Source organism: Streptomyces sp. HNM0575 (assembly GCF_012726265.1).
Taxonomy (GTDB): Bacteria; Actinomycetota; Actinomycetes; order Streptomycetales; family Streptomycetaceae; genus Streptomyces.
The window spans coordinates 1-56716 of sequence record NZ_JAASAG010000009.1 but is presented as its reverse complement, the minus strand read 5'-3'; the positions used below and the strand labels follow the sequence as shown (position 1 = coordinate 56716).

Genomic DNA, 56716 nt, shown 5'->3' with positions numbered 1-56716 from the left:
TCGGTGCAGCCCTTCTCCCCGCACTCGCAGGCGAAGACCAGCGCCGCGTCCGGCGGAGGGGGCGGCGCCCAGGGGCGGGCGAAGAACTGCTCGTGCTGCGAGACGAGGGCCCGGTTGCCGTAGCGCAGCAGCTCACGGCGTTCCGCCGCCGTGGCCGCCGACGGCCCTTCCGCCAGCGCCCCGGCGAAGGCCGCTTCGACCTCGGCGGCGGTCTCCGCGGCACTGCGCGATCCGTCGACGCGGAGGCTGCGGGCGCCGTACGCCTCCACCTGGTTCTCGATCTCGGTCAGCAGCGACCGGTACAGCCGGAACGCGCCGTCCCGTGGCGACATGCCGCGGCTCAGCAGCCGTTCCCGCTGGACGTCGGGTGTGGGCAGCAGCCACAGCGCACGCTCGCGGTCGCCGGCGACAGGCGGTGTGACGGGCGTGCCCTCGGCGATCGTCGCCGGGGAGGCGGGCAGCGCACGTAGGTCGTCGGCGATCATCGCGCCGCGCTCGTGGTGCAGGGACATCGCGAGGAGCCGGGCCGTCGGGCCCGTCCAGCGTTCGGCGCGGGGCAGCGCCTCCCAGCGCACCGCCCAGGTGTGCCCGGCCGCGAGCGCACGGTCGCGGTGCTCCCAGGTGTGGGCCTCGCCGTTGTACCAGCGCAGCCCGTGCTGGCGGGCGATCAGCCGGGCCACGGTCGTCTTGCCCGCCGCCGGGGGCCCGCCCAGCCACAGCACGGGCGGCCCCTGCTCACGCGCGCTCATGCGCTCCGGTCCCTCCCTCGCCGCCGTACGCCTCGGGCCGCCCCGCCGTGATCGTGCGGACCCGTACAAACGGTGCTCACGTACGTCAGCCGTCCTCGCCGGGGAGGGGAGGCAGCATCAGTCCTCCCTCGGGGTTGCGGACGGCGTCGTCGAGGCAGTGGGCGAGCTTGTCGGCGCACGCTTGCTGGAGTTGGGAGCGCGAGGGCAGGTCGGGCAGCCACTCGGCGGCCTGCCCGCACCGCATCTCGTACCGGCCCGGTGCGGTCAGCGCGACGCAGCCGGTGGTGTCGCGCATGCGCGCGAGGTGGCCCTCGCCGAGGACCTGCCACCAGAAGACACCGTCGACGACCTCGGTCCCCCAGTGCTGGAACAGCCTGGAGCGGAGCTTGCCGCACTGGTAGTCCCCGTTGAAGTCGTAGCCGACATCGAGGTCCACGGCCGCGTACTCCACGTCGCCCGCGAGGCCACGGCCGATGCCGGCCAGCTCCTCGGCGGTGTCGACCCGGTCCTGGGAACCGAACTCGGGTCCGCGCTCCGCCAGCGTGAGCTTGCTGTCGAAGATGGCGCAGGCGTGCACGGTGCGGACGCGCCTGCGCAGATCGCCGGCGACCAGCAGGCAACCGTCGGACCGGCTGTCGATGACGGCGCGCAGCAGCCGGCGGCCGGCGTCGGCGTCGAGCCTGAACTGCACCATGGCGACGTTGGCCCAGAGACCGTCATCGGCGCCAAGGTCGGAGAGCCAGTCCATTGCGGCGTCCACCCAGCTGTCCGGCACGGCCGTGCCGGGCGGCGCCCACGCCACCATTCCGCTCCCGAACGGGTAATCCTCGGGCCGCCAGCTGATCAACTCGTCCAGCGGGCCGCCGCGTTGGGGGCAGGCCACGGTCGCCTCGGACACCCCTGCCTTCCGCAGGGCCTTCGCGATCAGCTTGGGGATCCTGCGGACGGCCATCGCCCCGAGGTCCTCGCCGAGATCGAGCCACAGCATCGGACCGGACGGCGAGGGGATGACGTTCGACATGCACTTCGGGCCGGTGGCGTCCTCGGCGTCCGGATCGGGCCCGTCGCGAGGATCGGCTTCGAGCTGCGCGATCTCCGTGACGGCGGCTTCCAACGCCTTGGTGGCGCCTGCCACTTCGGGTGAGCGGACCTGGATCAGCGCATGGGTCTGTTCGCGTACGAGCTGCCGCGCGGTGCCCTTGGCTATCTCGATTGCCACGCCGCCAACATACGGTCGGGGGCCGCCGGCCGCTTGAATTCCGGATCATCGCCGGAGCGGGACGGCCGGCGGTGCGTCCTCGCCGTCTCTCGCCCCTTCCTCGCCAGAAGCCTTGATCATCCCGCGACGCCGGATGACCGGAAAACGACTTTGCATAAAAGTGCCGACCTGCGTATAGTCATGCTGGCGACGAGGAGGGATCGATGACTGTACGAGCAGCGGTCGCGGGGGCGAGCGGATACGCGGGCGGCGAGATCCTGCGCCTGCTGGCCGCACACCCCGGGACCGAGGTCGGAGCGCTCACCGCCAACTCCAGCGCGGGGAGCACGCTCGGCGCGCTCCAGCCGCACCTGCTTCCGTACGCGGACCGGGTGCTGGAGGAGACCACGGTCTCCGCGCTGTCCGGGCACGACGTCGTCTTCCTCGCCCTGCCGCACGGGCAGTCCGCGGCGGTCGCCCGGGAGCTGGGGGAGGACGTGCTCGTCGTGGACTGCGGCGCGGACTTCCGCCTCTCCGACGCCCAGGCCTGGGAGCGCTTCTACGGCACACCGCACGCCGGCACCTGGCCCTACGGACTGCCCGAGCTGCCCGGTGCGCGCGCCGCGCTCGCCGGAGCCCGCCGCATCGCGGTGCCCGGCTGCTATCCGACCGCCGTCTCCCTCGCGCTCGTGCCCGCCTATGCGGCGGGGCTGGCCGAGCCGGAGGCCGTCATCGTCGCGGCGACCGGCACCTCCGGCGCGGGCAAGTCGCTCAAGCCGTACCTGCTGGGCAGCGAGGTCATGGGCTCCATGAGCCCGTACGGAGTGGGTGGCGTGCACCGGCACACACCGGAGATGGTGCAGAACCTCTCGGCGGCGGCCGGGGAGGCCGTCAGCGTCTCCTTCACGCCCACCCTCGCCCCGATGCCCCGCGGCATCCTCGCCACGTGCAGCGCGAAGGCGAGGCCGGGCTCCGGGACGGAGGAGCTGGGCGCGCAACTGCGTGCCGCCTATGAAAAGGCGTACGGGGACGAGCAGTTCGTCACGCTGCTGCCCGAGGGGCAGTGGCCGGCGACGGGCTCCGTGTACGGCTCCAACACCGTCCAGCTCCAGCTGGCGCTGGACGCGGCGGCGGGTCGCGTCGTCGTCGTCGCGGCAGTGGACAACCTCACCAAGGGCACCGCGGGCGGAGCGGTGCAGAGCATGAACATCGCCCTCGGGCTTCCCGAGGAGCTCGGGCTGCCCGTCGTGGGCACCGCGCCGTGAGCGGCACGGGCGGCGGCGCAGCGGAAGCGGGACCCGCAGCGGGCTCCGCGGCGGTTCTCGAAGCGGGCCTCGAAGCGAACGGAGAAGCAGAGTGAGCGTGACAGCGGCGAAGGGATTCGCTGCCGCGGGCATCGCGGCCGGCATCAAGGACAGCGGCGGCCCGGACCTGGCGCTGGTGGTCAACCAGGGGCCGAGCCGCGCGGCCGCCGGAGTCTTCACCGCGAACCGCGTCAAGGCCGCGCCGGTGCTCTGGTCGCAGCAGGTGATCAAGGGCGGCCGTGTCTCGTCCGTGGTGCTCAACTCCGGTGGCGCCAACGCCTGTACGGGCCCGCTCGGCTTTCAGGACACCCACGCCACGGCCGAGCAGGCCGCCGCCGCACTCGGCCACAGCGCCGCCGAGGTGGCCGTCTGCTCGACGGGGCTGATCGGCACGCGGCTCCCCATGGACAGGGTGCTGCCGGGCGTCGACGAGGCGGCGGCGCAGCTCTCGGAGTACGGCGGTGAGAAGGCGGCCCTGGCCATCAAGACCACCGACACCGTGCACAAGACGGCGGTGGCGCGGGGTTCCGGCGGCTGGACGGTGGGCGGCATGGCCAAGGGCGCGGGCATGCTCGCTCCCTCCCTGGCGACCATGCTGGTCGTGCTCACCACGGACGCCGACCTGGATGCGGCGGCGCTGGACGGCGCGCTGCGCGACGCCACCCGCACCACCTTCGAGCGGGTCGACTCCGACGGCTGCCTCTCCACCAACGACACGGTGCTGCTGCTCGCCTCCGGCGCGTCCCAAGTGGCCCCGGACGCCCAGGAGTTCGCCGAGGCCGTACGGGCGGTCTGCGACGATCTCGCGCAGCAGCTGATCCACGACGCGGAGGGCGCCTCCAAGGACATCCGCATCGAGGTCGTGGGCGCGGCGAGCGAGGACGACGCCGTCGAGGTCGGGCGCTCCATCGCCCGCAACAATCTGCTCAAGTGCGCCGTGCACGGCGAGGATCCCAACTGGGGCCGGGTGCTCTCCGCGATCGGCACCACCGGCGCGGCCTTCGACCCGGACAGCCTCAACGTCGCCGTCAACGGCGTGTGGGTGTGCCAGAACGGCGCGACGGGCGAGGACCGCGACAAGGTCGACATGCGCTACCGCGAGGTGCGCATCACCGCCGACCTCGCCGCCGGCTCCGACTCCGCGGTCGTGTGGACCAACGACCTGACGGCCGACTACGTGCACGAGAACAGCGCGTACAGCTCATGAACGATCCGGCGCATCCCACCCGCAGGCACACCGCGCTGCCCAAGGCGCGGACGCTCATCGAGGCGCTGCCCTGGCTCACACGGCACAACGGCCGGACGGTCGTCATCAAGTTCGGCGGCAACGCCATGGTCGACCAGGAGCTGAAGGCCGCCTTCGCGCAGGACGTCGTCTTCCTGCGCCAGGCGGGCCTGCGCCCGGTCGTCGTGCACGGCGGCGGTCCGCAGATCAGCGCCCAACTGGCCCGTCTCGGGCTGGAGTCGGAGTTCAAGGCCGGTCTGCGCGTGACCACTCCCGAGACCATGGACGTCGTACGGATGGTCCTCGCGGGCCAGGTCCAGCGCGAGCTGGTCAACCTGCTCAACCGTCACGGGCCGCTCGCCGTCGGCATGACCGGCGAGGACGCGCACATCATGGCCGCCACCAAGCGCTATGCGCAGATCGACGGCGAGGCGGTCGACATAGGCCGCGTCGGCGACATCGACAGCATCGAGACCGGAGCGATCCAGGCGCTGCTGGACGACGGCCGCATCCCCGTCATCTCCTCCATCGCCCGCAGCGCCGACCCGGCCGACGACCCGGCTGACGACCCGGCCGGCGGGGCGGACGGCGACGGGAACGGGAACGACGGTGACGGGAACGGTGGTGACGCGTTCGGCGCCGGCGGCCACGGCGGCGTCGGCGTCTACAACGTCAATGCCGACACCGCCGCCGCCGCGCTCGCCGCCGCCCTGGGCGCCGAGACGCTGATGGTGCTCACCGACGTCGAGGGCCTGTACGCGGACTGGCCCAACAGCGACGAGGTCGTCAGCGAACTCACCGCCACGGAACTGGAGAAGCTGCTGCCCGAGCTGGCCAGCGGCATGGTCCCCAAGATGGAGGGCTGTCTGCACGCCGTACGCAACGGAGTCCGCACGGCCCGCGTGCTGGACGGACGCGTACCGCACTCGATCCTGCTGGAGATCTTCACCGACGAGGGCATCGGCACGATGGTCGTGCCCGACAAGCGTGAGGGGGAGCCCGCGCCATGAGCACCGCACACGGAACGACAGCCGGGACCGGCGCCACCGCCGCCACCGCTGCCGCCTCGAACGGCGCCGCGGCCGGCACCGCCGGTCCCGCACTCACGGACCGCTGGGAGTCCGCGCTGGCAGGCAACTACGGCACCCCGCGCATCTCGCTGACGCACGGTCAGGGCAGCACCCTCTGGGACGACCGGGGCAAGGCCTACACCGACTTCGTGGGCGGCATCGCCGTCAACGCCCTCGGCACCGCCCACGACGCGGTCGTACGTGCCGTCTCCGACCAGATCGCCACGCTCGGCCATGTCTCCAACCTCTTCATCGCCGAGCCGCCCGTCGAACTGGCCGAGCGGCTGCTGGAGTTGGCCGGGCGCGAGGGCCGCGTCTACTTCTGCAACTCCGGCACCGAAGCCGTCGAGGCCGCCGTCAAGGCCGGGCGCCGCACGGGCCGTACGCACATGGTCGCCACGGAGGGCGGCTTCCACGGACGCACCATGGGCGCACTGGCGCTGACCGGACAGCCCGCCAAGCAGGCGCCGTTCGAGCCGCTGCCCGGCGACGTCACACATGTGCCGTACGGGGACGCCGAGGCGCTGCGGGCCGCCGTCACCACGGACACCGCCCTCGTCATCGTCGAACCGGTGCAGGGGGAGAACGGCGTCGTCGTACCGCCCGAGGGGTATCTGGCCGCGGCCCGCGACATCACGCGCGCCACCGGGACGCTCCTCGTCGTCGACGAGATCCAGACAGGCATAGGGCGTACCGGCCACTGGTTCGCGTGCCAGGCGCAGGGCGTGGAACCGGACATCATCACCCTGGCCAAGGGCCTCGGCGGCGGTCTGCCGCTGGGTGCGGCGATGTTCTTCGGCGAGACGGCGGGACTGCTCACCGCCGGGCAGCACGGCTCGACCTTCGGCGGCAATCCGGTGGCGTGCGCTGCGGCTCTCGCGGTGCTGCGGACCCTCGCCGAGCAGGAACTGCCCGCGCGCGCGGGCCGGTTGGGGGAGCGGCTGCGTGACGGGATCTGGTCGATCGGACATCCGCTCGTCGAGCAGGTCCGCGGGGCGGGACTGCTGCTGGGTATCGTGCTCACCGAGCCCGTCGCACCTCAAGTGCAGCAAGCGGCTCAGGACGCGGGGTTCCTGGTCAACGCGGTCGCGCCGGATGTCGTACGGCTCGCTCCGCCGCTGATCGTCACCGAGGGCGAGGTGGACGCCCTCGTCCGGGCTCTCCCCGCGGTTCTGGACGCGGTCGACGGCGGGCAGAAGAGCCGATGAGCCGAAGGGGACCGGGCCGATGACCGAGGGGTACGCGCAGGAGCAGGAGCTGGGCAACGGTTACGGGGGCCCCGCCGTGCCGCAGACCCGTACGGCCCGGCACCGCCGGATCGTCGACATCCTCAACCGGCAGCCGGTGCGCTCGCAGAGCCAGCTCGCCAAGCTCCTCGCCGACGACGGCCTCTCCGTCACGCAGGCCACGCTCTCCCGCGACCTGGACGAGCTGGGCGCGGTGAAGATCCGCAACACAGGAGGCGAGCTGATCTACGCGGTGCCCGGTGAGGGCGGCGACCGCACGCCGAAGGCCCCGCTGGGCGAGTCCGCGAGCGAGGCGCGAATGGCCCGGCTGGCGGGCGAACTCCTCATCTCCGCCGAGGCGTCGGCGAATCTGGTGGTGCTGCGCACGCCGCCGGGCGCCGCCCAGTTCCTCGCCTCCGCCATCGACCAGGCCGGCGTCCACGACATCATCGGCACCATCGCGGGCGACGACACGCTCCTGCTCATCAGCCGCGCCCCCGACGGGGGCCAGGCCCTCGCGGGTCATCTGCTGAACCTGGCGCAGAAGGAGCACTGAGCCGCGGCACCGCGCTCGCCGGTCACTCTCGTCGCGGTCGGCCGAGGGCGTCGCGGCCGCCGCGGGCGGCGCCCGTACTCCGGGCCGTTCCCCGGCCGTGCGCCCCGTCCTTCGCTGTCCCACCCTTGAGACATGACCAAGGCGAAGCATGTACGGGTGCGGCGGGTGTACGAGGCGGCCAGGCCGCGGGAGGACGGGCTGCGGGTGCTCGTGGACCGGGTGTGGCCCCGCGGAATGAAGAAGGAGGACGCGCGGCTCGACGAGTGGGCCAAGCAGGTCGCCCCCTCGACCGAACTGCGCAAGTGGTACTCCCACGACCCGGAGCGCTACGGCGAGTTCGCCCAGCGCTACCGCGCCGAGCTGGCCGAGCCGGAGGCCGGTGAGGCGCTGGACCGGCTGCGGGAGCGCATCGACGGCGGCACCGTGACGCTGCTGACCGCGGTCAAGGACGACCAGCTGGATCACAGCCACGCCGCGGTGCTGCGGGAGGAACTCGGCGGCGGACGCTGACCGCCGCCTCCTGCCCTGGCCGCCCCCGGCCCCTCTGCGAGCCTCTGACCAGCCACGTTGACGAAGCATACGGTGCAGTGCATACTTATACCAGTCAGCGTATGCACCGTAAGGAGAAACCCCGTGGCTGAGCGCGTCGTACTCGCCTACTCCGGCGGCCTTGACACCTCCGTCTGCATCGGCTGGATCGCCGAGGAGACCGGGGCCGAGGTCGTCGCCGTCGCCGTCGATGTGGGCCAGGGAGGCGAGGACCTCGACGTCATCCGCAAGCGCGCCCTCGCCTGCGGTGCCGTCGAGGCCGAAGTGGCGGACGCCAAGGAGGAGTTCGCCGACGAGTACTGCCTCCCGGCCATCAAGGCCAACGCGCTCTACATGGACCGCTATCCGCTGGTCTCCGCCCTCTCCCGGCCCACCATCGTCAAGCACCTGGTGGACGCCGCGCACAAGCACGGCGCGACCACCGTCGCCCACGGCTGCACCGGCAAGGGCAACGACCAGGTGCGGTTCGAGGCCGGCATCTCCTCCCTCGCCCCCGACCTGAAGTGCATCGCCCCCGTGCGGGACTACGCGATGACCCGGGACAAGGCGATCGCCTTCTGCGAGGACAAGGGCCTGCCGATCGCGACGAGCAAGAAGTCCCCGTACTCCATCGACCAGAACGTCTTCGGGCGGGCCGTCGAGACCGGGTTCCTGGAGGACATCTGGAACGCGCCGATCGAGGACGTCTACGAGTACACCGAGAACCCGGTCACTCCGCGCGAGGCGGACGAGGTCGTCGTCACCTTCGAGGAGGGCGTGCCCGTCGCACTCGACGGCAAGCCGGTGAGCGTCCTCCAGGCGATCCAGCAGCTCAACGACCGGGCGGGAGCCCAGGGCGTCGGCCGGATCGACATGGTCGAGGACCGGCTGGTGGGCATCAAGTCCCGTGAGGTGTACGAGTCCCCGGGCGGCATCGCCCTCATCACCGCGCACCAGGAGCTGGAGAACGTCACCGTCGAACGCGAACTGGCCCGCTACAAGCGGCAGGTCGAGCAGCGGTGGGCCGAACTCGTCTACGACGGCCTGTGGTTCTCCCCGCTCAAGCGCGCCCTTGACGGCTTCATCGACGAGGCCAGCGAGCACGTCAGCGGCGACATCCGGATGACGCTGCACGGCGGGCGGGCCGTCGTCACCGGCCGGCGCTCCCAGCAGTCGCTCTACGACTTCAACCTCGCGACGTACGACAGCGGCGACACCTTCGACCAGTCCATGTCGAAGGGCTTCATCGAGCTGTTCGGCATGTCCAGCAAGATCGCCGCGAAGCGGGACCTGGCCCAGTAGTCTGCGGTCCACGGCCCGCGGGCCAGGGCCCGCCCGGACCACCTCATCCACCTCATACAGCGCCTCCCCGCCGCATCCGGCGGGGAGGCGTCGCGTTGACACCCACCCCGAGGAGAGCACGTCATGCCCAGCAACGAAGCGCCGCAGCCCGAGGCCACAGGCCAGGACGTACGGCTGTGGGGCGGCCGCTTCGCCGACGGTCCCTCCGAGGCGCTGGAGAAGCTCTCCGCCTCCGTGCACTTCGACTGGCGGCTCGCCCCGTACGACATCGCGGGCTCCCGCGCCCACGCCCGCGTGCTGCACAAGGCCGGTCTGCTGACCGCCGACGAGCTGCGCGAGATGACCGAGGGGCTCGACCGGCTCGAACGGGACGTCGCCGACGGCACGTTCACCGGCACCATCGCCGACGAGGACGTGCACACCGCGCTGGAGCGGGGCCTGCTGGAGCGCCTCGGCCTCGACCTGGGCGGCAAGCTCCGCGCGGGCCGCTCGCGCAACGACCAGGTCGCCACGCTCTTCCGCATGTATCTGCGCGACCACGCCCGCATCCTCGGCGGGCTGCTCGCCGACCTTCAGGAAGCCCTCGTCGGCCTCGCCGAGGCGCACCCGGACGTCGCGATGCCCGGCCGCACCCACCTCCAGCACGCCCAGCCCGTGCTCTTCGCCCACCACGTGCTCGCACACGCGCAGGCCCTCTCGCGGGACGCGGAGCGGCTGCGGCAGTGGGACTCCCGTACGGCGGTCTCCCCGTACGGCTCGGGGGCGCTGGCCGGATCGTCGCTCGGCCTGGATCCGCAGGCCGTCGCCGCCGACCTCGGCTTCGAGCACGGATCGTCCGCGAACTCGATCGACGGGACGGCATCCCGGGACTTCGTCGCCGAGTTCGCCTTCATCACGGCCATGACCGGCGTCGACATCTCGAAGATCGCCGAGGAGATCATCCTCTGGAACACCAAGGAGTTCTCCTTCGTCACGCTGCACGACGCCTTCTCCACCGGCTCGTCGATCATGCCGCAGAAGAAGAACCCCGACATCGCCGAGCTGGCCCGCGGCAAGTCCGGACGCCTGATCGGCAACCTCACGGGGCTGCTCGCGACGCTCAAGGCGCTGCCGCTCGCGTACAACCGCGACCTCCAGGAGGACAAGGAGCCCGTCTTCGACTCCTGCGACCAACTGGAGATGCTGCTGCCCGCCTTCACCGGCATGCTCGCGACCCTCACCGTGCACCGGGAGCGGCTCGCGGAGCTGGCGCCCGCCGGCTTCTCGCTGGCGACGGACATCGCCGAGTGGCTGGTGCGGCAGGGCGTTCCGTTCCGGGTTGCGCACGAGGTCGCGGGGGAGTGCGTGAAGGTCTGCGAGCGCGAGGGTGTCGAGCTGGACGAGCTCACCGACGAGCAGTTCGCCGCGATCTCCCCGCATCTCGGTCCCGGCGTCCGCGAGGTGCTGACCGTGCCCGGCGCCCTGGCGGCGCGGGACGGCCGCGGCGGTACCGCGCCCTCGGCGGTCGCCGTCCAGCTGGCGGAGGTACGGAAGGACCTCGCCGTGCAGCGGGCGTGGGCGGGCGAGCGGGGCTGAGCCGCCCGTGCCGGCGGCCCGCCGCACAGACCCCGCGGACCTGCCCTGACCTGTCCCGACCTGCGCCGATACGCCGTACGCGTAGCCGCCCCGCGGGAGGGCACCCGGCCGCCGGATGCCCTCCCCGATACGAAGCGAGGCGAGACGCGATGATCGGATCTGTGCGTCACCGGCCGGACGAGACGAACCACAACACCGTCGCCGAGCTGGTGAAGCAGGCTTCTGAGCAGCTCAGCGAAGTGGTGCGCAGCGAGATGCGTCTGGCTCAGGCCGAGATGAAGGAGAAGGGCAAGCGTGCCGGCCTCGGCGGCGGCATGTTCGGCGGGGCCGCGATCATGGGAGTGCTGGCCCTGTGGGCGCTGGTCTTCGCGGCGATCGCGGGCATAGCCGTGGCGCTGCCCGTATGGGCCGCGGCCCTGATCGTCGCCGGCGGCCTGCTGCTGGTGGCCGGGGTGATGGCGCTGGCGGGGAAGCATGAACTGGGCTCCGCCACACCGCCCAAACCCGAGCAGACCATCGACAGCGTCAAGGCGGATGTCGATGCGATCAGGGAAGGAGCCCAGCGATGACGCGCAAGTCCCCCGCCGCCACCGACAGCCGTCAGCTGCGGGCAGAGGTCGAGCAGGCCCGTGCGGAGCTCGCGGAGACGGTCGCCGAGCTGGCGGGCAAGGCGGACGTCAAGGCGCATGCGCGGGAGATGGCCGCGCACGCCAAGTCCAAGGCCCTGTTCGAGGCGAACGAGGCGAAGGCGAGGATGCAGCACACGGCCGAGGAGGCCGCGAACCGCGGCTTCACCAAGCCGGGCGCGGCCATGGCGGCCGTGGGCGCTCTCGGCGCCGCTGCCCTCGCGACGTATCTGCTCCTGCATCCTCAGCAGGCCAGGGACCGCATGCACGACATGGGGAAGCAGATGGGCCGGAAGATGCCGGGCATGCACCGCAACCGCGGTCTGCGGCGGATCCCGGGCATGCAGCGGATCCGCGGTACGCACCGCATCCCGGGCGTCCACCGCTCGCACGGCCTCCGGCACCTCCCGGGCATGCATCGCGGGCACGGTCTGCGTGACATGCAGGCCATGCAGTGGATGGACGGCAAGTCCCGGAAGCACGGCGTGATGGGCCGGACCGGCGGTCACGGCCGCTTCGGGAATCCCGGGTCGTCCGGGAAGTCCGGGAAGTGGTGAGCGCAGTGGTCAAGCTGCTCTACAAGCCCTTCGCGATCATCTTCGGGCTGCTCGGCGGCATGATCGCGAGCGCGATCTTCAGCAAGGTCTGGAAGGCCGTCGCGCACGAGGACGACACCCCGGACGCCTCCGACGAGGAGCGCCGCTGGCAGGAGATCCTGCCCGCCGTCGCCCTCAAGGGAGCGATCGCGGGCGTCGTCAAGGCGCTCATCCACCGGGGCGGTGCGACCAGCGTGCGGGGCCTCACGGGGACCTGGCCCGCCTGAACGGTCCGCGGGGTCTGCACGGTCCGCGGGGCCTGAACGATCCGCGGCCTGAACCGGCCGGAAGCGCGCACGAGTTGGGAGCGTCCCCGTGGGGCGGGCCGCCGCGGCGGCGAGCGCGGCGGTCCGCACGACGAGAGCGCCGGGAGGCAGGCACGGCCTCCCGGCGCTCCGTGCCTGTGCGACTCGCTGTACGCCGTGCACGCTCACACGCTCACCGTGGATCCGGCGCCGCGGTCACGCCGCCCGTCGCGGGCCGTCCTCCTCGGGGCCGCCTTCCTCCGGGCCGCCCTTCTCCGGGCCGTTCTCGCCCGGTCCCGCTTCCGGCCGGCGTACCCCTGACTCGGGCCATCTCCGGGTGTCGCGCGGCGCCACGTACGGCTCCTCCCGGCTGGGATGCCCGCCGCTGATGGCCCGCTGCCGCGCCAGCTCCGCGTCGAATTCGAGGCCCAGCAGGATGGCCAGGTTCGTGATCCACAACCAGACCAGGAAGATGATCACGCCTGCGAGGGTGCCGTAAGTCTTGTTGTACGAGGCGAAGTTGGCCACGTACACGGCGAATCCGGCGGAGGCGGCGAGCCAGACGAGCACCGCGAGCGCGCTCCCGGGCGTCACCCAGCGCAGCCCGCGCCCTTTCACATTCGGCGCGCCCCAGTACAGCAGCGCGATCATCAGGGCGACGAGCAGCAGCAGGAAGGGCCACTTCGCGTAGTTCCACGCGGTGAGCGCGGTGCCGCCGAGCCCGAGCGCGTCGCCCGCCTGTGTGGCGAGGGGACCGGTGAAGACGACCAGGACCGTGCTGACGGCGAGCATCACCATCAGCAGCACGGTCAGGCCGACCCGTACCGGTGTGAGCTTCCAGGCGGGCCGCCCCTCGGGGAGGTCGTAGACCACGTTGGAGGTACGGATGAAGGCCGCGACGTAGTTGGAAGCGGACCACAGCGCACCCAGCAGGCCCACGACGGCCAGCACGCTCGCCGTGCTGCTGCTGTCGCGGAGCTGCGACACGGCGTCGGTGAGGATGTCGCGCACCGAACCGGGGGCGAACTTCGAGACGTTGGACAGCAGCGCGTCGACGAAGTCCGCGCCCAGGATGCCCAGTACGGAGACGAGCAACAGCAGCGCGGGGAAGACCGACAGGACCGCGTAGTACGTCAGAGCCGCCGCCCGGTCGGACAGCTCGTCCTCCTTGAACTCCCGGACCGTGCGGCGCAGTACGGCCTTCCACGAGCGGCGGCCGAGTCCGGCCGGGCCTGCGACGGGGACCCTTCCGGCCCCGGCCTCGGCCCTGGCCCCGGATCCGGCCTCGGCCCCGGATCCAGCTCCGGGCGAGGCGGCGGGCTCCGTCTGCTCGCGGTGGGTCCGCGGGCTCCCGGGCTCCTCGGATCTCCCGGACCCTTCGTGCGTACCGGGCGCCCGGCCCCGGTTCCGTTCGCGGTCCCCCGGTGTGCGGCCGTGGCCGTCGTTGTCGCTGTCTGACATGTCTGCGGGGTTGCCGCCGTGCGGCCGGTGAATCAGGGATGTGACGGCTTCACCCGGCCGGGGCCCGCCCGGTGGTGTCCGGCGCCGGGCCGCCCGGCGCCGGGTCGCCGTCCGGCCACGGCCGCCGCGACACCGCGTGAGGGCGCGTCAGGCGGCCTTCGCCTTCGTCGCGTAGACGTCCACGTACTCCTGGCCGGACAGGCGCATGACCTCGCTCATCACCTCGTCCGTCACCGCGCGCAGCACGTAACGGTCGCGGTCCATGCCCTCGTAGCGTCCGAAGTCGAGGGGCTCGCCGAAGCGCACCGCGATGCGGCGTCCCGGAGCGGGCCGCGGCAGGCCCTTGCCGCCGGGCTGGATCGCGTCCGTGCCGATCATCGCGAAGGGCACCACGGGGGCGCCGGTCATCAGCGCGAGGCGTGCGATGCCCGTACGGCCCCGGTAGAGGCGGCCGTCGGGGGAGCGGGTGCCCTCCGGGTAGATCCCGAAGATCCGGCCCTCCTCCAGGATGCGGCGGCCCGTCATCAGCGCGGCGACGCCTCCGCGTCCGCCGTCGCGGTCGACGGGGATCATGCCGACGCCGGTGAAGAACCACGCCATGAGGCGGCCCTTGAGGCTGCGCCCCTTCACGTACTCGTCCTTGCCGATGAAGAACACCTGACGGTCGGTCACCAGGGGCAGGACCATCGAGTCGATGAAGGTGAGATGGTTGCCGGCGAGAATCACCGGTCCGGAGCCGGGAATGCGCTCAGCCCCTTCCACCTGCGGGCGCAACAGCAGCCGCAGCAGCGGGCCGAGCAGTGCCTTGATCAGACGGAAACGGGACAACGGTTCCTCCGGTCGGTGTCGTCGCGCGCGGACCCGCGCAGGTGAGGACGATACTTGCCACCGCAGGCGGCGCGCACACCGGGGTCATCGGACCGATACACGGATTTGACACGGAACGGCGTCTCTTCGCCGTCTTCCGTGCCCCGGGCCGGAGTGCGTCGGAGTGTCATCTCCGACGTGTTTCCCGCATGTTCGGGCCCAAGCCTCCCTCTCGTACGTGGGCCCGACCTACGATCGGCCAGTCGTACGCCCTGGCCGCAGTGTCCGGGCGTACGGATCATTTGTGACACGAGCTGAGGAGAGTCCATGGGACAGGAGCAGCAGCCGGGTCGGAGACTCGTGCTCGGAGCGGCCGTGCTGGGAGCAGCCGGTGCCGCCACGGTCGGCACGGGCGGGAGCGCGCTCGCGGAGGACAAGAGCGGGGCACGCGGGAAGGACCGGCACGGCGGCAAGCTGCCCGTGCCCGCCGTCATCGCTCACCGCGGTGCCAGCGGGTACCGCCCGGAGCACACCTTCGGCTCCTACGAACTCGCCTTCGCCATGGGCGCCGACGTGATCGAGCAGGACGTCGTGCCCACCAAGGACGGGCATCTCGTCTGCCGTCACGAGAACGACATCACGGCCACCACGAACGTCGCCGACCACCCGGAGTTCGCGGGCCGGAAGACGACGAAGAAGGTCGACGGGCAGGATCTGACCGGCTGGTTCACCGAGGACTTCACCCTCGCCGAACTGCGCACGCTGCGCGCCAAGGAGCGCATCCCGCAGAACCGCCAGCGCAACACGCTCTACGACGGGCGCTGGGAGATCCCGGTCTTCGAGGACGTGCTCAAGTGGGCGCAGGAGCAGGGCAGGCGGCGCGGCAGGCCCGTATGGCTGCACATCGAGACCAAGCACCCCACCTACTTCCGCAAGCTCGGGCTGGAGCTGGAGCCGCGGGTGGCGAAGCTGCTGCGCAAGTACGGGCGGCACCGCGCGGACTCGCCGAACTTCGTGCAGTCCTTCGAGCCGAGCAGCATCGAGAAGCTGAAGAAGCTGGTGGGCTGCCCCGGCGTCTGCCTGCTGGACGCGCCGGACTCCCAGCCGTGGGACTTCGTGGAGGCGGGCGATCCGCGCACCGTCGCCGACCTGGTCAAGCCGGAGGGGCTGAAGTGGATGGCGCGGTTCGCCGACGGCATCGGCCCGCTGGTGGACCTCGTCATCCCGAAGAAGGCGGACGGCACCCTCGGCGAACCGACCACGCTGGTACGGGACGCGCACGCGCAGGGGCTGGTCCTGCACCCGTACACGATGCGGAACGAGAACACCTTCCTGCCCGCCGAGTTCCGGCGGGGATCGGACCCCAACGCCTACGGTGACGCGTTCGGGGCGTTCAGCGCGTACTTCCGTACGGGCATCGACGGGATCTTCTCCGACAACGCCGACACGGCGCTGCTCGCGGCGGAGGACTTCCGCAAGGGCTGAGCGGATACACGAAGCGCGGCCACGGCGGCGGCGTCACCCGCGGGGGTGGCGTCGCCGCCGTATGTGCAACCGCCGTGCGGGTCCCGGGCGTTGCGCACGGCATGGACCGCCGTTCCTCCCACACCGGGCCCGGACTCGTACGGGCCGAACTCGTACGGGCCGTAGATGCTCGATCCGTACCGGCTCGGCCCGTACGCGGCCCACGTGCCGTCACGGAACCGTCGCTGCCGCCCGCGCCGCTGCGCAGGCTCCTCGCCGCGGAGTGCGCGGCCGAGGCGGCGGCCGCCGGTGAGGACCCGGAAGAGCTGCAACAGGCCGTATGGCTGCGCCTGCTGGAGGACGAACCGGCGGCGCCGGGGAGCGCCCTGCCCGCTCCTTCCCCCGGCCGGCTGCGTGCCGCCGTACGTGCCGAGGCGAGGCGGGCCCGGCGGCGCAGCAGGCGCGAAGTGCCGCTTCCCGAGGGCGAACCGGCGGGCGGGGCCGGCGCGGAGACCACCGTTCTCGCCGCCGAGCAGCGCCGTCTTCTCGCCGCGGCCGTCGCGCGGCTCCCCGGCCCGTGCCCCGCCGTGATGCGCGCGCTGTTCTCCGGCAGGGACCTCACCTACGCGGAGATCGCAGATGAGTTGGGAATGTCACAGGGGAGCGTGGGCCCGGTTCGTTCCCGATGTCTGGGTTGCCTGCGCAGAATGCTCGCGACGTCGGATTGCGTCCCGTGAACTTGGGGGAATGCTGCGGGAAGCAATCGGCGTCACCAGGGCAGACGGTCCGGGCACGGCAAACCCTCATACGAACCGTGCCCGGACGCACCATGACAAGGGGAGGCAGGCGCACATGGGTATGAGCGTGACCATCTCTGCGGCGGTCGATGGGGACGCCGAGCAGATCCTTAAGCTCCAGTACCTGTGCTTCCAGAGCGAGGCGGAGGCCTACGGCGACTACGCGATCGCGCCCCTCACCCAGACCCTGGAGGGGCTGCGTGCCGAAATGGCCGCCGGCTGCGTGCTGGTGGCCCGCCTCGGTGACGAGGTCGTGGGCTCGGTACGGGGCGCGGTCGACTCCGACGGCACGGCATGCATCGACAGGCTGTGCGTACACCCGAGGCTCCAGCGGCACGGGCTGGGCGGCAGGCTTCTCGCCGCCATCGAGGAGCGGCTCGTCGCGGAGCGGGACGCCAAGCGGTACCAGCTCGTGACCGGGCACCGCAGCGAGGGAAACCTGCGGCTGTACCGGAAGTACGGCTACACCACGTCCGGCAGCACCGAGCGGGACCGCAAGGTGCGGCTGACGTCGATGACGAAGGACGTCGGCGGGAAGGCGGGCGGTGCCCGCGCGGTGGGTGGCCCGGCGGGTTCGGCGGCGGTGGGCGCGAGCGTCTGACCGCGGTTCCGGTGGGCGCGAGCGCCTGACGTCTGTCCCGGTGCCCGGAGCGTCCCGGGTGTCCGCCGTATCCCGGGCGTCGGTCGTATCCCGGCTGTCCGGCGGGAGTCAGTGTGCTGCGGCGCGTGAGCGCCGCAGCCACAGCATCCCCGTCACCGGCAGGATCACCGGGATGAAGAGATATCCCATGCCGTAGTCGGACCACACGGTCGCGTCGGGGAAGGCCGACGGTTCCACGAGCGTCCACGTGCCCACCGTCAGCACGCCCAGCAACTCCACGCAGCAGCAGCCGAGAGCCGCTCGGCGCGCCTTCTCGCCGCCCCGTACGAGCGACAGCGTGATGAACGCGTAGACGAGCGCCGCCACGGCCGACAGGACATAGGCCAGGGGCGCTTCCTCGAAGCGGGTCGTCAGCTGCACGATCGAGCGTGACGCGGCCCCGACCGTGAAGATGCCGTACAGCGTGACCAGCAGGGTGCCGGGGCCCTTGCCGATGCCTTCCCTGACAGCGCCCTTCTTGGCGGTGCCCTTCTTGGCGGTGCCCTCACCGCCGTGGCGTTCACTGCCGGTTCCGCTGCCGGTGCTGCTGCCGGTTCCGGTTCCGGTGCCGGTCTCGGCGCCGGTGTCGTGGCCGTGGGAACCCGTACCGGACGGCTCTGACGGCTCGACCGGCCGCTGCGGCTCACGCGCCATGTCCGCCTCCCCAGATCTCGTGCAGCCGCGCCTGGAGCACCGCGAGCACGAGCGCGCCCGCGGCCACGGTCAGCGAGCCCCATCTGGTGCGCTCCGTCAGGGAGATGAGGCCGACCACCGGTACGCAGGCCGTGACGGCGGCCAGATACGCCACGAAGATGACCGTGCCCTCCGCGGCCTCGCCCCCGCCCACCAACTGGACGATGCCCACGACGAGTTGTGCGAGCGCTAGCAGCGAGACCACGGCCATGCCGATGAAGTGCCAGTCCTTGGTGGGCTGGTCGCGGTAGGCCGCCCAGCCGCACCACGCGGCCAGGACGAGCGCCGCCACGGACAGGACGACGGTGAGCGGGGTGAACACGGTGCGAAGTCTAGAAGGGCCCGCCGGGAGCCCCGCCCTCCGGGCCGCCGGAACGAAGCGCCGCAGTCCGGCGGTGGCCCCGGGCGGGGTCCGCGCGCCGGTCCGGGTGCAGGTCCCCGTATCGACAAGTCGGTTTGCCGTGCCGCGTCCCGCCTGCGAAGGGGCTTCTGGCGCTGCGCATACGGCCTTCGATGCTGCATGCTGTGCACTGCGGCAAACGTCTGGTGCACCCAGGACCCCCGCCGGCGGTCCTCCCAGAGCGGCCGGCAGACCCCGCGGTGGTCTTCTGGGGAGCGACCCCAGCCCCTCGATCCGTATGGAGCGGCGCATGACTTCTACCTTTCCGGACGTCTCGATCAGCACGGAGCGTCTCGTGCTGCGCCCGTTCGAGGAAGCGGATGTCCCCTCGCTCACCGAGATGATGCGCGACGAACTCGTCGCCGCCTGGACGACCGTGCCCGTGCCCTACCGCGAGTCGGACGCACGGGAGTTCATCCTCCGGCGCGCACCGGCCCTGCGCACCGAGGGGCGGGGCATCGCCTTCGCCGTCGCCGAGTTCCTCACCCAGCGCCTGGTCGGGCTCGTCCACCTCGACCACACCGACTGGCGCATCCTCGGCACCGAGGTCGGCTACGTCGTCGCCCCATGGGCGCGCGGCGAGGGCTACGCCTCGGAGTCCGTCCTGGCCCTCGCCCAATGGCTGTTCCAGGACCAGAAGTTCGAGCGCATGGAGCTTCGTACGGCCGCCGACAACACCGCCGCACAGCAGGTCGCGCAGAAGCTCGGCTGCATCAGCGAGGGGGTGCTGCGCAACGCGTGGATAGCGCGCACCCGCACCGAGGACGGCGGCTGGGCCGAGATCCGGACCGATCTCCTCGTATGGAGCCTGCTGCCCGAAGACCTCGACGGCATCCCGGAGCAGCTCGCCGACGCGGACGGCTACGCCCCGTACCCGGACTGGCTCCACTCGCCGCGTTAGCGCCCGCGCTCGGTCCGCGGGTGCAAATCCCGTCGTAGGCAGGCATGTCCGGAAGCGTCCGCACCCGGACTCCGGCACCCGCCGCAGCGGGGGTAGGCTCGATGACCCCCGACCTGCGACGAGCAGACGAGCACCAGAGCCCAGGAGAGCGCACCCATGGCCGACCGCGTCACCGTGATCGGGTGGGACGGTTCGCCTCTGTCAGGAGCCGCCCGCTCGGCCCTCGGCGCTGCCACGCTCGTCGCCGGGGCCGCGCACCATCTCCAGCTGCCCGAAGTGCCGCCGCGCGCCGAGCAGATCAGGCTCGGCAGCGTCTCGCTCGCGGCGCAGCGCATCGCCCGGCACCGCGGCACCGCCGTCGTCTTCGCCGACGGCGACCCGGGCTTCTTCGGTGTCGTACGCACGCTCCGCGCCCCGGAACACGGCCTCGAGGTCGAGGTCGTGCCCGCCGTCTCCGCCGTGGCCGCCGCCTTCGCCCGCGCGGGGATGCCGTGGGACGACGCGCAGCTGGTGGTCGCCAACTCCCGTACGCTGCGCCACGCGGTCAACGTCTGCCGCGCCCACACCAAGGTCGGCGTGCTCACCTCCCCGGGAGCCGGTCCGGCCGAACTCGCGCTGCTGCTCGGCCCGGTGCACCGTACGTTCGTCATCTGCGAGGCGGTGGGCACGGAGCAGGAGGAAGTCACCGTCCTCACCTCGGACAAGGTCGCCGACCACACGTGGCGGGATCCCAACGTCGTGATCGTGGCGGGCGGTTCGACCGGTCCCGCCGCGCCGCGCGCCGGTGCCGCGTCCGGATCCGCGCGCGGCACGGCACCCGGACCGGGAGCGGCGCACGGCGGCCCCGGTGGCGGATGGCTCGCCGCGCACGGCCCCGACTACCCGCCCGCCGTGCGGGGTTGGGCGCTTCCGCTCTCCCAGTACGCCGATGACGGCACGGCCGCCGGCGCCTTCACGGGCAGACCGGGCGAGGCCGCCGCATACGAACCCCCCGCTCCGGCACGGGCGAGCGAATCGCGCCAGCTGCGCGCCTCCCAGCTCTCCCGCCTCGGCCCGCGCATCGGCGACCTCGTGTGGGACATCGGCGCGGGCAGCGGCGCTTTCGCCGTCGAGGCGGCACGTTTCGGCGCCGCCGTCATCGCCGTCGACCGGGATCCGGCCGCCTGTGCCCGTACGGACTCGGCGGCCCGCAGCTTCGGCGTGCAGCTGGAGATCGTGCACGGTATGGCGCCGCAGGTGCTCGAAGACTTTCCCGAGCCCGACGTCGTGCGCATCGGCGGCGGAGGCGTGCCCACCGTCGCGGCGGTGGTGGACAGGCGCCCGGGCTGCATCGTCACGCACGCCGGTACCAGGGACGAGGCGGAGGCCGTCGGAAGAGCGCTCGCAGAGGGCGGCTACGGCGTGGAATGCGCCCTGCTCCAGTCCGTGGAGCTGGACACCTCGGAGTGGGTGGAAAGTGAACGTGCTGTCGTTTTTCTGCTTTCCGGTGTCCGGATCTGAATCTCTGTGGCCGGTGCGTGACGAACCACGACGAAGTGCTGTTTCTCACCCCTCGGTGGACGGACGTGAGCACGGGCCCGGGTAGGCTGACCGATCGTTGTGCCGCCATGCGGTGTTGACGCTTCGTCCGTCAATGTCCGTATGGCGCGTGGCTGATGAACGTGCCGCACGGTGTGCGCGCTCGTTCTTCAACTACGGGGCCCGGCGGCTGTTCGCGGGGCTGTGAGGAGCACTACCGATGGGCGAGGGGTACGCATGACTGACACCGGCAGGATCCCGGGTGAGGGGCAGCCGGAGAATTCAGGCGGGCAGCCGGACGACCGTCAGCCGGGGCTCCCGACTGACGGACCCCACCCCTACACGGGACCGGCCGACGGCCTCGCCGGCGTACCGGGTCCGGGTTTCGCTCACGACGGCATGCACGGGACGATTCCCGGCCCGTATCCCGGCTCGGATCCAGGTCCGAATTCCGGCTCGAATCCCGTCCCGACTCCCGGTGTGGAACCGGTGGATGCCGGGGCGCTGCTGCCGGGGTCGCACGGCGCCAACGCGTGGCACGATCCGCAGGCCGCAGGCGGAGCCGCCCAGGTGCCGGCGCCGCAGGACGCCTACGGGCAGCAGAACGGTTACGTACTCGACGACTCCTACGGGCACTTGGACCCGTACGGCGGTCAGCCGGGGCAGCCGCCGCAGGCCCAGCCGGGGCCCGAGGTCCGGCACGAGACCAGCGCACGGGCCCAACTCCAGGCCATGCAGGAGCAGTTGCTGGGCTCGCAGCCGCAGGCCCAGCCGCAGCCGCAGTCCGGGCAGCAGCCGGAGGTGCAGCAGTACCCGGGAGGTCCCGGCGCGGCCCCCGGCCACGTACCGGGTCCGCACGAGACGGACGGACGCGACTCGGGCTCCATCGACTGCGGCGAGGTGCGGGAGGCGTTCCCGGAGGGCCGTACGCCCGCCCAGGGCACGCCCCGCGCCCAGGCGACTCCCCGCCGTCCGCTCCATCTGGGCCCGCCCGAGCCCGAGCAGTCGGGTGCGGTACGTCCGCTCTCCGACCGTGGGATCAGCGGCGGGCCGCGCGGGTCCAAGCGGCGTGGGAAGCCGGCCCCGGCCACGGGCCAGGACCCGGCTGCCAAGCCGCAACCGCAGCCGGGTCCGGCCGCACAGGCCCAGGCACCCGCACAGGCCCAGGCACAGGCCCAGGCCCATGGTCAGGTGCAGGCTGAGGCACAACCGCAGCCGGAGGTAGAACCGCAGGGTCAGGCGCCGGTCGAGGGTCAGGCGCCGGTCGACGGTCAGTCCGGTGCGGAGACGCCGTCGCACGGCACCGCGACCGGAGTCGCAGCCGCCGCCGAAGTCACGGCGCAGCAGGGCGAGTCCGGCTCTCAGCACGCCGGGCAGTACGGAGCGGCGACGCCCCGGGACGCGGTGCCGGCGACCGGCAGCGTCGAGTATCTGGACGTTGCCCGGATGGACGCCGGCTCCCTGCCGGGCCCCCAACTCGGGGCGCTGCCGCCGCAGGACGAGACGTGGGCAGCGCAGGACGACCCGTACGCCAACGCTGAGAACGGCGCGCAGCCGCAGGAGGCCATGGCGTTCGCCGGTCCCCGACTCACCGCCTCCGCACCCGCGGACGCGCAGCAGCCGGGCGGTGCATCGGAGCAGCCGGGACCGCCCGTGCCGTCCGTGTCGCCCGTGCCGTCCGCAGTTGCCGGGCACGGTCCCGGGCAGCCTGCGGATTCCGTCGCCCCCGCCGATGCGCCCGGAACACCGGCTGCCGGGGGGCAACAGGGCGGGAACGGTGCCCAGTTGGAGAACGGCGGGCAGGAGGAGCCCGGTGTGGCGGACGGACAGCCCGCCGCCTCCCGTACCGGCGGCGGACGCAGGCGGCGGCGCCGCGCTAAGGAAGAGAGCGCCAGCGAGAGCAACAGCACCGGCAACACGTGGGTCTCCTCGCCGGGTTCGACCGCGGTGGAGGCCATCGAGCCCCAACAGCAGGAGAACGGCGGCCCGATCGACGGCGACGTCGACGGTTCGGCGGAGACGGGCCCGGCCGCGCAGGCCCCCGCGTCCGCGGCGGACACGGCGAGGATCCCCGCACAGCAGCAGGGCGTCGAGTCGGCAGCCGCGGAGAACCCGCCCACGGGAGGGGACTCGGACGCCGCCGCGGGAGGGGCCCCGGGCCCGCTCCCCGAGGCGGTCGCCATCCCCGCGCAGCACAGCCGCCGTGCCGGGGCGCCAGGGTCGCCCGAGCAGCAGGCCCAGGCCGGTGCACGCAGCCCGCAGCAGGAAGAGCAGGACCGTGCGCAGGAGCGTACGGAGGCGGAAGGCGGACAGGAGAGCGTGGTCGCAGAGGAGCCCCCCGTGGCTGAACAGCCCCCCGTCGCAGGGGAGATGCCCGCCGCAGGGGAGACCCCGGCCGCCGGGCCCGTCGACGCGTCCACTCGGTCCGCCACCACTCCCGAGGCCCCGGCGCCCGTGGACGCGCAGCCCGGACAGGAGGCGGTTCCGCCGGTCCCCGCCGTTCACATAAGCGAGGAAGCCCAGGCTGTGCCGGAAGACCCGGCTCCCCAAGGCTCGGCCGTAGAGAGCGCGAGCGGGACCGAGGGTGCGGACGCCGCAGGCGTGCCCGCCCTCCATGAGCCTTCACCGGTGCCCGACGGACCGCTTCCCGCCACCGGGCCCGAGGCGGACACTGGCCCGGTGGCCGAAGAGAAGACACAAGCAGAGACCGAGCCCGCGGCACAGGCCGAACCCGGCACCGCCCCCGACTCCGGCACCACCCCCGAGCCCGGAGCCGAGGCCCCCGCACGGGCCGTCGAACCGGCGGAGCTCGCCGACCCCGCCGACCCCGCGGAAACGGCAATCCCCGCCGAACTCGCGGATTCCGCAGACCCCGTGGAGCCCGCGGGCCCCGAGGACGCCGACGGCCCCGAGGACGCCGTCACCGCACCCGAGGGCCCTCCGGCGCCCGGCTACGCGGACGAAGAGCGCGAAGCCGTACACCGCCTGATGCGTGAACGCCGCGACATCCGCAACGGCTTCCGCCCCGACCCCATCCCGCACGAGGTGCTGCTGCGCGTACTCGAAGCGGCCCACACCGCGCCCAGCGTCGGCCACTCCCAGCCCTGGGACTTCGTCGTCATCCGCTCCGAGGAGACCCGGCGTGCCATGCACGAACTGGCCGAGCGCCAGCGCCATGCGTACGCCGAGTCGCTGCCGAAGGCACGCGCGAAGCAGTTCAAGGAACTGAAGATCGAGGCGATCCTCGACACCCCGGTCAACATCGTCGTCACCGCCGATCCGACCCGCGGCGGGCGGCACACCCTCGGCCGCCACACTCAGCCGCAGATGGCCCCGTACTCCTCCGCGCTCGCCGTGGAGAACCTGTGGCTGGCGGCACGCGCCGAGGGGCTCGGCGTCGGCTGGGTCAGCTTCTTCGACGAGCGCGAGATGGTGCGCGCGCTGGAGCTGCCCGAGCATCTGGAGGTCGTGGCGTATCTGTGCGTCGGGTACGTGGACGAGTTCCCGCCCGAGCCCGAACTGGCGCAGGCGGGCTGGTCCAAGCGCCGCCCGCTGTCCTGGGTGGTGCACGAGGAGTCGTACGGACGCCGGGTGCTGCCCGGTTCGGAGCCGCAGGACCTGCTCTCCGACACCGTCGCCGCCATCCGCCCGCTGGACGCCAAGGCGCTCGGCGAGGCGTGGGAGCGGCAGAAGCGCATGACCAAGCCGTCGGGTGCGCTCGGGATGCTGGAGATCATCTCCGCGCAGCTGTGCGGGCTGTCGCGCAAGTGCCCGCCGCCGCTTCCGGAACCTGCCGCCGTCGCCATCTTCGCCGCGGACCACGGTGTGCACGCCCAGGGCGTCACCCCGTGGCCGCAGGAGGTCACGGCCCAGATGGTGGCCAACTTCCTCGGGGGCGGCGCCGTCTGCAACGCGTTCGCGACCCAGGTCGGCGCCGAGGTCTGCGTCGTGGATGTGGGCGTGGCCAGCGAACTCCCAGCCACGCCGGGCCTGTTGCCCCGCAAGGTCCTGCCCGGCACGGCCGATATGACGCAGGGTCCGGCGATGACGCGCGAGGATGCGCTGCGGGCCCTGGAGGTCGGCATCGAGACGGCACGCGACCTGGTCGCGGCCGGCAACAGGGCGCTTCTCACCGGCGAGATGGGCATCGCCAACACCACGGCTTCGGCCGTGCTCGTCGCGGCCTGCACCGGCGCGGACGCGTCCGAGGTGACCGGCCGCGGTACGGGCATCAACGACGAGACGCACGCCCGCAAGGTCGACGTCGTACGCCGGGCCCTGGAGGTGCACCAGCCCGATCCGGAGGATCCGCTGGGCATGCTCGCGGCCGTCGGCGGCCTCGAACACGCCGCCCTGGTCGGCCTCATCCTCGGCGGCGCCTCCCTGCGTACGCCCGTGATCCTCGACGGCGTGAGCGCGGGCGCCGCCGCCCTGGTCGCGCGCTGCATCGCCCCCGAGGCGATGGCCGCGTGCATCGCCGGGCACCGCAGCTCCGAGCCCGGACACGTGGCGGCGCTCACCAAGCTGGGCCTGCGCCCGCTGGTCGATCTCGACCTGCGGCTCGGCGAGGGCACCGGGGCGCTGCTGGCGCTGCCGATGGTGCAGAGCGCGGCGCGCGCCATGCACGAGGTCGCGACGTTCGACTCGGCGGGCGTGACCGGGAAGGGCTGACGGGCCGGACCGGCGGACGCGTGGCCCGGGCGCAGCCGCGCGCGGCCGGGCCGGTGGCGCCAGTGCCGGGCGCCGCCGGTGCCGATCCGGCCGGGCCGGTGCGCGGCCGTATCCGCGAAACCGCGTGCGTACGAGGCCGCGCAGTGATCCGCGGAACAGCGGCCGCGGTCCCGGCGCCATAGGCTGTCCGCGGCAGTCCGTGCGGGTCCGCCGGGCGGCGGCGCCCGGACAGTCGCGCACCCCGGCCGCCAGACACCCCGCACACCACACACCCCGCACACCGGCGGACCGCCGTGCCTCTCCGGCCACGCACTCCGTCCGCCCCGCACGTACACGCCGCTCCAGCGCCGCAGCGGCCAGTTCCGCAACAGCAACACGAGGAGCCGCACCCGCATGTCCGAGTCCGTGCCCGGAACCGGCACCGCTCCCCAGTCCGACTCCGGGACCGAACGCCCCGCCTATCCCGTGGGACTGCGCCTCACCGGGCGCCGGGTCGTGGTGGTCGGCGGCGGCAGCGTCGCCCAGCGGCGACTGCCCACGCTGCTGGCCGCGGGCGCGGACGTGCTGCTGATCGCCCCCGCCGTGACCGCTTCCGTCGAGGCCATGGCCGACGCAGGCGAACTGACGTGGCTGCGCCGCCCGTACGCCGACGGCGACTTGGAAGACGCCTGGTACGCGCTGATCGCCACCGACGACCCGGCGACCAACACGGCCGCGTCGGCCGAGGCCGAGTCCCGCCGCGTGTGGTGCGTACGTAGCGACGACGCTTCGGCGGCGACGGCCTGGACCCCGGCCACCGGCCAGAGCGAGGGCGTCACGGTCGCCGTCCTCACCGGACGCGATCCGCGCCGCTCGGCCGCCGTGCGCGACGCCGTCGTCGAGGGACTGCACAACGGCACCCTCGCGGCGCCCCGGCGCCGCGGCCGCGGCGGGGGAGTCGCCCTCGTCGGCGGCGGCCCCGGAGACCCCGAGCTGATCACGGTGCGGGGCCGCCGGCTGCTCGCCGAGGCGGACGTCGTCGTCGCCGACCGACTCGGGCCGCGCGACCTGCTGTCCGAACTGCCGCCGCACGTCGAGGTGATCGACGCGGCCAAGATCCCCTACGGGCGTGCCATGGCGCAGGAGGCCATCAACGACGCCCTCGTGGAGCACGCGAAGGCCGGCAGATCCGTCGTACGGCTCAAGGGCGGCGATCCGTTCGTGTTCGGGCGCGGAATGGAGGAGGCACGGCAGCTCGCGGAGGCGGGCGTCCAGGTCACGGTCGTGCCGGGCATCACCAGCGCCGTGAGCGTGCCGGGCGCGGTCGGCATCCCCGTCACCCACCGCGGAGTCGCCCACGAGTTCACGGTGGTCAGCGGCCATGTCGCCCCCGACGACCCGAGTTCGCTCGTCGACTGGCCGGCGCTGGCGCGGCTGCGCGGCACGCTCGTGCTGATGATGGCCGTGGAACGTCTCGGCGCCATCGCCGAGACCCTGATGCGGCACGGCAGGGACGCGGACACGCCCGTCGCCGTCGTGCAGGAGGGCACGACCGCGGGGGAGCGGCGCGTGGACGCCACGCTGGCGACGGTGGCGGAGCGGGCAGCCGCGGAGGAGGTACGTCCGCCGGCGGTCGTCGTGATCGGAGACGTGGTGTCCGTCGGAGGTACCGCGCCGGAGGAGGCGGAGGCCCGCTCGGGAACGGACACGAGCGGCGGGTCCGGTACCGACGGCGGTTCCGGGTCCGGTTCCGGCGGCGGGCCGGGTTCGGGTTCCGGGTCCGGTTCCAGCACGGGCTCCGGCTCCCGCTCCGGCGGCGGTACCGGTACGGGCTCCGGAAGCTGACGGGACCGTACGTGGCCGACGTCATCCCCGTCGACGACCCCGCCGACCCCCGCCTGTCCGACTTCACGGGCCTCACCGACGTCGAGCTGCGCCGCAGACGCGAACCGGCCGAGGGGCTGTTCATCGCTGAGGGCGAGAAGGTCATCCGCCGCGCGGCGCAGGCCGGTTACCGGATGCGTTCGATGCTGCTGTCCGAGAAGTGGGTCCCCGTCATGCGGGACGTACTCGACGAGTCGCCCGCACCGGCGTACGTCGTGAGCCCCTCGCTGGCCGAGCAGGTCACCGGGTACCACGTGCACCGCGGTGCGCTCGCCTCCATGGAACGCAGGCCCCTGCCCGCCCCGGAGCACGTGCTGAGCGCGGCACGACGCGTCGTGATCATGGAGGCGGTCAACGACCACACCAACATCGGCGCGATATTCCGCAGCGCCGCCGCGCTCGGCATGGACGGCGTGCTGCTCTCACCGTCGTGCGCGGACCCCCTGTACCGCCGCTCCGTGAAGGTGTCGATGGGCGCGGTCTTCTCCGTACCGTACGCACGGCTCGGCAGCTGGCCGCAGGGCCTGGAGTCCGTACGCGACGCGGGCTTCCCGCTGCTGGCGCTCACCCCGGACGCGGACGCCGTGCCGCTCGACGAGGCCCTCGCGCACCGCCCCGCCCGGGTGGCGCTGCTGCTCGGCGCCGAGGGGGAGGGGCTGACGAGGCGGGCCCTGAGTGCCGCCGACGAACACGTCCGCATCCCGATGGCACACGGTGTGGACTCGCTCAACGTCGGGGCGGCCGCGGCCGTCGCCTTCTACGCCGTGACGAGGAGCTGACGCGGGAACGGCACCGCGCTGACGCGGGGACGGCGCCGCGGGGGCTCAGCCCCGGACAGCCGCGTACCCCGGCGGCACGCGGTGCGGGACCGGCGAGGGAGCCGCGAACTCTCCCTGTACGCCTGCCTCTTGGGCCGGAGCCGACAGGACCGCCCGAGCGGCCGGGCTGCCGGGAACCGCGCCCGGGTCCGCCGGAGCCGCGGCCCCCGGACTCGCCGGACGGCCGTCGCTCCCGCCCAGGCCGCGCGTGGGCCCCTGACAACCCTGGGCCGCCGCGATCCCCAGCGCCACCAGCACGGTCACCGTCACGAACACCACGAGCCGCTGCCGCAGCAGCCGCCGGTCGGCACCGCGCCGCACCGGACCCTGGCCGTGATCACGCCCTCCCGTGCCCGCCGGGCGCCTGGCCCGGCCGCCGCGCCCCGCGGCGTCGCCCGCGCCCGCCCGCGTGGCGGTACGCGGAACCTGATGCCCCTTCGAGTTCTTGGCGCCCTTCGAGCCGGCGCCTTTCGAGCCGGCGCCTTTCGCACGGTCGCCGGGACGCGACGCCGAGGGTCGGGACGCCCCGCCATGGCTCCCTGTGTCCGAAGAGGCACCCGGCGAGCCCCCGGTCCCGGCCGCGCCGCCCGGGTCGCCGTGGTCCCGGGGATCCCGGTGCTCCCTCGGGTCCCTGTGGTTGCGGTGGTGCTCGTGGTGCCTCTCCTGACGAGCGGTCTCGGGCCGCTGCCGCCCCCGGTCACCGGTACGCCGCAGCCGGGAGCGGTCACCGGGCCTCGACGGCGGAACGGACCTGCCGCGCCCACCGGCTCCCGCCGTACCGGCGCCGCCGCCTTGTCCCGCGGAAGCGCCCGGCCCCGCCGAACCCGCCGACGCGGGCGGCCTGTTGGAGCCGGTGCGCGGGCCGCCGGCCCTGGTGGAGGACGGACGCGAGGCCGCCGCCCCGGCGCCGCCGGAGGCCGTCCCTCCGGCAGAGGTGGGACGTGCGCCCGCACCGTTCGGGCCGCCTGCGCCGCCTGCGCCGCCGCCCGTCGGTCCCATCCCGCCCGTACGCTCCGTACCGTCCGCACCGCCCGGCTGCTCCGCCGGACCCCGCGCCTCGCGCGCCGCGATCTCCTTCAGCCGCAGTGAGAGCTGAAGCGGGCTCGGACGGTCCTCGGGCGCCTTCACCAGACACGCGTGGATGAGCGGGGCGAGCGCCGCGTGCACGCTCTCCAGCTGCGGCTCCTCGTGTACGACCCGATAGAGCATCACCTCCGAACTGCCCTGTCCGAAGGGGGAGTCGGCCGTCGCCGCGTACGCCAGCGTCGCTCCGAGGGCGAAGACGTCCGTGGCGGGCGTCACCAGCGCCCCGCGCACCTGCTCGGGCGCGAGGAACCCGGGGGAGCCCACCGCCGTGCCCACGTGCGTGAGAGTGCTCGCGCCCGTGGCCCAGGCGATGCCGAAGTCGATGATGCGCGGGCCCTTGGGCGAGAGCAGGATGTTCGACGGCTTCAGATCCCGGTGGACGACACCGGCCTCGTGCACGGCGACCAGCCCCTCCGCCAACGACGCCCCGATGGACGCCACTTGGCTGGCCGGCAGCGGACCCGAGTCCGTCACCTTGTCGTGCAGCGACGGCCCGGGCACGTACTGCGTGGCGAACCACGGCCGGTCCGCCTCCAGGTCCGCGGCCACCAGACGGGCCGTACATCCGCCCCGGATGCGGCGCGCCGCCGAGACCTCGCGCGCGAAGCGTGACCGGAACTCGTTGTCCTCCGCCAGATCCGGACGGATCACCTTCAGCGCGACCCGCTGCCCCCGCCGGTCCGAACCGAGATACACCACACCCATCCCGCCCGCGCCCAGCCGCCGGTGCAGCCTGAACGAGCCGACGACTCGCGGATCCTCGCGTCGGAGCCGCATCATCGCCATGTCTTCCCCTGCCTGAGGTGTCGGGCCTTCCCTGCCTTCGGCGGGGAGACTCCCAGCCGGACCGGGAGGGCGGTGCCCTGATCGTTCTCTAGCGCGTCCGTCTGACGAGGCACAGCTTACGGACTGCCGCCACGGGGCGACGACAGGCCGCGCACGCGGCGCCGTCGTATCGCCACGACCCGGCGCCCGGAGCCCGCGGGCCCCAACTTGCGCCGCTGCCCGCCCGGAAGCCTCACCCCAATGGTCAACGCCCGCCCGCCCACGGCGACTTGACGGCAGCGCGGAAGGCGCGGCGGACGAGCGGCACCGTCGGGGGACGGCACGGGTGGGAGCCTACGCACGGCCACGCGACGGGAGTTGGGGGTACGAGAGCGCGCCGGCGGCGCATCAGCGGTGAGGGATGTCACCTGTGCACGCAGCCGATGCCCCGCCCTCCGCACGTTCCCGTCCATGCGCGTACGCAGGAGGCCCTGCCCACAGCCGCCGCCACGGTTCCCCTCGGGGAAGACCCCGGTACCGGAGGCCCACTCCTCCACCCTGGGGAGTATCCGGCGGACCCCGCCGTCATCCTGGGGGAGGCCCCGCAGTCGGTACGCGGGCATGACGCCCCGTCCGGCGGCCCCGCCTAGTCTTCTTGCAAGCGGCGGGCGAAGCACTCGTCCCCCGAGGTCAGTCGTCCGCCGCCCCGGGGGAGAAGACAGGAGCGGACCATGGCGCACACGGCAGAGCGCGGGGCACGCGGGGCGCGGGTACGACTGGCGGCGCTGGCCGCCTTCGGCACCCGTGGCAGCGAGCGCCGCCATCCGCTGGTGGCCGCCGCCATGGTGCTGCCACTGGCCGCCGTACTCGCCATCGCGTCCGGCGCGGTGCATGCGGTGGTCGCACAGGCGTCGTCCGTGGCCGGAATGCTGGGGCACTGAGATGCCCAGGGCTCGGGAGAGCGGCCCGAGCCGGGGATAGCCCGGTCATCAGCCCCGTGGGGACGGGGGTGCGACGGACGGCATTGAGGTCCGGGCAGCTGGGGAGCTGCCCGGACCTCAGGTATATGAGGCGCCGATCCCTGAGCGGCCGCCAGGTACGGGCGCCCGTGCATGAACGTCTCCGGCATGAGCGGACGGCCATCGAGCCCGCGTACGATCCCATGGACGATGGACGGTGGCCGCGGAGGTGCCGCCCAGTCTCCGTCGCTGGGGGGACATTGCCGACGACGCTCACGCTCACCGACCGGCTGTACGCACTCGCACGCGAGGCCGCCGCACCGGCCGAGCCCTGCGGCGGGCCGTCCGGTGCACCGCGTCCCGTCGTGCTCGCCGACCGCCCCGACGGTACGGTCGTCGGGCTCGGCGACGTCGTCGCCAAGGCACACCCGCCCGGCCCGCCGGCGGACACCGGCGAACTGACGGTACGTCTGCACATCGCCGCCCACCCGCTGCTCGCGGGCATCATGCTGGCGCCGCTGACTCCCGCCGGGACGCCCCTGCCCGGGGCCGCCCCGGCGCCCGGCGGAACCCCCACCGGGGGCGCGGCCGGCACGTACCCGGCGGACCCCCTGCGCCCGATGCGTCTCCACGACGGGCGGCCGGCCACTCTCTGGCCCCGCGGCCGTCCCGTGGACCCCGACGCCCCCGATTCCGCACCCTGGGAGGCGGCGGGCACGCTCCTCGCCCGCCTGCACTCCGTACGGCTCGATGCGCTGCGCGCCGGACTGCCCGGCCCGATACCGGCGATGCGCGGCCCGGAGAAGGCGGCCCGCGCGCTGAAGCGCATGCGCGCGGCGCTCGATCACGATCACGGCCACGACCCCGCCGCCACTGCCACTGCCACTGACTCTGCCCCCGCCTCCGAACTCACGGCCGCCGTCGAGGCCGTCGAGGCGGCGTGGGCGGTCCTGCCCGCCTGGTGCAGAGGAGAGGAGCCGCCCGAGCCTTCGCGGCTAAGCGCGCTGTGCCACGGGGACTTCCACATGGGCCAGTTGGTCAGCCACCCGGCCGGCGAGGACGGCGCCTGGCAGCTCATCGACGTCGACGACTCGGGCATCGGCGACCCGGCATGGGACCTCGCCCGGCCCGCCGCCTGGTTCGCGACGGGACTGCTGCCCGGCCCGTCCTGGCAACGCTTCCTGCACGCCTACGAGACCGCCGCAGCCACACCCTTCCTCGGCGGGGGCGACGGCACCTGGCCGCCCCGTCTCGACGCACCGGCCCGCGCCCTGACCGTACAGACGGCCGCGCTGGCGGTCGCCAAGGCCCACGCCGCCCGACGCCCCCTGGACGAAGCCGAAACGGCGTGCGCCGAAGCCTGCGAACGCATCGCGACCGCCCACGTACCCGGGCAACGGGACGAAACGGGCCGTACGCTGGATCCGCAGTGACCGAGCGGTGAAAACACCGACGTGGAGAGGAATTTCGACCATGCAGTGTCCCAAGTGCGGTGCGCCCATGCAGACGTTCAACCGCAACGGCGTCCAGATCGAGCAGTGCGGCGGCTGCCGGGGGATCTTCCTCGACTACGGCGAGCTGGAGGCGCTCACACGCTTGGAGTCCCAGTGGTCGCAGCCCGCCCCACCGCCGGCCGCCCCGTACGGCCAGGGCCACGCTCCCCAGTCCTACCCCGCCGCCCCGGCCTGGGGCGCCCCGCACCACGGCCACCACGGCCACGGTCACTACGGCCACGGCCACAAGCGCGGCTTCGGCCACATGCTGTTCTCCTCATGACCCCGGCCACGCCGCGGAGTTGACCCGCGAACGCAGAGTGCCCCGGCCGTCCTCGGCCGGGGCACTCTCACTGTGCGCGGTACTGGGATTGAACCAGTGACCTCTTCCGTGTCAGGGAAGCGCTCTCCCGCTGAGCTAACCGCGCGGGTTGGAACGACAGAGATATTGTCACGCGCTGACCTGCAAGACAAATCCGCGCGGATGCGCGGCCGTCCACCGCGGTCCGGGGCGGTAGTCACGCAGTTGGTCACTCAGCAGCGCACGGTCTGAGGTGTGCCGGGTCGCATCCTGTGCGCTCCTTGCTCCCGCCATGCGCACTTGTGCGACGTCGCTGTCTCACGCACGGTCGTCCGGGCTGCTCTGTCCCTCGGCGGAAGGGAGATCGCCCTTGGCGGCGGCCGTCGTCAAGGTCCTGACGCGAGCACACGAACGGGCACGCAACGGCCACGACGGCGTGCACACGCAGACGCTGGAAGCGTACGGCCACGGTCTGCACGCGGCCCAGTACGAGGAACTGGCGGCCGGGCTAGAAGGCTTCGCCGAGGCCACGCCTGTCCGCCTGCGCGCCCGTACCGTCATGGTCGTCGCCGATCACCTGATCTATCCCTTCCGGTACCCGGACAGGGACCTCCCGGTCACCGCAGCCCGGCTAAAGAAGAAGGACCGCCTGCGGGCAGAGCTCATACGCGAGTTAGGACCGAAGCCGATGCAGGGCGAACTCGACCTGGGCCTGGAGGAGTTCGAGAATCACGAGGTCCACCAGGGTCTCGCGCACGTACCCCGGGACGTCAGCCTGGTCATCGTCGCCTACGCCTGCTCCATGACCGCGGGCATCATGCGACTTGAGTGGGGCATCGCCGACCTCCGCCCGGACCGCTACCTCCAGTGGCACCGCCACGAGCCCCTGTAGCCCCACCGCCGGCACCGCACCTCTCCGAACTTCGGCATAGCCGTACCAGGGCGCAGATCAACCAGAGCGCCCCAGACCGCACCAGTGTGACGACGGCCACCATCCGGCATCGTCTGTCAACGTCGGCCAACCTCGCACGGTCCAGAGACGGTCCAGACTTGTGTCGGGCTCGCTGGGCTGACAGCCCTTGTCTTGAAGTATCTGGAGGCAAGTGAACGACCTCATTGCGAGTACTGCATACTCCCCATCCGGCGTAGCATCTTCGTTCTACGTGCTTATTGGCGTATCGCAAGGCCAAGGGGTCTTCCATGGGGGCATTTTCTAGGATATGGAACTGGTATCAGTTTAGCGCCAGTGTTCCGCAACGGAGAACTGAGGATAGAGAGAGCCAAGAGGAAAATGTAAAGATTCGACGACGCGTTGCAACAGATTTGCACGTCGAGGATACGTCAGATCGCGAGCGTTTGATTGAAGCTTCGCAATTGGCCGCCATAGGTGTCATGTTGCCGGTATGGATGCGCCGCAGACACGACAAGACCGCCATCGCAGGAGCCGGACTTATCACTTTGGGCGGCGCGACCCTTCTCTTATGGGCAATTAATTGGGGCCCAGTTGCACACACCTTAAGAAACGGAGCTACAGCGAGCAAATTAGGTTCATCTCTCATTGAGCAAGTAGAACTGTTGCTCGTGCTGATAGCGGTTGGAGCTACAGGGTCCAGCTTCCGGGGAATGCTTTCATTCCTGCGTGGTAGGCTTCATCCCGCACCTGAAACGGAAAGGCATGGAGTTGACATTGCGCTCATTTTGTGCGCGTCGGCCATAGGTGCCACGCTTGTGGGATTGCCTTGGGCTACTCTACTTGTGCTCCGTTCTTACTATGAGTGGGCAGCGGGTTGGCAAATACTGATTGGGAGTGGCCTCCTTCTAGGAGTCGGCTTCCATCGCTGGGCAAGTGCCTTTAGGCGGTTGCTCGATCGTCATGCACGCGCGGGCTATGAGGAATCAATCGATCAGGTCGTCTGGCAGCTACACTATCTTGCATGGGAGCTACACATAAGCAGGCCTAGATATCTACAGCCGCGCCCGCTTAGACAGGTCAGAGCCGTCATCGAAAAGACTGCGCGCGTGATCGAAATGAATCCGGTGCCTCTTCGTGCTTCAGGTTGGCGGGAGAGGGCGCTTCGGGGTCAGATCCGCCGCGACCATGCTCGTGTTGCCGCAACCCTCCGCGAACTCAGCAAAGAAATTGCGACGTCGCATTCTCTCGAAAACTATGATCGCGTGTGCTCGGCAGTATTAGCGGGTGCCATATCAGCTGCGCATGAAAACTGGGATGAGCTGCTTGAGAATGCCCCGGAGGTAAGTCTCGTCTCTCGGTCAGCGCGCGCTATACGAAGACTTTCTCCTTCCCTTACGCTGGCTGCTTCGGCGCTCGTGATCCCGCTAATACCAGGGGTCGGACACGCATCCGATGGACTCCGTGTGCTACTGCTTGCCACAGCGGTCCTATCTGCAATTCCAACGGGCGACGCCACACGTGCCGCGGTTGTAGGGGCGCTGGATAAGGCACTACTGAAGGGCCCGGGTACTGGAGCTGGAAAGAGCAACTGAAATTCGCGACCCGTAGGAATTGAAGAGGTCAGTGGAGCGGGTTTGGGCTGGAGCTGCTTTGGGGCGAGAGATCGGGGGCTCGTATGCTTTCCGCGACTTGGGCAGTCTCTTGACCTGCCCGCAGTAGCCCGATGTGGGCCCCTGATCTTGGAGGCTCGCTTCAGTGTGAGTGTGGTTGTGGCCTGGTCGTCTTCGTTGGCGCAGGGTCGGTCGTAGTCGGCGGGTGGCTCGGAGGCTCGCTGCCCTGGTGACGGGGCTTGCTTGGGATTTGTCCTCGCCGGCTGCGGCTCGGGCTGACCGGAGTGGCCTGATAGGAGAGTGGCAGCAGCCCCAACTGAGGTATGCCCCCGGTCGGTCTTCACTTCGGCGCGAAGGGTGGCAGGGCGATGCTGGTGATCGGGGTGGACCCTCACAAGGACAGCCACACGCTGGTCGCGGTGGATGGCGCGGGATGCAAGCGCGGCCAACTCACGGTGCCTGCCCGCACGGAGGGCCGTCTGTGGGCGGTGGAGGACTGCCGGCATGTGGCCGGCGGGCTGTTGCGGGACCTGCTGGCCGGTGGTCAGGGCGTGGTGGCGGTGCCGCCGAAGCTGATGGCTCGGACTCGTGCCTCGGTCCGTCAGCGTGGCAAGTCCCATCCCATCGACGCCCTGGCAGTGGCCCACGCCGCCCAGCGCGGGCCGGGGTTGCCGGCGGCCCGGCTGGATGAAGAGGCACTGGAGATGTGGCTGTTGGTCGATCACCGCCGGACGCTGATTGCCGAACGCACCCGGATCATCAACCGCCTGCGCTGGCATTGCCATGCGCTCGATCCTGATCTGGCGCCGGGGCCACAGGAGTTGAGCCGTAAATGCGTGCGGGCGAAGCTTGCGGCGGGTACTCAAGGCCGTGGACGGGCTCGACCCTGCGGAGTGGACGCCCCGGGAACTGCGGCACAGCTTCGTGTCGCTGCTGTCGGACAGAGGCGTGCCGTTGGAAGAGATCTCCCGCCTGGTCGGCCACTCGAGTACGGCCGTGACGGAGAAGGTCTACCGGAAGCAGATCCGTCCCGTGATCCAGACCGGAGCCGTCGTCATGGACCGGGTGTTCGAGGCTGGCGCCTCCGACGTGGGACCCAACTCCGGCCCGTAGTCACGCAGCGCGCCGGCCGAGGGGTTCACGGCCTGCCCGGTGTGCGGTCGTTCGTCAGTGACAACAGGAAGGCGCTCACTGCCGTCGGCGCTTCATCCAGGACGTATCTTCTCCCGCGTGCCCGACTGACCCTCTATCCCAGGCACGCATGTCACGGCGCACCTCTCTCGCGTCGCGAGACATGTTGAACCCATCTCGAATCTGCCTCCCGCGGCGCCGCGCTCGCCAGTCGAGGGTGGCGCCGAAGAGGAGGATTGCGGCGACCAACGCGCCCAGCACCACTAGGACCATAAAGGCAGCCTGCCAGCAAACTGCCCAATCCCGCCAGGAATCGGGGTACTCAGGGCTGTCGACGGCCTCGACACTGCGGACCGGACACCTCGGGAGCTGCGCCACAACTCTGTCTCGCTACTGTCCGACAGAGGTGTCACTGTCCGACAGGGGCATCCCGTTGGAGGAGGTCTCCCGCCTGGTCGGCCACTCCAGTACGGCCGTGACCGAGAAGGTCTACCGGAGGCAGGTCCGCCCCGCGATCCAGACCGAAGCGGTCGTCATGGACCGGGTGTTCGAGGCTGGCGCCTCCGACGTGGAGCCCAACTCATCTTCATAGTCACGCAGTTGGTCACTCACAACGAACCAGGGGCCGTTTCCCTCATCGGGAAACGGCCCCTGGCCTGTGTGGACGATACTGGGATTGAACCAGTGACCTCTTCCGTGTCAGGGAAGCGCTCTCCCGCTGAGCTAATCGTCCTTGGAGGTGGAGACGGGATTTGAACCCGTGTAGACGGCTTTGCAGGCCGTTGCCTCGCCTCTCGGCCACTCCACCGGGCGGGAGTCGTGAAACTCCCACGCAGAGCGGACGACGAGATTCGAACTCGCGACCCTCACCTTGGCAAGGTGATGCTCTACCAACTGAGCCACGTCCGCAGGTGTTGCCGTCCCGGTCGGCTTCCGCGTCCCGGCGACGGGTTGAACTGTAGCGGATAACGCTGCCAGCTCAAATTCTGTTTGCCCTGCGTGACCGTCCGTACGGGCCGCCGAGCAGCGGCGGATCCCCTCCCCGGAGCCGCGCACTCCCCTCCGCGGAGCGCGCGACGAGCCCCTCCGCGGAGCGCGCGACGAGCCCCTCCGCGGAGCGCGCGACGAGCCCCTCCGCGGAGCCGCGTGGCGAGCCCCCTGCGGCGACCTCCCGCCGAGGGCCCGCGAAGCCCCGGACCGCCCGGCACCGCCGCACCATAGACTCGCTCGTGTGTACGCCCCGACGCCCTTCGCCCGCTTCGGCTCGCTCCTCGCCACCGACCTGCGTGACGTCACCAGCGACCCCGCGGCCCTGGAGTCCGCGGGCTGGTGGGCCGTGGTCGCGGACTTCGAGGGGCGGCTGGTGTGCGCACGCTTCGGCGACGTACGCGAGACCACACTGCCCGCCCCACGCTCGGCCCCGCTGCCCCCGGCCGCCGCGCGCTGGCGCGGCCCCGCGCCCGCCGCGTGGACCAGTTCGATGGACCGCGCCTCCTACACCGCAGGTGTACGGCGCATCCGCGAGCACATCGCGGCAGGCGACGTCTACCAGGCCAACCTCTGCCGGGTGCTGAGCGCGCCCCTGCCCGAGGCCGATCCCGAGGCGTCCGACGTCTCCGGCCTCTCGGCGCTGCTGGCACGCGGCAACCCCGCCCCGTACGCCGGCGCCGTACGGCTCCCCGCCCACGGCGTGGAAGTGGCCACCGCCTCACCGGAGCTGTATCTGCGGCGCTCCGCCGGGACCGTCGAATCGGGACCGATCAAGGGCACGGCCCGTACCGCCGAGGAGATGCTGGAGAAGGACCACGCCGAGAACGTGATGATCGTCGACCTGGTACGCAACGACCTGGGCCGCGTCTGCGCCCCCGGATCGGTCACCGTGCCGGCGCTGTGCGAGGTCGAGCCGCATCCCGGCCTCGTCCACCTCGTCTCGACGGTGCGCGGCGAACTCGCTCCCGGGACGGGCTGGCCCGAACTGCTCAGGCACACCTTCCCGCCGGGCTCGGTCACCGGCGCCCCCAAGCTCAGCGCTCTGCGGATCATCGGCGCCCTGGAGACCTCGCCACGAGGTTCGTACTGCGGCGGAATCGGCTGGGCCGACGCCGACCGCGGCACCGGCGAGCTGGCCGTCGGCATACGCACCTTCTGGATCGAACGCGGCAGTCGCGGCGCCGTTCTGCGTTTCGGCACGGGCGCCGGGATCACCTGGGGATCCGATCCCGAAGCGGAGTGGGCGGAGACGGAACTCAAGGCGTCGGGGCTGCTCAAGGTAGCGTCGGGTATGCGCCACCCCGAGGTGCCGGCACCCACGGCGACGAGCGGAAGGAGAGCCCTGTGAAGATCTGGCTCGACGGCGGACTCCGGGACGTCGACGACGCACACGTCTCCGTCCTGGATCACGGACTGACCGTCGGCGACGGGGTCTTCGAGACGGTGAAGACCGTGGAGGGCACGCCGTTCGCCCTTACGCGGCACATCGAACGCCTCGCCAGGTCGGCCCGCGGTCTCGGCCTGCCCGCTCCCGACCCCGGCGAGGTCCGCCGCGCCTGCGCCGCCGTCACCGATGCGGAGCCGATGCCGCTCGGCAGGCTCCGCATCACCTACACCGGCGGGCCCTCGCCGCTGGGCTCCGACCGGGGGGAGGTCACCCCCACCCTCGCCGTCGTGCTCACGGAGTCGCCCCGCCGCCCCGACACCACGGCTGTGATCACCGTCCCGTGGACCCGTAACGAGCGGGGCGCGCTCGCGGGCCTGAAGACGACGTCGTACGGGGAGAACGTGCTGGCGCTCTCGCGCGCGCACCAACAGGGCGCGGGCGAGGCCCTGTTCGGCAACACCCGAGGGCGCCTGTGCGAGGGCACCGGCACCAACGTCTTCGTCGTGCTCGACGGTGAACTGCACACGCCCCCGCTGGAGTCGGGCTGCCTCGCCGGCATCACCCGCGCACTGGTCGCGGAATGGGCCGGAGCGCGCGAGACCGATCTGCCGATGGACGCCCTGGAGCAGGCCGAGGAGATCTTCCTGACGTCCTCCCTGCGCGATGTGCAGGCCGTGCACCGCGTCGACGACCGGCAACTGCCCGGCGCCCCCGGGCCGGTGACGCTCAAGGCGATGAAGCTCTTCGCCGAGCGTTCCGCGGCCGACACCGACCCGAGGTGAGCGGGCGGCCCGCCCGCGGCGACCGGCCGGAGCGGGGGTGACGGGTCACGGCGCAGGCGGTAGAACTCGACCGTGACCACGACGCTGCGCCCGACCGGCCCCGACCAGTACGACGCCGACGGCGTCCGCTCCCGCTCGTACGAGATCTGCGTCAACAGCCGCCCGGTCGGCTTGCTGCGACTCACCGTCGACCCGCAGTACGGCCCCGTCACCGGCCGTGTGACCCAACTCGTCGTCGACGAGCGTGAACAGCGGCGCGGACGCGGCGCCGTCGCCGCCCTCGCCGCCGAGGAGGTGCTGCGCGGATGGGGCTGCCGCCGCGTGGAGATCAGCGTCCCGGCCGGAGCGGAAGCCGCGCTGGGCCTGGCCGCCGGCCTCGGCTACCAGGAGCGGAGCCGGAGCATGATCAAGGAGCTTGCCGGACGGCCGCGGCTTCCCGACGGCAGCACGGACCGCGCCGTGACCGAGGAGGAGTTCCCCGCCTGGCGTGAGCGCGGGCAGCCGCCGCTGCGGCAGGCGATGACCGACCGCGGCCTGCCCGCCGAGGAGGCCGCCCGCAGAGCATCGGAAGCCTTGGATGCGCTGTTGCCGGACGGGGCGTCGACGACCGGCGTGGCGCTGCGCGTCCTGGTACACGACGGCACGGACACGGGACGGATCTGGGTCGAACTCGAACGTAGCCCGCGAGAGGACTGCGACGCCTACGTCTACGAGGTGGAGGTCGACGAGGCACGACGCGGCCTCGGCCACGGACGCACCCTGATGCTCGTGGCCGAACGGGAGGCCCTGGCCGCCGGTGCGCACACGCTCGGACTGCACGTCCTCACCGCCAACACCCCTGCGCTGCGCCTGTATTCGTCGCTCGGCTACCGCGTCGTCGAGCACCACCACTGCAAGGCGCTGCTCTGACAGCGGGATCACGCGGGGATCATGCACCCCCCGGGGAGCGCCGAACCTGCGGAATACGCCGGACCGGCGGGACTACGCGCGCCCGCCGCCGAGCAACTTGTCCGCGATCTCCTCGATCCGAGCCCGCAGCCCCTCCTGGCTCTTGCCGCCGTCCAGCCGCTGCTCGTCGATGACGTACGTCGGCGTGCCCCGCACACCGATCGCCCTGCCCTCCGCCTGGTCCGCGTCGACGATCAGCAGATGACGTCCGTCGATCAGCGCACTCTCGAACTCCCCGTCGTCCAGCCCCAACTCACGCGCCACCTCCAGCAGCAACTCCTCGCCGCGCTCGGCGAGTTCCGCGTGCCGCTCCAGCACGGCCGCCGCGTAGGCGTCTCCCTGGCCCTGCGCGTACGCCTCCTCGGCCGCCTGCGCCGCTGCATACGCGTGCTTGTGCTTCTCCAGCGGGAAGTGCCGCAGCCGGATCTCCAGCCGCTCCCCGTACCGCTCGCGCAGCGCGGCCAGGTCCCCCTGAGCGCGGTGGCAGTCGGGGCACTGAAGCTCGCACCAGTAGTCGAGCACGAGTCGGGAGGGGGCGTCGTCCATGCGGACAGTCTCTCAGCCGCGAACGACTGCTCAGGACCCCGAGATCTCCCTGAATCCAGGTACCGCCGTGGCCTCCCACGTCGGCACGTAGCAAGATGGAGACATGCTGACCACGACCGTGTGCGCCGCGCTCTCCGCAGCCGGCCTGGCCGTCGCCTTCCTGACGGCCTTCCGGCGGCGCTTCGCCGCCGCCACCCGCATCGCGGCGTTCGCGCTGGTGCCGGTCGGACTGGCCATGTCGGGTCTCGCCGGCCTCGCCGGGAAGATCGGCAAGGCGGTCGGCACCTGGGCGGCGGACCTCGTGCTCAAGCCCACGGTCTGGGCGGGCTTCGCGGTCCTCGCCGTCGCGTTCGTGCTGTACGTCGTGGGACGTCTCGCCGGGAAGCGCTCGCGCGGCAGGGCCGCCGAGCAGCCTCGCGCCGCAGCGTCCGCCCCCGGCCGCGCCGCCGCGTCCGGTACGGCGAGCACTCCCGCCCTCGGCAGCGGTACGGCGGCGCCGGCGGGGCAGGAGCGAAAACCCGCGCCGGGCAAGCAGGACCAGGCCTCCGCCGGTGACGACGACTTCTCCGACATCGAGGCCATCCTCAAGAAGCACGGCATCTGACGTACCGATCCGACAGGACCGTCAGCGCACAGCATCCGCAGCCGCGCCCACCCGGCCGCCATCTATCACGTTCCCCTTCACGGCACCGGCAGGACCCGTGAACTCCACCGTGCCGTGGGCGTGTTGACCATCACCGGGGTGCGGGCTGCGTAATCATCACCGCGAGATGGACATGACGCCGAATCCCCCGGCCGAGCTCGCCGAGCCGCCCTCCGCGCCAGCCGCGACCGCACACCCCGTCCACCACGTCCCGGTGCTGCCGGAGGCGCCGCTGCCGGAGCACAAAGGCTGCCTGTACGCGATCTCCCAGCCGCCGCTGATGTTCTTCCTGGCGTTCATCGCGCTGCTCCTCGCGATCACCGGCGCGCACGACCTCCTGTTCAACTGAGCACGGTCCGAACTGCGTGCCGCCTGAACTGAGCGCCGTACGCGGCGGTCTGCCGTACGCCCCCTCAGCCCTGTGCCGTCTCCGCGGACTCCCGCTGACGCGCGCGGTACGCCGCCACGTGCAGCCGGTTCCCGCACGTACGGCTGTCGCAGTAGCGCCGTGAACGGTTCCGCGAGAGATCGACGAACGCACGCCGGCAGTCCGGCGCCGCACACCTGCGCAGCCGGTCCCGCTCGCCGGAGACGATGATGAAGGCGAGAGCCATCCCGCCGTCCGCGGCCAGGTGGTGGGCGACCGAGGCACCGGGCGCGAAGTAGTGCACGTGCCAGTCGTAGCCGTCGTGGTCCGTGAGCTGCGGTGTCGTCCCCGCCTCGGCCACCAGCGCGTTGACCAGCCCCGCCGCCGTACGGTCCTCGCCCGCCTCGAAGACCTCCGCGAAGCGTTCCCGCACCGACCGCACCGCGCCCAGATCGTCCTCGGTCAGCTTCCCCACGTCACTGAGACTGTTCCGCTCCACGTACGCGCCGAGGTCGGCCACGGAGAGGAGCAGATCGGGCTGGTCGCCGTCGGTCGCGGTGTTGAGCAGGTCCACAACCTCGTCGAGCGCGCACCGGGTGTCGTGGTTGATCTGCACGGGTCGCTCCTCGGGTCTGACCGACGGGTCCGGTGCGCAGAGACTAACGCCTGCGCCACACGGCGACGCCGCCACCGCCGGAGCCCGGTGGAGCCGGGTCCGAGGGTGACGGCGTCGTGGTGCGTGCCGTGCTGAGCCGAGGGAGGCGCAGCCGTCGCCCCGAGTCGGACGGCTGCGCAGGACCGGTGGGTCAGCTCTCAGCGAGGATGTGCGAGAGCTCTGTGTCGAGGTCGAAGTGTCGGTGCTCGGTGCCGGGTGGCACGGCCGCGTCGGTTCGCTTGAGGAAGGACTCCAGGGCCCGCGCCGGGGCCTCGAGCAGAGCCTCGCCCTCCGGAGAGCTGAGGGCGATGCAGACGACTCCTTGGCCGTGGCTCCGTGAGGGCCATACACGGACGTCTCCGGTGCCGGTGGGCCTGTGCAGGCCCTCGGCGAGGAGATCGCGCGCGAAGACCCACTCGACGGTCTCCTCGGCGCCGGTGTGGAAGGTGGCGTGGACGGCATAGGGATCGGCCGTGTCGTACCGCAGCCCCGCGGGTACCGGCAGTGATGACTCGCTCGAAACAACGAGGCGCAGGTGCAGCTCGCAGCTGACCGTGGTGTTCATAAGCGCCAGGGCCTTTCGCTCAGTGTGCGCTCGGGGGTTCGCACGTCGGCGAAATCGACATGCCACGTACTCGTCGGTTGTAAACCCCTCTGACCGTTTTGCGAGTAATACAGCCCTTGATATGGCCTGTGGCGTTTTTATGCCGTACGGCTATTCCGGTGACGGCGCCGGAGTCGGTTACGTTGGGGATATGTACGCAGAGAGTGACCGGAGACCCCTGGGTTCACGGGCCCCGCGGTTCATCAAAGCGTCGAGGCCCCTGCACCGCAGCTGGCAGGTGGTGATCTTCCTTCTCGGGCTGGCGATCGTCGCCGGCGGGGTGGTGCTGCTGCCGCTGCCCGGTCCGGGGTGGCTGATCATCTTCGCCGGCATCGGACTGTGGGCGACGGAGTTCCCCTGGGCACAGCGCGTGCTGCACTGGACGAAGCGGCAGGTGCTGGAGTGGACGCACTGGCTGAAGGCCAGGCGTCTGGAGCGCCGGCGGCGCAAGGAGTCGGTGCGGCTTCGCTAGCGGCGGGGGTGCGCGCGGGGTCGGCTGTGCAGGCTTGAGCACGGTCATGAGCACCGTCTGACATACGGTAATCTTGCGCGCGCAGCGGGCGATTAGCTCAGTGGGAGAGCGCTTCGTTCACACCGAAGAGGCCACTGGTTCGAACCCAGTATCGCCCACCGCTTCTGCCGGGGTCCGGGCGAAAGCCGGGCCCCGGTTTTGTGCTTGTACGGGTGCGCGGCCGGCGCTTCGAGGTGAGTTTCCCTCTGGAACGGGAGAGGCGGCGGGAATTCACTTCATCGGTAATTAAGCGGGTCCGCTTTCCTGCTGTGCGACAAGAAGTGAAGTCGCTTCCGTGAGAGACGAATTCGGCGACGAGTCCCGTCGGTGCGGTCCGGGTCGCGTGACAGGATGCGCGCGGGAAGTGCGGGCACCGGGTGCGAACGGCGGTCCGCGGCGAGCCTCGTGAGGGGAGCAGCGATGACCTCCAGCCGCCACCGCTTCGTCTTCCGCAGCGTCTGGCGCCTCGACGCGTCCCCGGAAGAGGTCTATGCGGTGCTGGAGCGTGCGGAGGAGTACCCGGTCTGGTGGCCCCAAGTGCGGGAGGTGCACGCGCTGGAGGAGTCGGTGGGGAGGGCGCGCATCCGTTCCGTACTGCCGCTGGATCTGTGGATCACGGGAAGGGCGGCACGGCACGATCCGGCCGCCGGCGTACTGGAGATGGAGATCGACGGGGACGTGGCGGGCTGGGCGCGCTGGACCGTGACGGGAGATGCGGGCGGCGATGGGGGGTCGCGTTCCGGTGGGGCCGTCGCCGTGTACGAGCAGCAAGTGGAGGTCCGCAGGCCGCTGCTGCGCAGGCTGGCGCTTCCCGCGCGGCCGTTGTTCAGAGCCAACCACGCGCTGATGATGCGGGCCGGGCAACGGGGTCTGGAGCGGCGGCTCAGGAGGGGTTTGGTCGATGACTGAGCGGCACTGTATGGTTCTGCACGTGCCGCTAGCGGGCGATTAGCTCAGCGGGAGAGCGCTTCGTTCACACCGAAGAGGTCACTGGTTCGAACCCAGTATCGCCCACGTGTTTTTCAGACCGGTCCGTCAGCAGACGGGCCGGTCTTTCGTTGTGCCTCAACTCCCTGCCCGGCGGCGTCAGTTCGTGCTGCGCGTGCACCGCTGTGAGGCGGGCCGGCGGGTGCCTGCGGGGGCGCTCCCGCGAGCGGGGCGGGACGTAACCGTTTCGCGGGAAGGGGAGTGCTCTCGGTACGATTCGAGCTGCGCACGACGACGTCCGTCGGCGCTTCGCGGGAACGACAGTCAGGAGAGACCGGTGACCGATGTCCGTGTGATCATCAAACGCGATTCCGAGCGGGAAGAGCGCGTGGTGACGACGGGCACGACGGCCGCCGCGCTCTTCGAGGGGGAGCGCTCCGTCGTGGCCGCGCGGGTCGCGGGCGAGCTGAAGGACCTGGCGTACGAGCCGGTCGAGGGCGACGAGGTCGAGCCCGTCGAGCTGACCAGCCAGGACGGGCTCGACATCCTTCGGCACTCCACTGCCCACGTCATGGCGCAGGCGGTGCAGGAGCTCTTCCCCCGGGCCAAGCTCGGCATCGGGCCGCCCGTACGGGACGGCTTCTACTACGACTTCGACGTGCCCGAGCCCTTCACCCCCGACGATCTCAAGCTCATCGAGAAGAAGATGCAGCAGATCCAGAAGCAGGGGCAGCGCTTCTCGCGTCGCGTCACCACCGACGAGGACGCGCGCGCGGAGCTCGCGGACGAGCCGTACAAGCTGGAGCTGATCGGGCTGAAGGGCTCCGCGGCCGAGGCGGCCGAGGGTGCCTCCGCGGAGGTCGGCGCGGGTGAACTGACCATCTACGACAACCTGGACGCCAAGTCCGGCGAGCTGTGCTGGAAGGACCTGTGCCGCGGCCCGCATCTGCCGTCGACCCGGGCGATCCCGGCGTTCAAGCTGATGCGCAGCGCCGCCGCGTACTGGCGGGGCAGCGAGAAGAACAAGCAGCTTCAGCGCATCTACGGCACCGCGTGGCCGACCAAGGACGAGCTGAAGGCGTATCTGGAGTTCCTCGCGGAGGCCGAGAAGCGCGACCACCGCAAGCTCGGGGCCGAGCTGGACCTGTTCTCCATTCCGGAGGAGCTGGGTTCGGGGCTGGCCGTCTTCCATCCCAAGGGCGGCGTCGTACGCAAGGTGATGGAGGACTACTCGCGGCAGCGGCACGAGGAGTCGGGCTACGAGTTCGTCAACACCCCGCACATCTCCAAGCAGGGGCTGTTCGAGACCTCGGGCCATCTGCCGAACTACGGGGAGTCGATGTTCCCGCCCCTGGAGTTCGAGGGGCAGGACTACCGGCTCAAGGCCATGAACTGCCCGATGCACAACCTGATCTTCAAGGCGCGTGGCCGCTCGTACCGTGAACTGCCGCTGCGGCTCTTCGAGTTCGGGACGGTCTACCGCTACGAGAAGTCGGGCGTGGTGCACGGCCTCACCCGGGCCCGCGGCTTCACCCAGGACGACTCGCACATCTACTGCACCAAGGAGCAGATGCCGGAGGAGCTGGACGGCCTGCTCACCTTCGTGCTGGACCTGCTGCGGGACTACGGGCTCAACGACTTCTATCTGGAGCTGTCGACCCGCGAGGAGGGAAACCCGAAGTTCATCGGGGAGCCCGAGGAGTGGGAGGAGGCCACCGAGGCGCTGCGCGAGGCCGCGGGCAAGCAGGGCCTGGAGCTGGTGATGGACCCCGGCGGCGCCGCGTACTACGGGCCGAAGATCTCCGTGCAGGCCAAGGACGCCATCGGGCGGACCTGGCAGATGTCCACGATCCAGGTCGACTTCCAGCAGCCGAAGCGGTTCGCGCTGGAGTACACGGCGGCAGACGGTTCCAGGCAGCAGCCCGTGATGATCCACCGGGCTCTCTTCGGCTCGATCGAGCGGTTCTTCGCGGTGCTGCTGGAGCACTACGCGGGGGCGTTCCCGACGTGGCTGGCGCCCGTGCAGGCCGTGTGCATCCCGATCGGGGACACGCATGTGCCGTATCTACAGGAGTTCGCGGCGGAGGCGAAGAAGAAGGGCCTGCGCATCGAAGTGGACTCCTCCGCGGACCGGATGCAGAAGAAGATCCGCAACGCGCAGAAGTCCAAGGTGCCGTTCATGATCATCGCGGGGGACGAGGACGTCTCCGCCGGGGCCGTCTCCTTCCGCTACCGCGACGGTACGCAGAAGAACGGCGTACCGCAGAACGAGGCGGTCGCGGAGCTGCTCGAGGCCGCGGCACAGCACTCGTAGCCGCGTGGGCAGGGTTCCTGGGGTCCCCCCTGGGGCCCTGCCCCGTACCTGGAGAGTCCTATGCTGGCCCGCATGACGAGCGAGCCGGAACAGCAGATCGGGGTCGGGACGCCGGATGCGTTCCAGCGCCTGTGGACACCGCACCGCATGGCGTACATCCAGGGTGAGAACAAGCCCACCGGCCCCGGCGCGGACGACGGCTGTCCCTTCTGTGCGATCCCGGCGAAGAGCGACGAGGACGGGCTGATCCTCGCCCGCGGCGAGCACGTCTACGCGGTGCTCAACCTCTACCCGTACAACGGCGGGCACCTCATGGTCGTACCGTTCCGGCACGTCGCCGACTATCCGCAGCTGACGGACGAGGAGACGGGCGAGCTGGCGGAGTTCACCAAGCGCGCGATGAAGACGCTGCGGGTCGCGTCCGCGGCGCAGGGCTTCAACATCGGCATGAACCAGGGGTCGGTGGCGGGTGCGGGCATCGCCGCGCATCTGCATCAGCACGTCGTGCCGAGGTGGGGCGGCGACACCAACTTCATGCCGGTCGTGGGGCATACGCGGGTGCTGCCCCAACTCCTCGCGGAGACCCGCACGATGCTCGCGGAGGCGTGGCAGGACTAGGGGCCTCCGGCGGGCCTCCGGGGCGGGCGGGCGGCGGAGCCGGTGGCGGCGTCGGGCGGCGCGTCGAAGTAGGAGCGCGCCCACTCAGGGCGTGGTGCGGGGCGCGGTGCGGGTCAGCCCGGGAGCGCCGCCCGCCACGTCCACGAGGTGCGGCGGGGGCGGCCCTCCAACTCCCCGCGTCCGGTGCACCACAGCAGCACCTCCACGGGGTCGCCGGACGGGGCGTCGGGGAAGAGGCGGCCGAGGACTACCGCGCACAGTGCACTCGGCGGCGCCCATGGCACCCCCAGTCCTCCGGTGATGTCGTGTGTGTGCAGCAGGGTCTCCGCCACGCCCATGGCCGCGAAGCCCGTGACGTCGCACGGCCCCCAGTGCCAGGCGCGCAGTCCGGGGCCGGCCGTGGCCAGCGCGCCGCTGAGCAGACGTCCGCAGGCGGTGACGGTACGCAGGGTGTCGGCGGGGGAGGCCGCCGGGCGGACGACCAGGTCGAAGGGGAGATAGGCGTCGGAGGGCGCGGCGGTCACCTGGCCCGCGTAGGCGAGCAGGTCGTGTGCGATGTGCGCGGCGGTCTCCAGGCAGCTCCAGTCGAGCGTGCCCGCTCGTACCGTCCAGTCCTCCGCCTCGTGACGTCCGAGCACGCCGACCATCTCGGACACCGCCGCGGCGACGGACCGGTGGTCCGGGACGTGGTCCGGGACGCCGGGGGAGGCCGCGGGATCGCTATGACCGGCACGGCCGGTGGGTCCGGCAGCGTCGTCGGAGCGGTCCGCGCCAGGGGTGCCGCCGCTCGTCGCGGGCGGGGTCATGCGTCGTAGGCGTCGGCCTTCGTGGGCGCCGCGGCCTGCACCTGGCCGCTGAGGACGAGCGAACGGGCCCCGAACTGCTCGGTGTTGCAGCCGTTCTCCTCCAGTACGCGCATGGCCGCCGCGTGGACGACCCGCAGCACCGGCGTGGCGGCGCGCAGCGCGTCGTCGGCCATGAAGCGGTGGCGCCACGGCTTGTCCGCCCACGAGTGCCGCAGTCCGAAGGGCTCCGGCAGGTTCAGCTTGCCGCCGAGGAAGTCGAGCACCGGCGGGAACCACGTGAGCGGCGCGCGGGCGGCGAGCCGCACGACCTCGCGGGCGTGCACCAGCGGCAGCTTGACCTCCCTGGTCTCCCAGAACTTCACGCTCTTGGAGACCTCCTTGGTCTTCGCCTTGGGCTTCGTGGTGAACAGCGGATGCACCGGCCCCAGGGCGTGGCCCGTGACCTCGATGCGCAGCGTGTGGTGGAGCACCGTCACCGTGATCAGCAGCGTGATCACCAACTGGCCGTCCCACAGCACGAACTGGACGCCGAGATAGTGCCTGTTGCCGCTGCCGAACTGCTGCTCGTTGCAGATGCGCTGTATCTCGAAGTCCTTGATCCGGTAGCCCTCGACCTCCTGGCCCTCGGGGCGCTTGACCTCCTTGGCGCCCTCGCCGATGGGGGAGACGATCCAGTGGCGTATGGAGGGCTTGGGGAAGCCGCCGGTGTGCAGCGGTCCGCGCTCCAGCATCCGCAGCTGGTCGTAGATGGCGCGTACGACGTCCCAGCTGCGGAACGGGTTGATGTCCGCCTCGGGGTCCTTCGGGACCAGCTCCTCGGCGAGCTGCCAGCTGCCCCAGCGGGTGCCCATGCCGAGTATCCCCTTGGGGCCCGCGTAGTAGACGAGGTTGCTGGCCTGCTCGGCGCTGAGCTTCGCCAGGCCCAGCCGGATGCGTTCGGCGCCGGCGTCGCCCGGGTCCTGCGGCACGGCCTCGGGGATCTTCGCGCCGACGCCGCTGCCGCCGAGCAGCAGCTCCCACTGCCCGCGGAGCATCTTGGCGGAGCGCTCACAGACCTGCTTCGCCCACAGCCAGCCCACGATCGGGGCGACGAACATGACGCGGAGGTAGACGGCGAGCAGGCCGTCGAAGGGGAGCTTGACCATGAACAGCACGGCCAGCGCGCCCAGCGCCGCCATGGCCGCGATGCCGAAGCCGCCCATGCGCTTGTTCTGCGCGCCGGCGATGGCACGGCGCAGCTGGAAGGCCAGCAGCCACAGCAGCGTCCCCGGCAGGAACAGCACCCCGAAGATGACCATGATCACGGTGAGCCGGGTGTCGCGGTCCTTGCGTATGCGGGTGGCGGCCAGGCAGTGCTCGACCACCGTCTGCGGCTCGATGCCGAAGGACTGGATGAGCGCCTTGCGTGCGCCACCGAGGAGCCGCACCTGCACGGCGCGTGAGAACGCCTCGCCCAGGTTCGGCTCGAAGAGCGACAGCTTCGGCGGCTTCACCGACGCCCCGTCGTTCGCGGCGATCAGATCGGTGACGGCGTCGTCCCGGTACGCGGCGGAGGCGAGGGCCTGGGTGGCCGCCGTCTGCCCGCCGGAGCCCGAGAGGGGCACCTGGGCGCCCGGACTGAAGTCGGACGCGGCCTCGATCCCCTCGAAATCCTCGAACCCGGCCACTGAGCCCCCACTCCCTCAAGCCTCGGCGCTGCCCTGCCCGCGCACGCGCGCTGCCGACCACGGCCTATTCCCAACTGCCGTGGCCGGCACACCTTTTCACGCGCCTTTGTCCAGCGTAGCCGCAGTCAGCCGCCGTTCTGTGCGGCTTCCAGGATCTTGCCGGCCAGGTGCTGCGGCATCGGCTCGTGGCAGGCGTACGAGCGGGCGAAGCGGCCCGTGCCGTGGGACAGCGACCGCAGCTCCACCGCGTACCGGCTGATCTCGATCTCCGGGATCTGCGCACGTACGAGCGTGTGCCCGTCGGACGCCTGCTCCGTGCCGGAGACCTTGCCCCGGCGCCCGGACAGATCGCTCATCACGGAGCCGACGTACTCGTCCTCCACGTCGACCTCCAACTCCGCGACGGGCTCCAGCAGATGGATACGGGCCTTCGCCGCGCACTCGCGCAGCGCCAGCGCGCCAGCGGTCTGGAACGCCGCGTCGGAGGAGTCCACGGAGTGGGCCTTGCCGTCGTGCAGGGTCACGCGGAAGTCCACCAGCGGATAGCCGGCGGCCACGCCCTTGGCGGCCTGCGCCCGTACGCCCTTCTCGACCGACGGGATGAACTGCCGTGGCACGGCCCCGCCGACGACCTTGTCCACGAACTCGATGCCGCTGCCGCCCGGCAGCGGCTCGACGGTGATCTCGCATATCGCGAACTGCCCGTGCCCGCCCGACTGTTTGACGTGCCGTCCGCGCCCCTCCGCCTGCTCGGCGAAGGTCTCCCGCAGCGACACCTTGTGGTCCACCGAGTCGACGTTGACGCCGTAGCGGCTGCGCAGCCGCTCCAGGGCCACGCCCGTGTGCGCCTCGCCGAGGCACCACAGCACGAGCTGATGGGTGTCGGGGTTCTGCTCGAGACGCATCGTCGGGTCCTCGGCGACGAGCCGCGACAGCCCGTGCGACAGCTTGTCCTCGTCGGCCTTGGTGTGCGCCGCGATGGCCACGGGCAGCAGCGGGTCCGGCATCACCCACGGCTCCATCAGCAGCGGGGCGTCCTTGGAGGAGAGGGTGTCGCCGGTCTCGGCGCGGTTCAGCTTCGCCACGCACGCGAGGTCGCCGGCGACGGCCTTGGACAGCGGTCGCTGCTGCTTGCCGAAGGGCGCCGAGAGCGCTCCGATGCGCTCGTCCACGTCGTGGTCCTCGTGGCCGCGGTCCTCAAGTCCGTGCCCCGAGACGTGCACCGTCTCGTCGGGACGCAGAGTGCCGGAGAAGACACGTACGAGTGAGATGCGGCCCACGTACGGGTCGGAGGAGGTCTTTACCACCTCGGCGGCCAGCGGGCCGTCGGGGTCGCAGGTCAGCGCCGGCTGCGGCTTGCCCTCGGGTGTGGTGACGGCGGGGATCTCGCGCTCGGGGGGCGACGGGAAGCCGCCCGTGATCAGCTCCAGCAGCTCCAGGGTGCCGACTCCGTGCTTCGCGCCCTCCGCGGCGGGGGCGGCGGCGAGCACCGGGTGGAAGACGCCGCGGGCGACGGCCTTCTCCAGATCCTCGATCAGGGTCGGGACCTCGCACTCCTCGCCGCCGAGGTAGCGGTCCATGAGGGTCTCGTCCTCGCTCTCGGAGATGATCCCCTCGATGAGCCTGTTACGGGACTCCTCGATCTGCGGCAACCGGCCCTGATCGGGGTCGCGTTCGGTGCGCGCGCCCGAGGAGTAGTCGTAGACGCGCTGGGAGAGCAGGCCGATCAGCCCCTCTACGGGTGCCTGGCCGTCGGCGCCCTGCTCGCCGCGCAGCGGCAGATACAGCGGGATCACGGCGTCGGGGTCGTCACCGCCGAACTCGCGCTGGCACACCGACACCATGTCCTCGAAGTCGGCGCGTGCGGCGTCGAGATGGGTCACGACGATCGCCCGCGGCATCCCCACGGACGCGCACTCCTCCCATACGAGCCTGGTCGCGCCGTCGACGCCGTCGGCCGCCGAGACGACGAAGAGGGCCGCGTCCGCCGCACGCAGACCGGCCCTCAACTCCCCGACGAAATCCGCATATCCGGGGGTGTCCAGTACGTTGATCCTGATGCCCTCCCACTCGACCGGCACCAGCGAGAGCTGCACCGATCGGTGCTGGCGGTGCTCGATGTCGTCGTAGTCGGAGAGGGTTCCGCCGTCCTCCACCCTGCCCGCTCTCGTCACCGACCCGGAGGCCAGCGCGAGTGCTTCGACGAGGGTGGTCTTCCCCGAGCCGCTGTGGCCGACCAGTACCACGTTCCGCAGTTTGGAGGGGTGGCCGGCCGCCGCCGCCCTGCCGGCGGCTCCGGGGTGTGTGCTCGCCTTGTCGCCCATGTGTCCCGCCTTCCGGTCGACACCTGCTGGGGTCCGTCTGGCTTCGAAGCGAAAACCGCGTTACTTCGAGCTTTCCACCGCACCCGGCACGCGTCCATACGTAGGGCGGGGCGGCCCGTGGACCCTGGGCGCGGGGGCCTGCGAGCCTGGCTAACATGGGCCCGCCGGAGGCCGTACCCCGCCGCCGGCCCCGCCATCGATCCACGGGACGACCATGCTGAACAAGTACGCGCGTGCGTTCTTCACGCGTGTCCTCACCCCCTTCGCGACGATGCTGCTGCGGCTGGGAGTGAGCCCGGACACGGTCACCCTGATCGGCACCGGAGGCGTGGTCGCCGGAGCGCTGGTCTTCTACCCGCTCGGCGAGTTCTTCTGGGGCACCGTCGTCATCACGCTGTTCGTCTTCTCCGACCTCGTCGACGGCAACATGGCACGGCAGTTGGGACGTTCCAGCCGCTGGGGCGCCTTCCTCGACTCGACGCTCGACCGCGTCGCGGACGCGGCGGTCTTCGGCGGGATCGCGCTGTGGTACGCGGGCGGCGGCGACAGCGTCCTGATGTGCGGGGTGACGATCTTCTGCCTCGCAAGCGGTCAGGTCGTCTCGTACACCAAGGCGCGCGGCGAGAGCATCGGGCTGCCGGTGAACGTCAACGGCCTCGTGGAGCGCGCCGAGCGGCTCGTCATCACCCTGGTCCTGACCGGGTTCTCGGGCTTCACGATCTTCGGGGTGCCCTACATCGGGGTGCTGCTGCCCGTCGCGCTGTGGGCCGTGGCGCTCGGCAGCCTCGTCACGCTCGGGCAGCGGGTTGTGACCGTACGGCGGGAGGCCGCGGAAGCGGAAGGGACCGGCGCGTGAGCAGCACTCCCGGTGAACGGCTGACCGACTCGCTGTACGGACTGGGCTGGGCCGGAGTGCGCAGGCTGCCCGAACCGGTCGCGGCGGCGCTGGGCCGTTCCATCGCGGACACCGTCTGGAGGCAGCGCGGGAAGGGCGTGCGGCAGCTGGAGGCGAACCTGGCGCGGGTCGTGCCCGCCGCCTCGTCCGAGCGTCTCAGGCAGCTGTCACAGGCCGGGATGCGCTCGTACCTGCGGTACTGGATGGAGTCGTTCCGGCTGCCCGCGTGGCGTGAGCGGCACATACGGGACAACGTCCACATCCACGAGCTGCACCGGCTGACCGACGGCATCGCCTCCGACCGCGGCGTGATCCTCGCCCTGCCGCACCTGGCCAACTGGGACCTGGCCGGGGCGTATGTCACCACGGCGCTGAAGACGCCGTTCAGCACGGTCGTCGAACGGCTGAAGCCCGAATCGCTCTTCGACCGCTTCGTCGCCTACCGCGAGGGCCTGGGCATGGAGGTGCTGCCGCACTCGGGCGGCAGCGCCTTCGGCACGCTCGCGCGGCGGCTGCGCGACGGCGGCCTGGTGTGCCTCGTCGCCGACCGCGATCTGTCGTCGTCCGGGGTCGAGGTGACCTTCTTCGGCGAACGCACGCGGATGCCCGCCGGGCCCGCCCTGCTCGCCCAGCAGACCGGGGCGCTGCTGCTGCCCGTGACTCTCTGGTACGGGGAGTCGCCGCGTATGGAGGGCAGGGTCCACCCGCCCGTCGAAGTCCCCGCGCAGGGCACGCGGGAGGAGAAGACGGCCGCGATGACGCAGGCCGTTGCGGAGCGTTTCGAAGAGGGCATCGCGGACCATCCAGAGGACTGGCACATGCTCCAGCGGCTGTGGCTGGCGGACCTGCCACGGCGTGACGGGGCGCCGAACGGGAAGGAGGCAGCGAAGGCCGGTACGGCGGGGAACGAGACTGTGGGGAACGGCACGGCGGACAACGGCACGGCGGCGAGCGGCACTTCGGGGCGTCCGCACACCGCCCCCGAGGAGGAGCGGGAGGCATGAGGATCGGGATCGTCTGCCCGTACTCGTGGGACGTGCCGGGCGGCGTCCAGTTCCACGTACGGGACCTGGCGGAGCATCTCGCCGCCGCCGGGCACGAGGTCTCGGTCCTGGCGCCGTCCGACGACGAGACGCCCCTGCCGCCCTACGTGGTCTCCGCGGGGCGCGCCGTCCCCGTCCCGTACAACGGCTCCGTCGCACGCCTGAACTTCGGCTTCCTCTCCGCCGCCCGCGTACGGCGCTGGGTGCACGACGGCGCCTTCGACGTGCTGCACATCCACGAACCCGCCACGCCCTCCCTCGCCCTGCTCACCTGCTGGGCGGCGCAGGGCCCGATCGTCGCCACCTTCCACACCTCCAACCCGCGCTCGCGGGCGATGATCGCGGCGTATCCGATCCTCCAGCCCGCGCTGGAGAAGATCAGTGCGCGGATCGCGGTCAGCGAGTACGCACGCCGCACCTTCGTCGAACACCTGGGGGGCGACGCGGTCGTCATCCCCAACGGCGTCGACGTCGACTTCTTCGCGCGCGCCGAGCCCAAGGCGGAGTGGCAGGGCGGCACGATCGGCTTCATCGGGCGGATCGACGAGCCGCGCAAGGGACTTCCCGTACTGATGAAGGCCCTGCCGCGCATCCTCGAATCGCTGCCGGACACGCGGCTGCTGGTCGCGGGGCGCGGCGACGAGGACGAGGCCGTCGAGGACCTGCCCGCGGGCATGCGGGACCGGGTGGAGTTCCTCGGCATGATCAGCGACGAGGACAAGGCGCGGCTGCTGCGCAGCGTCGACCTGTATGTGGCGCCGAACACCGGCGGCGAGTCCTTCGGGATCATCCTCGTCGAGGCGATGTCCTCCGGTGCCCCCGTGCTCGCCAGCGACCTGGACGCCTTCGCGCAGGTACTCGACGGGGGAGAGGCCGGCGAGCTGTTCCCCAACGCGGACGCCGGCGCCCTCGCGGACGCCGCGGTGCGGCTGCTGTCCGACCCGGAGCGGCGGCAGGCGCTCCGCGCGTACGGGAGCCGCCATGTGCGCCGCTTCGACTGGTCCACGGTCGGCTCCGACATCCTCGCCGTCTACGAGACCGTCACCGACGGCGCCGCCGCCGTCTCGCCCGACGAACGCATCGGATTCCGCGCCCGCTTCGGCCTGGCTCGTGACTGAGCGCCGCCGGAGCGCCCGCTGAGGAACGGCGGCGGCTCGGGAAGCCGCGCGCTGTAGGACGGCGCCCGATTGAGCGACGAGGGGAAGAACGAGGGAGAGCGCGGAAGCAATGCCCACCATGACCACCCTGATCCTGCTCGCCGTTGCGGTGCTGCTCGTCGGCGTCTATCTCAGCTGGACGGCCGGGCGCCTCGACCGGCTGCACGCCCGGATCGACGCGGCGCGGGCGGCGCTCGACGCGCAGTTGCTCCGACGGGCCTCCATCGCACAGGAGTTGGCCACCGCGGGCGTGCTCGACCCGGCCGCGTCGATCGTCCTGTACCAGGCCGCGCACGACGCCCGGCAGGCCGCGGAGGAGCAGCGCGAGGTCGCCGAGAGCGAGCTGAGCCAGGCGCTGCGCGCGGTCTTCGGCGAGAGCGCCCAGGTCGAGGCCGTACGGGCGGCGCCCGGAGGAGAGGAGGCCGCGGTCGAACTCGCGGCCGCCGTACGGCGGGTGCCGATGGCGCGGCGCTTCCACAACGACGCCGTACGCGCGGCACGGGCGCTGCGGCGTCATCGCACCGTCCGCTGGCTGCGGCTGGCCGGATACGCGCCGTTCCCGCTGGCGTTCGAGATGGACGACGAGCCGCCGCCGGCGCTCGCGGACCGGGGCAACGGGGGGCCTCAGTAGGGCGGCACCCAGGCCTCCCCGCGGCGCGGCACCCAGGCCTCCCGGCAGCGTGGCAGCGCTGCACCTCAGTCGCGCGCCGTCGAGCGTCGTACCGGCCGGGGACGGCGGCGGTTCAACTGGCCGCCCGTGCCCGCGCTCCCGGAGCATCCCCATTACCTTTTTCGTGGCCCTGCAACGGGGCTCCCGGTCTCTGGAGCTGGCATGACTGAGTCCCCCTGTCGAGTGCATGGCCTGGGGGGTGGTGTCACCGGTTCCGGAGGCACTGACAGACCGCTGATTAGGGACATGGCCACCGGCTTCTTCGCAGGTCGGGAGGCTCTTCGTAATGTGGATGTGGCGATCGGTGCCGTGGGACGGCCGGGCGGGTACGACCGGAGAGTGCACGTGATCGACACCAGTGACATCGGCGT

At 71.7% G+C, this 56716-nt stretch carries 48 protein-coding genes, 6 tRNA genes and 3 pseudogenes (1 of these 57 cut by a window edge); 40 read left to right on the top strand and 17 right to left on the bottom strand.

The genetic code is table 11. The annotated features are described in order from the left end of the window. Nucleotides 1-749, bottom strand: the 5' portion of a protein-coding gene (locus HCC61_RS21195) for a hypothetical protein (protein ID WP_169137660.1). Its footprint begins 163 nt before the window's first position; only the first 749 of its 912 coding nucleotides appear in the window; it begins with the start codon at nucleotides 747-749; its stop codon lies beyond the left edge, outside the window. An 85-nt stretch (nucleotides 750-834) separates the two neighbouring features. Continuing rightward, a complete protein-coding gene (locus HCC61_RS21190) occupies nucleotides 835-1968 on the bottom strand; it encodes a hypothetical protein (RefSeq protein WP_169137658.1) in 1134 nt (377 codons plus the stop codon). 203 nt (nucleotides 1969-2171) lie between these two features. Here HCC61_RS21190 and argC point away from each other — a divergent pair, with 203 nt between their 5' ends. The 11 genes from argC (at nucleotide 2172) to HCC61_RS21135 (ending at nucleotide 12182) form a co-directional block, all read left to right on the top strand. After that, the gene (argC, locus tag HCC61_RS21185) at nucleotides 2172-3212 is read left to right on the top strand and encodes an N-acetyl-gamma-glutamyl-phosphate reductase (RefSeq protein ID WP_169137656.1); all 1041 of its coding nucleotides are present in this window, start codon (nucleotides 2172-2174) and stop codon (nucleotides 3210-3212) included. Between the two features lie 91 nt (nucleotides 3213-3303). After that, a complete protein-coding gene (argJ, locus tag HCC61_RS21180; RefSeq protein ID WP_169137654.1) occupies nucleotides 3304-4458 on the top strand; it encodes a bifunctional glutamate N-acetyltransferase/amino-acid acetyltransferase ArgJ in 1155 nt (384 codons plus the stop codon). Next, nucleotides 4455-5486 (top strand): acetylglutamate kinase, encoded by a 1032-nt coding sequence (gene argB, locus HCC61_RS21175; RefSeq protein WP_169137652.1) that lies wholly within the window; start codon nucleotides 4455-4457, stop codon nucleotides 5484-5486. The genes argJ and argB overlap by 4 nt, the downstream gene beginning before the upstream one ends. Further along, entirely contained in the window at nucleotides 5483-6754 is a 1272-nt protein-coding gene (locus HCC61_RS21170; RefSeq protein WP_169137650.1) for an acetylornithine transaminase, read from the top strand. The genes argB and HCC61_RS21170 overlap by 4 nt, the downstream gene beginning before the upstream one ends. Nucleotides 6755-6773: 19 nt before the next feature. Then, nucleotides 6774-7328, top strand: a complete 555-nt coding sequence (locus tag HCC61_RS21165) for an arginine repressor (protein WP_169137648.1) — start codon at nucleotides 6774-6776, stop codon at nucleotides 7326-7328. A 132-nt stretch (nucleotides 7329-7460) separates the two neighbouring features. Beyond that, nucleotides 7461-7838 (top strand): DUF488 family protein, encoded by a 378-nt coding sequence (locus tag HCC61_RS21160; protein WP_169137646.1) that lies wholly within the window; start codon nucleotides 7461-7463, stop codon nucleotides 7836-7838. Nucleotides 7839-7961: 123 nt separating this feature from the next. Next, complete coding sequence (locus HCC61_RS21155; protein ID WP_169137644.1) at nucleotides 7962-9158, top strand: argininosuccinate synthase; 1197 nt, start codon at nucleotides 7962-7964, stop codon at nucleotides 9156-9158. A gap of 123 nt (nucleotides 9159-9281) precedes the next feature. Further along, nucleotides 9282-10733, top strand: coding sequence for an argininosuccinate lyase (gene argH, locus HCC61_RS21150; RefSeq protein WP_169137642.1), 1452 nt, complete (start codon nucleotides 9282-9284; stop codon nucleotides 10731-10733). 149 nt (nucleotides 10734-10882) lie between these two features. Continuing rightward, nucleotides 10883-11302 carry a phage holin family protein gene (locus tag HCC61_RS21145; protein WP_169137640.1) on the top strand — a complete coding sequence of 140 codons (420 nt, stop codon included), beginning with the start codon at nucleotides 10883-10885 and terminating at the stop codon, nucleotides 11300-11302. Continuing rightward, a complete protein-coding gene (locus HCC61_RS21140; protein WP_169137638.1) occupies nucleotides 11299-11916 on the top strand; it encodes a DUF3618 domain-containing protein in 618 nt (205 codons plus the stop codon). The genes HCC61_RS21145 and HCC61_RS21140 overlap by 4 nt, the downstream gene beginning before the upstream one ends. After that, the gene (locus tag HCC61_RS21135; RefSeq protein WP_346777311.1) at nucleotides 11913-12182 is read left to right on the top strand and encodes a DUF4235 domain-containing protein; all 270 of its coding nucleotides are present in this window, start codon (nucleotides 11913-11915) and stop codon (nucleotides 12180-12182) included. Before HCC61_RS21140 ends, HCC61_RS21135 begins: the two co-directional genes overlap by 4 nt. A gap of 234 nt (nucleotides 12183-12416) precedes the next feature. On the opposite strand, the gene HCC61_RS21130 is transcribed toward HCC61_RS21135, so the two are convergent. Both HCC61_RS21130 and HCC61_RS21125 read right to left on the bottom strand, forming a co-directional pair. Continuing rightward, nucleotides 12417-13661 (bottom strand): YihY/virulence factor BrkB family protein, encoded by a 1245-nt coding sequence (locus HCC61_RS21130; RefSeq protein ID WP_169137636.1) that lies wholly within the window; start codon nucleotides 13659-13661, stop codon nucleotides 12417-12419. Nucleotides 13662-13808: 147 nt separating this feature from the next. Next, nucleotides 13809-14489 carry a lysophospholipid acyltransferase family protein gene (locus HCC61_RS21125; protein WP_169137634.1) on the bottom strand — a complete coding sequence of 227 codons (681 nt, stop codon included), beginning with the start codon at nucleotides 14487-14489 and terminating at the stop codon, nucleotides 13809-13811. A gap of 306 nt (nucleotides 14490-14795) precedes the next feature. Here HCC61_RS21125 and HCC61_RS21120 point away from each other — a divergent pair, with 306 nt between their 5' ends. The 3 genes from HCC61_RS21120 to HCC61_RS21110 all read left to right on the top strand — a co-directional run bounded on the left by HCC61_RS21120 (nucleotide 14796) and on the right by HCC61_RS21110 (nucleotide 17330). Next, nucleotides 14796-15953, top strand: a complete 1158-nt coding sequence (locus tag HCC61_RS21120; RefSeq protein ID WP_169137632.1) for a glycerophosphodiester phosphodiesterase — start codon at nucleotides 14796-14798, stop codon at nucleotides 15951-15953. 101 nt (nucleotides 15954-16054) lie between these two features. Next, nucleotides 16055-16669 (top strand): sigma-70 family RNA polymerase sigma factor, encoded by a 615-nt coding sequence (locus tag HCC61_RS21115; protein WP_240969163.1) that lies wholly within the window; start codon nucleotides 16055-16057, stop codon nucleotides 16667-16669. Nucleotides 16670-16784: 115 nt separating this feature from the next. Then, complete coding sequence (locus HCC61_RS21110) at nucleotides 16785-17330, top strand: GNAT family N-acetyltransferase (protein ID WP_169137630.1); 546 nt, start codon at nucleotides 16785-16787, stop codon at nucleotides 17328-17330. A gap of 108 nt (nucleotides 17331-17438) precedes the next feature. Here the strand turns inward: HCC61_RS21110 and HCC61_RS21105 are convergent, their stop codons facing one another. Together HCC61_RS21105 and HCC61_RS21100 are read right to left on the bottom strand one after the other, a co-directional pair. Further along, nucleotides 17439-17825: a hypothetical protein gene (locus tag HCC61_RS21105; protein ID WP_169138097.1), complete on the bottom strand. Its 387-nt coding sequence runs from the start codon at nucleotides 17823-17825 to the stop codon at nucleotides 17439-17441. A 187-nt stretch (nucleotides 17826-18012) separates the two neighbouring features. Continuing rightward, nucleotides 18013-18384 carry a hypothetical protein gene (locus HCC61_RS21100; protein WP_169137628.1) on the bottom strand — a complete coding sequence of 124 codons (372 nt, stop codon included), beginning with the start codon at nucleotides 18382-18384 and terminating at the stop codon, nucleotides 18013-18015. A 328-nt stretch (nucleotides 18385-18712) separates the two neighbouring features. Between HCC61_RS21100 and HCC61_RS21095 the strand changes: the two genes are divergently transcribed. The 5 genes from HCC61_RS21095 (at nucleotide 18713) to HCC61_RS21075 (ending at nucleotide 28194) form a co-directional block, all read left to right on the top strand. Next, on the top strand, nucleotides 18713-19363 hold the full coding sequence (locus tag HCC61_RS21095; RefSeq protein WP_169137626.1) for a GNAT family N-acetyltransferase: 651 nt from the start codon (nucleotides 18713-18715) through the stop codon (nucleotides 19361-19363). Between the two features lie 156 nt (nucleotides 19364-19519). Continuing rightward, a complete protein-coding gene (cbiE, locus tag HCC61_RS21090) occupies nucleotides 19520-20863 on the top strand; it encodes a precorrin-6y C5,15-methyltransferase (decarboxylating) subunit CbiE (RefSeq protein WP_169137624.1) in 1344 nt (447 codons plus the stop codon). A gap of 255 nt (nucleotides 20864-21118) precedes the next feature. Next, complete coding sequence (gene cobT / locus HCC61_RS21085; protein ID WP_169137622.1) at nucleotides 21119-25552, top strand: nicotinate-nucleotide--dimethylbenzimidazole phosphoribosyltransferase; 4434 nt, start codon at nucleotides 21119-21121, stop codon at nucleotides 25550-25552. 393 nt (nucleotides 25553-25945) lie between these two features. Beyond that, nucleotides 25946-27376 carry a uroporphyrinogen-III C-methyltransferase gene (cobA, locus tag HCC61_RS21080; protein WP_169137620.1) on the top strand — a complete coding sequence of 477 codons (1431 nt, stop codon included), beginning with the start codon at nucleotides 25946-25948 and terminating at the stop codon, nucleotides 27374-27376. Nucleotides 27377-27387: 11 nt separating this feature from the next. After that, on the top strand, nucleotides 27388-28194 hold the full coding sequence (locus HCC61_RS21075; RefSeq protein ID WP_169137618.1) for an RNA methyltransferase: 807 nt from the start codon (nucleotides 27388-27390) through the stop codon (nucleotides 28192-28194). Nucleotides 28195-28239: 45 nt separating this feature from the next. Here HCC61_RS21075 and HCC61_RS30845 read toward each other — a convergent pair whose 3' ends face one another. Next, nucleotides 28240-30105: a serine/threonine-protein kinase gene (locus HCC61_RS30845; RefSeq protein WP_240969162.1), complete on the bottom strand. Its 1866-nt coding sequence runs from the start codon at nucleotides 30103-30105 to the stop codon at nucleotides 28240-28242. A gap of 710 nt (nucleotides 30106-30815) precedes the next feature. Here HCC61_RS30845 and HCC61_RS21065 point away from each other — a divergent pair. The 3 genes from HCC61_RS21065 (at nucleotide 30816) to HCC61_RS21055 (ending at nucleotide 32819) form a co-directional block, all read left to right on the top strand. Further along, nucleotides 30816-31025 (top strand): hypothetical protein, encoded by a 210-nt coding sequence (locus tag HCC61_RS21065; protein WP_169137616.1) that lies wholly within the window; start codon nucleotides 30816-30818, stop codon nucleotides 31023-31025. A gap of 278 nt (nucleotides 31026-31303) precedes the next feature. Beyond that, nucleotides 31304-32476 (top strand): phosphotransferase, encoded by a 1173-nt coding sequence (locus tag HCC61_RS21060; protein WP_240969161.1) that lies wholly within the window; start codon nucleotides 31304-31306, stop codon nucleotides 32474-32476. A gap of 40 nt (nucleotides 32477-32516) precedes the next feature. Continuing rightward, a complete protein-coding gene (locus tag HCC61_RS21055; RefSeq protein ID WP_169137614.1) occupies nucleotides 32517-32819 on the top strand; it encodes a zf-TFIIB domain-containing protein in 303 nt (100 codons plus the stop codon). 73 nt (nucleotides 32820-32892) lie between these two features. Here the strand turns inward: HCC61_RS21055 and HCC61_RS21050 are convergent. Next, nucleotides 32893-32964: transfer RNA gene (locus HCC61_RS21050), tRNA-Val, on the bottom strand. Nucleotides 32965-33207: 243 nt separating this feature from the next. On the opposite strand from HCC61_RS21050, the gene HCC61_RS21045 reads away from it, so the two are divergent. The 3 genes and pseudogenes from HCC61_RS21045 to HCC61_RS21030 form a co-directional block, all read left to right on the top strand. Further along, complete coding sequence (locus HCC61_RS21045) at nucleotides 33208-33729, top strand: hypothetical protein (RefSeq protein WP_240969160.1); 522 nt, start codon at nucleotides 33208-33210, stop codon at nucleotides 33727-33729. A 2474-nt stretch (nucleotides 33730-36203) separates the two neighbouring features. Further along, nucleotides 36204-36473, top strand: a pseudogene (locus HCC61_RS21035) (tyrosine-type recombinase/integrase); the annotation flags it as partial. A 348-nt stretch (nucleotides 36474-36821) separates the two neighbouring features. Further along, a pseudogene (locus HCC61_RS21030) lies at nucleotides 36822-37083 on the top strand (hypothetical protein); the annotation flags it as partial. 69 nt (nucleotides 37084-37152) lie between these two features. Here HCC61_RS21030 and HCC61_RS21025 read toward each other — a convergent pair. From HCC61_RS21025 to HCC61_RS21015, 3 genes are all read right to left on the bottom strand, one after another. Beyond that, a tRNA-Val gene (locus HCC61_RS21025) sits at nucleotides 37153-37224 on the bottom strand. Between the two features lies 1 nt (nucleotide 37225). Beyond that, a tRNA-Cys gene (locus HCC61_RS21020) sits at nucleotides 37226-37299 on the bottom strand. 28 nt (nucleotides 37300-37327) lie between these two features. Then, nucleotides 37328-37400: transfer RNA gene (locus HCC61_RS21015), tRNA-Gly, on the bottom strand. Between the two features lie 322 nt (nucleotides 37401-37722). On the opposite strand from HCC61_RS21015, the gene HCC61_RS21010 reads away from it, so the two are divergent. The 3 genes from HCC61_RS21010 to HCC61_RS21000 all read left to right on the top strand — a co-directional run bounded on the left by HCC61_RS21010 (nucleotide 37723) and on the right by HCC61_RS21000 (nucleotide 40559). After that, the gene (locus HCC61_RS21010; RefSeq protein ID WP_169137610.1) at nucleotides 37723-38829 is read left to right on the top strand and encodes a chorismate-binding protein; all 1107 of its coding nucleotides are present in this window, start codon (nucleotides 37723-37725) and stop codon (nucleotides 38827-38829) included. Further along, the gene (locus HCC61_RS21005; RefSeq protein ID WP_169137608.1) at nucleotides 38826-39650 is read left to right on the top strand and encodes an aminodeoxychorismate lyase; all 825 of its coding nucleotides are present in this window, start codon (nucleotides 38826-38828) and stop codon (nucleotides 39648-39650) included. Before HCC61_RS21010 ends, HCC61_RS21005 begins: the two co-directional genes overlap by 4 nt. A gap of 72 nt (nucleotides 39651-39722) precedes the next feature. Further along, nucleotides 39723-40559 carry a GNAT family N-acetyltransferase gene (locus tag HCC61_RS21000; protein WP_169137606.1) on the top strand — a complete coding sequence of 279 codons (837 nt, stop codon included), beginning with the start codon at nucleotides 39723-39725 and terminating at the stop codon, nucleotides 40557-40559. Between the two features lie 72 nt (nucleotides 40560-40631). On the opposite strand, the gene HCC61_RS20995 is transcribed toward HCC61_RS21000, so the two are convergent. Next, nucleotides 40632-41144 (bottom strand): DsbA family protein, encoded by a 513-nt coding sequence (locus HCC61_RS20995; protein WP_169137604.1) that lies wholly within the window; start codon nucleotides 41142-41144, stop codon nucleotides 40632-40634. Nucleotides 41145-41247: 103 nt separating this feature from the next. Between HCC61_RS20995 and HCC61_RS20990 the strand changes: the two genes are divergently transcribed. Continuing rightward, nucleotides 41248-41748 carry a hypothetical protein gene (locus HCC61_RS20990; RefSeq protein ID WP_169137602.1) on the top strand — a complete coding sequence of 167 codons (501 nt, stop codon included), beginning with the start codon at nucleotides 41248-41250 and terminating at the stop codon, nucleotides 41746-41748. 166 nt (nucleotides 41749-41914) lie between these two features. Further along, a complete protein-coding gene (locus HCC61_RS20985; protein ID WP_169137578.1) occupies nucleotides 41915-42136 on the top strand; it encodes a hypothetical protein in 222 nt (73 codons plus the stop codon). A 64-nt stretch (nucleotides 42137-42200) separates the two neighbouring features. Here HCC61_RS20985 and HCC61_RS20980 read toward each other — a convergent pair whose 3' ends face one another. Further along, a complete protein-coding gene (locus tag HCC61_RS20980; RefSeq protein ID WP_169137600.1) occupies nucleotides 42201-42770 on the bottom strand; it encodes a CGNR zinc finger domain-containing protein in 570 nt (189 codons plus the stop codon). 190 nt (nucleotides 42771-42960) lie between these two features. Then, nucleotides 42961-43374: an SsgA family sporulation/cell division regulator gene (locus HCC61_RS20975; RefSeq protein ID WP_003959770.1), complete on the bottom strand. Its 414-nt coding sequence runs from the start codon at nucleotides 43372-43374 to the stop codon at nucleotides 42961-42963. Nucleotides 43375-43564: 190 nt separating this feature from the next. On the opposite strand from HCC61_RS20975, the pseudogene HCC61_RS20970 reads away from it, so the two are divergent. From HCC61_RS20970 to HCC61_RS20945, 6 genes and pseudogenes are all read left to right on the top strand, one after another. Continuing rightward, a pseudogene (locus HCC61_RS20970) lies at nucleotides 43565-43879 on the top strand (TIGR02611 family protein); the annotation flags it as partial. Nucleotides 43880-43971: 92 nt separating this feature from the next. Next, a tRNA-Val gene (locus tag HCC61_RS20965) sits at nucleotides 43972-44043 on the top strand. A 301-nt stretch (nucleotides 44044-44344) separates the two neighbouring features. Then, complete coding sequence (locus tag HCC61_RS20960; RefSeq protein ID WP_169137596.1) at nucleotides 44345-44833, top strand: SRPBCC family protein; 489 nt, start codon at nucleotides 44345-44347, stop codon at nucleotides 44831-44833. 33 nt (nucleotides 44834-44866) lie between these two features. Then, nucleotides 44867-44938, top strand: a tRNA-Val gene (locus HCC61_RS20955). A 250-nt stretch (nucleotides 44939-45188) separates the two neighbouring features. Beyond that, a complete protein-coding gene (gene thrS, locus HCC61_RS20950; RefSeq protein WP_169137594.1) occupies nucleotides 45189-47165 on the top strand; it encodes a threonine--tRNA ligase in 1977 nt (658 codons plus the stop codon). A 60-nt stretch (nucleotides 47166-47225) separates the two neighbouring features. Continuing rightward, nucleotides 47226-47783, top strand: a complete 558-nt coding sequence (locus HCC61_RS20945; RefSeq protein WP_169137592.1) for an HIT domain-containing protein — start codon at nucleotides 47226-47228, stop codon at nucleotides 47781-47783. 113 nt (nucleotides 47784-47896) lie between these two features. Here HCC61_RS20945 and HCC61_RS20940 read toward each other — a convergent pair whose 3' ends face one another. The 3 genes from HCC61_RS20940 to HCC61_RS20930 all read right to left on the bottom strand — a co-directional run bounded on the left by HCC61_RS20940 (nucleotide 47897) and on the right by HCC61_RS20930 (nucleotide 52580). Further along, nucleotides 47897-48589, bottom strand: coding sequence for a hypothetical protein (locus HCC61_RS20940; RefSeq protein WP_346777310.1), 693 nt, complete (start codon nucleotides 48587-48589; stop codon nucleotides 47897-47899). Further along, a complete protein-coding gene (locus HCC61_RS20935) occupies nucleotides 48586-50256 on the bottom strand; it encodes a hypothetical protein (RefSeq protein WP_169137590.1) in 1671 nt (556 codons plus the stop codon). Before HCC61_RS20935 ends, HCC61_RS20940 begins: the two co-directional genes overlap by 4 nt. A gap of 125 nt (nucleotides 50257-50381) precedes the next feature. After that, a complete protein-coding gene (locus tag HCC61_RS20930) occupies nucleotides 50382-52580 on the bottom strand; it encodes an elongation factor G-like protein EF-G2 (RefSeq protein ID WP_169137588.1) in 2199 nt (732 codons plus the stop codon). A gap of 214 nt (nucleotides 52581-52794) precedes the next feature. On the opposite strand from HCC61_RS20930, the gene pgsA reads away from it, so the two are divergent. From pgsA to HCC61_RS20910, 4 genes are all read left to right on the top strand, one after another. Then, nucleotides 52795-53436, top strand: a complete 642-nt coding sequence (gene pgsA / locus HCC61_RS20925; protein ID WP_169137586.1) for a phosphatidylinositol phosphate synthase — start codon at nucleotides 52795-52797, stop codon at nucleotides 53434-53436. Next, the gene (locus HCC61_RS20920) at nucleotides 53433-54479 is read left to right on the top strand and encodes a phosphatidylinositol mannoside acyltransferase (RefSeq protein WP_169137584.1); all 1047 of its coding nucleotides are present in this window, start codon (nucleotides 53433-53435) and stop codon (nucleotides 54477-54479) included. Before pgsA ends, HCC61_RS20920 begins: the two co-directional genes overlap by 4 nt. Next, nucleotides 54476-55636, top strand: coding sequence for a glycosyltransferase family 4 protein (locus HCC61_RS20915; RefSeq protein WP_169137582.1), 1161 nt, complete (start codon nucleotides 54476-54478; stop codon nucleotides 55634-55636). The genes HCC61_RS20920 and HCC61_RS20915 overlap by 4 nt, the downstream gene beginning before the upstream one ends. A 118-nt stretch (nucleotides 55637-55754) precedes the next feature. Continuing rightward, nucleotides 55755-56306, top strand: a complete 552-nt coding sequence (locus HCC61_RS20910; protein ID WP_169137580.1) for a hypothetical protein — start codon at nucleotides 55755-55757, stop codon at nucleotides 56304-56306. Nucleotides 56307-56716: the final 410 nt, after the last annotated feature.

Bases quoted from the DNA above. Each gene is read 5' to 3' on its own strand.
- argC (WP_169137656.1), top strand. From the start codon at position 2,172: ATGACTGTACGAGCAGCGGTCGCGGGGGCGAGCGGATACGCGGGCGGC.
- argB (WP_169137652.1), top strand. From the start codon at position 4,455: ATGAACGATCCGGCGCATCCCACCCGCAGGCACACCGCGCTGCCCAAG.
- HCC61_RS21170 (WP_169137650.1), top strand. From the start codon at position 5,483: ATGAGCACCGCACACGGAACGACAGCCGGGACCGGCGCCACCGCCGCC.
- HCC61_RS21165 (WP_169137648.1), top strand. From the start codon at position 6,774: ATGACCGAGGGGTACGCGCAGGAGCAGGAGCTGGGCAACGGTTACGGG.
- HCC61_RS21160 (WP_169137646.1), top strand. From the start codon at position 7,461: ATGACCAAGGCGAAGCATGTACGGGTGCGGCGGGTGTACGAGGCGGCC.
- argH (WP_169137642.1), top strand. From the start codon at position 9,282: ATGCCCAGCAACGAAGCGCCGCAGCCCGAGGCCACAGGCCAGGACGTA.
- HCC61_RS21145 (WP_169137640.1), top strand. From the start codon at position 10,883: ATGATCGGATCTGTGCGTCACCGGCCGGACGAGACGAACCACAACACC.
- HCC61_RS21140 (WP_169137638.1), top strand. From the start codon at position 11,299: ATGACGCGCAAGTCCCCCGCCGCCACCGACAGCCGTCAGCTGCGGGCA.
- HCC61_RS21130 (WP_169137636.1), bottom strand. From the start codon at position 13,661: ATGTCAGACAGCGACAACGACGGCCACGGCCGCACACCGGGGGACCGC.
- HCC61_RS21120 (WP_169137632.1), top strand. From the start codon at position 14,796: ATGGGACAGGAGCAGCAGCCGGGTCGGAGACTCGTGCTCGGAGCGGCC.
- HCC61_RS21115 (WP_240969163.1), top strand. From the start codon at position 16,055: ATGGACCGCCGTTCCTCCCACACCGGGCCCGGACTCGTACGGGCCGAA.
- HCC61_RS21110 (WP_169137630.1), top strand. From the start codon at position 16,785: ATGGGTATGAGCGTGACCATCTCTGCGGCGGTCGATGGGGACGCCGAG.
- HCC61_RS21095 (WP_169137626.1), top strand. From the start codon at position 18,713: ATGACTTCTACCTTTCCGGACGTCTCGATCAGCACGGAGCGTCTCGTG.
- cbiE (WP_169137624.1), top strand. From the start codon at position 19,520: ATGGCCGACCGCGTCACCGTGATCGGGTGGGACGGTTCGCCTCTGTCA.
- cobT (WP_169137622.1), top strand. From the start codon at position 21,119: ATGACTGACACCGGCAGGATCCCGGGTGAGGGGCAGCCGGAGAATTCA.
- cobA (WP_169137620.1), top strand. From the start codon at position 25,946: ATGTCCGAGTCCGTGCCCGGAACCGGCACCGCTCCCCAGTCCGACTCC.
- HCC61_RS30845 (WP_240969162.1), bottom strand. From the start codon at position 30,105: ATGGCGATGATGCGGCTCCGACGCGAGGATCCGCGAGTCGTCGGCTCG.
- HCC61_RS21065 (WP_169137616.1), top strand. From the start codon at position 30,816: ATGGCGCACACGGCAGAGCGCGGGGCACGCGGGGCGCGGGTACGACTG.
- HCC61_RS21055 (WP_169137614.1), top strand. From the start codon at position 32,517: ATGCAGTGTCCCAAGTGCGGTGCGCCCATGCAGACGTTCAACCGCAAC.
- HCC61_RS20995 (WP_169137604.1), bottom strand. From the start codon at position 41,144: ATGGACGACGCCCCCTCCCGACTCGTGCTCGACTACTGGTGCGAGCTT.
- HCC61_RS20990 (WP_169137602.1), top strand. From the start codon at position 41,248: ATGCTGACCACGACCGTGTGCGCCGCGCTCTCCGCAGCCGGCCTGGCC.
- HCC61_RS20985 (WP_169137578.1), top strand. From the start codon at position 41,915: ATGGACATGACGCCGAATCCCCCGGCCGAGCTCGCCGAGCCGCCCTCC.
- HCC61_RS20975 (WP_003959770.1), bottom strand. From the start codon at position 43,374: ATGAACACCACGGTCAGCTGCGAGCTGCACCTGCGCCTCGTTGTTTCG.
- HCC61_RS20960 (WP_169137596.1), top strand. From the start codon at position 44,345: ATGACCTCCAGCCGCCACCGCTTCGTCTTCCGCAGCGTCTGGCGCCTC.
- HCC61_RS20945 (WP_169137592.1), top strand. From the start codon at position 47,226: ATGCTGGCCCGCATGACGAGCGAGCCGGAACAGCAGATCGGGGTCGGG.
- HCC61_RS20940 (WP_346777310.1), bottom strand. From the start codon at position 48,589: ATGACCCCGCCCGCGACGAGCGGCGGCACCCCTGGCGCGGACCGCTCC.
- HCC61_RS20930 (WP_169137588.1), bottom strand. From the start codon at position 52,580: ATGGGCGACAAGGCGAGCACACACCCCGGAGCCGCCGGCAGGGCGGCG.
- pgsA (WP_169137586.1), top strand. From the start codon at position 52,795: ATGCTGAACAAGTACGCGCGTGCGTTCTTCACGCGTGTCCTCACCCCC.
- HCC61_RS20915 (WP_169137582.1), top strand. From the start codon at position 54,476: ATGAGGATCGGGATCGTCTGCCCGTACTCGTGGGACGTGCCGGGCGGC.
- HCC61_RS20910 (WP_169137580.1), top strand. From the start codon at position 55,755: ATGACCACCCTGATCCTGCTCGCCGTTGCGGTGCTGCTCGTCGGCGTC.